Source organism: Streptococcus sp. HMSC064D12, assembly GCF_001837205.1.
Lineage (GTDB): Bacteria > Bacillota > Bacilli > Lactobacillales > Streptococcaceae > Streptococcus > Streptococcus salivarius_D.
The window spans coordinates 57,672-115,342 of the sequence record NZ_KV831713.1 but is presented as its reverse complement, the minus strand read 5'-3'; the positions used below and the strand labels follow the sequence as shown (position 1 = coordinate 115,342).

The 57,671-nt window shown below is 40.0% G+C and carries 45 protein-coding genes and 2 pseudogenes (2 of these 47 cut by a window edge); 2 read left to right on the top strand and 45 right to left on the bottom strand.

All coding sequences use genetic code 11. The annotated features are described in order from the left end of the window. The 8 genes from HMPREF2697_RS00660 to HMPREF2697_RS00625 form a co-directional block, all read right to left on the bottom strand. A protein-coding gene (locus HMPREF2697_RS00660) for a hypothetical protein (protein ID WP_070849195.1) crosses the window boundary here: on the bottom strand, window positions 1-187 show its 5' portion. The gene continues 185 nt to the left of window position 1, outside the view; the window shows 187 of its 372 coding nt (coding positions 1-187); the start codon lies at window positions 185-187; its stop codon lies beyond the left edge, outside the window. Window positions 188-198: 11 nt separating this feature from the next. Then, window positions 199-918 (bottom strand): matrixin family metalloprotease, encoded by a 720-nt coding sequence (locus HMPREF2697_RS00655; protein ID WP_004182633.1) that lies wholly within the window; start codon window positions 916-918, stop codon window positions 199-201. A 119-nt stretch (window positions 919-1,037) separates the two neighbouring features. Beyond that, the gene (locus tag HMPREF2697_RS00650) at window positions 1,038-1,820 is read right to left on the bottom strand and encodes an alpha/beta hydrolase (protein ID WP_070849191.1); all 783 of its coding nucleotides are present in this window, start codon (window positions 1,818-1,820) and stop codon (window positions 1,038-1,040) included. Window positions 1,821-1,953: 133 nt separating this feature from the next. Further along, a complete protein-coding gene (locus tag HMPREF2697_RS00645; protein WP_070849188.1) occupies window positions 1,954-3,615 on the bottom strand; it encodes a ribonuclease J in 1,662 nt (553 codons plus the stop codon). Between the two features lie 179 nt (window positions 3,616-3,794). Then, window positions 3,795-4,553: an ABC transporter ATP-binding protein gene (locus HMPREF2697_RS00640; RefSeq protein WP_002883503.1), complete on the bottom strand. Its 759-nt coding sequence runs from the start codon at window positions 4,551-4,553 to the stop codon at window positions 3,795-3,797. Next, entirely contained in the window at window positions 4,550-5,419 is an 870-nt protein-coding gene (locus tag HMPREF2697_RS00635; protein ID WP_002883493.1) for an ABC transporter permease, read from the bottom strand. Before HMPREF2697_RS00635 ends, HMPREF2697_RS00640 begins: the two co-directional genes overlap by 4 nt. Window positions 5,420-5,428: 9 nt before the next feature. Beyond that, window positions 5,429-6,430, bottom strand: a complete 1,002-nt coding sequence (trpX, locus tag HMPREF2697_RS00630) for a tryptophan ABC transporter substrate-binding protein (protein ID WP_013990710.1) — start codon at window positions 6,428-6,430, stop codon at window positions 5,429-5,431. A 136-nt stretch (window positions 6,431-6,566) separates the two neighbouring features. Beyond that, the gene (locus HMPREF2697_RS00625; protein ID WP_013990711.1) at window positions 6,567-6,788 is read right to left on the bottom strand and encodes a DUF4649 family protein; all 222 of its coding nucleotides are present in this window, start codon (window positions 6,786-6,788) and stop codon (window positions 6,567-6,569) included. A 96-nt stretch (window positions 6,789-6,884) separates the two neighbouring features. On the opposite strand from HMPREF2697_RS00625, the pseudogene tnpA reads away from it, so the two are divergent. Beyond that, window positions 6,885-7,198 (top strand): annotated as a pseudogene (gene tnpA / locus HMPREF2697_RS10010) (IS200/IS605 family transposase); the annotation flags it as partial. Window positions 7,199-7,555: 357 nt separating this feature from the next. On the opposite strand, the gene pyk reads toward tnpA, so the two are convergent. The 9 genes from pyk to HMPREF2697_RS00580 all read right to left on the bottom strand — a co-directional run bounded on the left by pyk (window position 7,556) and on the right by HMPREF2697_RS00580 (window position 19,528). Continuing rightward, the gene (gene pyk, locus HMPREF2697_RS00620) at window positions 7,556-9,058 is read right to left on the bottom strand and encodes a pyruvate kinase (RefSeq protein ID WP_070849186.1); all 1,503 of its coding nucleotides are present in this window, start codon (window positions 9,056-9,058) and stop codon (window positions 7,556-7,558) included. A 70-nt stretch (window positions 9,059-9,128) separates the two neighbouring features. Beyond that, window positions 9,129-10,148, bottom strand: coding sequence for a 6-phosphofructokinase (gene pfkA / locus HMPREF2697_RS00615; protein ID WP_022496497.1), 1,020 nt, complete (start codon window positions 10,146-10,148; stop codon window positions 9,129-9,131). A 93-nt stretch (window positions 10,149-10,241) separates the two neighbouring features. Continuing rightward, window positions 10,242-13,352, bottom strand: a complete 3,111-nt coding sequence (locus HMPREF2697_RS00610) for a DNA polymerase III subunit alpha (RefSeq protein ID WP_070849183.1) — start codon at window positions 13,350-13,352, stop codon at window positions 10,242-10,244. Between the two features lie 214 nt (window positions 13,353-13,566). Further along, window positions 13,567-14,157: a 3-isopropylmalate dehydratase small subunit gene (gene leuD, locus HMPREF2697_RS00605; RefSeq protein ID WP_002884116.1), complete on the bottom strand. Its 591-nt coding sequence runs from the start codon at window positions 14,155-14,157 to the stop codon at window positions 13,567-13,569. Window positions 14,158-14,168: 11 nt separating this feature from the next. Then, on the bottom strand, window positions 14,169-15,560 hold the full coding sequence (leuC, locus tag HMPREF2697_RS00600) for a 3-isopropylmalate dehydratase large subunit (protein WP_013990716.1): 1,392 nt from the start codon (window positions 15,558-15,560) through the stop codon (window positions 14,169-14,171). 30 nt (window positions 15,561-15,590) lie between these two features. Next, window positions 15,591-15,872, bottom strand: a complete 282-nt coding sequence (locus HMPREF2697_RS00595; protein WP_070849180.1) for a DUF1294 domain-containing protein — start codon at window positions 15,870-15,872, stop codon at window positions 15,591-15,593. Between the two features lie 4 nt (window positions 15,873-15,876). Further along, entirely contained in the window at window positions 15,877-16,914 is a 1,038-nt protein-coding gene (gene leuB, locus HMPREF2697_RS00590) for a 3-isopropylmalate dehydrogenase (protein WP_014634329.1), read from the bottom strand. A gap of 18 nt (window positions 16,915-16,932) precedes the next feature. Next, window positions 16,933-18,489, bottom strand: coding sequence for a 2-isopropylmalate synthase (locus tag HMPREF2697_RS00585; protein WP_014634328.1), 1,557 nt, complete (start codon window positions 18,487-18,489; stop codon window positions 16,933-16,935). A 346-nt stretch (window positions 18,490-18,835) separates the two neighbouring features. Beyond that, window positions 18,836-19,528, bottom strand: coding sequence for a phosphoglycerate mutase (locus HMPREF2697_RS00580; RefSeq protein ID WP_004182646.1), 693 nt, complete (start codon window positions 19,526-19,528; stop codon window positions 18,836-18,838). A 256-nt stretch (window positions 19,529-19,784) separates the two neighbouring features. Here HMPREF2697_RS00580 and HMPREF2697_RS00575 point away from each other — a divergent pair, with 256 nt between their 5' ends. Then, a complete protein-coding gene (locus HMPREF2697_RS00575) occupies window positions 19,785-20,720 on the top strand; it encodes a dihydroorotate oxidase (RefSeq protein WP_004182647.1) in 936 nt (311 codons plus the stop codon). 61 nt (window positions 20,721-20,781) lie between these two features. Here the strand turns inward: HMPREF2697_RS00575 and HMPREF2697_RS00570 are convergent, their stop codons facing one another. The 28 genes and pseudogenes from HMPREF2697_RS00570 to HMPREF2697_RS00435 all read right to left on the bottom strand — a co-directional run. Beyond that, window positions 20,782-20,982 carry a hypothetical protein gene (locus tag HMPREF2697_RS00570; RefSeq protein WP_002883994.1) on the bottom strand — a complete coding sequence of 67 codons (201 nt, stop codon included), beginning with the start codon at window positions 20,980-20,982 and terminating at the stop codon, window positions 20,782-20,784. Window positions 20,983-21,042: 60 nt separating this feature from the next. After that, a complete protein-coding gene (locus HMPREF2697_RS00565) occupies window positions 21,043-21,318 on the bottom strand; it encodes an HU family DNA-binding protein (RefSeq protein WP_002884048.1) in 276 nt (91 codons plus the stop codon). A gap of 136 nt (window positions 21,319-21,454) precedes the next feature. After that, window positions 21,455-22,027: a YpmS family protein gene (locus HMPREF2697_RS00560; protein WP_004182648.1), complete on the bottom strand. Its 573-nt coding sequence runs from the start codon at window positions 22,025-22,027 to the stop codon at window positions 21,455-21,457. Continuing rightward, window positions 22,020-22,895 (bottom strand): SGNH/GDSL hydrolase family protein, encoded by an 876-nt coding sequence (locus HMPREF2697_RS00555; RefSeq protein WP_004182649.1) that lies wholly within the window; start codon window positions 22,893-22,895, stop codon window positions 22,020-22,022. The genes HMPREF2697_RS00560 and HMPREF2697_RS00555 overlap by 8 nt, the downstream gene beginning before the upstream one ends. Next, window positions 22,888-23,730, bottom strand: coding sequence for a DegV family protein (locus HMPREF2697_RS00550; RefSeq protein WP_045768844.1), 843 nt, complete (start codon window positions 23,728-23,730; stop codon window positions 22,888-22,890). Before HMPREF2697_RS00550 ends, HMPREF2697_RS00555 begins: the two co-directional genes overlap by 8 nt. 69 nt (window positions 23,731-23,799) lie before the next feature. Continuing rightward, a complete protein-coding gene (gene recN / locus HMPREF2697_RS00545) occupies window positions 23,800-25,470 on the bottom strand; it encodes a DNA repair protein RecN (RefSeq protein WP_004182651.1) in 1,671 nt (556 codons plus the stop codon). An 8-nt stretch (window positions 25,471-25,478) separates the two neighbouring features. Beyond that, window positions 25,479-25,925, bottom strand: a complete 447-nt coding sequence (locus HMPREF2697_RS00540; RefSeq protein ID WP_004182652.1) for an arginine repressor — start codon at window positions 25,923-25,925, stop codon at window positions 25,479-25,481. After that, window positions 25,912-26,739, bottom strand: coding sequence for a TlyA family RNA methyltransferase (locus HMPREF2697_RS00535; RefSeq protein ID WP_004182653.1), 828 nt, complete (start codon window positions 26,737-26,739; stop codon window positions 25,912-25,914). Before HMPREF2697_RS00535 ends, HMPREF2697_RS00540 begins: the two co-directional genes overlap by 14 nt. Continuing rightward, a complete protein-coding gene (locus HMPREF2697_RS00530) occupies window positions 26,732-27,604 on the bottom strand; it encodes a polyprenyl synthetase family protein (protein ID WP_045768845.1) in 873 nt (290 codons plus the stop codon). The genes HMPREF2697_RS00535 and HMPREF2697_RS00530 overlap by 8 nt, the downstream gene beginning before the upstream one ends. After that, window positions 27,604-27,819: an exodeoxyribonuclease VII small subunit gene (locus HMPREF2697_RS00525; RefSeq protein ID WP_002888853.1), complete on the bottom strand. Its 216-nt coding sequence runs from the start codon at window positions 27,817-27,819 to the stop codon at window positions 27,604-27,606. Before HMPREF2697_RS00525 ends, HMPREF2697_RS00530 begins: the two co-directional genes overlap by 1 nt. Beyond that, complete coding sequence (gene xseA / locus HMPREF2697_RS00520; RefSeq protein ID WP_070849177.1) at window positions 27,809-29,137, bottom strand: exodeoxyribonuclease VII large subunit; 1,329 nt, start codon at window positions 29,135-29,137, stop codon at window positions 27,809-27,811. The genes HMPREF2697_RS00525 and xseA overlap by 11 nt, the downstream gene beginning before the upstream one ends. A 186-nt stretch (window positions 29,138-29,323) precedes the next feature. After that, window positions 29,324-30,085 carry a hypothetical protein gene (locus tag HMPREF2697_RS00515; protein WP_070847670.1) on the bottom strand — a complete coding sequence of 254 codons (762 nt, stop codon included), beginning with the start codon at window positions 30,083-30,085 and terminating at the stop codon, window positions 29,324-29,326. A 127-nt stretch (window positions 30,086-30,212) separates the two neighbouring features. Beyond that, the gene (gene nth / locus HMPREF2697_RS00510) at window positions 30,213-30,857 is read right to left on the bottom strand and encodes an endonuclease III (protein WP_002884001.1); all 645 of its coding nucleotides are present in this window, start codon (window positions 30,855-30,857) and stop codon (window positions 30,213-30,215) included. Beyond that, a complete protein-coding gene (locus tag HMPREF2697_RS00505) occupies window positions 30,857-31,555 on the bottom strand; it encodes a DnaD domain-containing protein (RefSeq protein ID WP_004182658.1) in 699 nt (232 codons plus the stop codon). The genes nth and HMPREF2697_RS00505 overlap by 1 nt, the downstream gene beginning before the upstream one ends. Before the next feature lie 72 nt (window positions 31,556-31,627). After that, a complete protein-coding gene (metA, locus tag HMPREF2697_RS00500) occupies window positions 31,628-32,572 on the bottom strand; it encodes a homoserine O-acetyltransferase MetA (RefSeq protein ID WP_070849174.1) in 945 nt (314 codons plus the stop codon). Between the two features lie 172 nt (window positions 32,573-32,744). Then, window positions 32,745-33,263 (bottom strand): adenine phosphoribosyltransferase, encoded by a 519-nt coding sequence (locus HMPREF2697_RS00495; protein WP_004182660.1) that lies wholly within the window; start codon window positions 33,261-33,263, stop codon window positions 32,745-32,747. A 118-nt stretch (window positions 33,264-33,381) separates the two neighbouring features. Then, entirely contained in the window at window positions 33,382-35,583 is a 2,202-nt protein-coding gene (gene recJ, locus HMPREF2697_RS00490; RefSeq protein ID WP_070849173.1) for a single-stranded-DNA-specific exonuclease RecJ, read from the bottom strand. Between the two features lie 310 nt (window positions 35,584-35,893). Further along, on the bottom strand, window positions 35,894-36,298 hold the full coding sequence (locus tag HMPREF2697_RS00485) for a GNAT family N-acetyltransferase (protein ID WP_070849170.1): 405 nt from the start codon (window positions 36,296-36,298) through the stop codon (window positions 35,894-35,896). 210 nt (window positions 36,299-36,508) lie between these two features. After that, window positions 36,509-37,276, bottom strand: a complete 768-nt coding sequence (locus tag HMPREF2697_RS00480; protein ID WP_045772091.1) for an SDR family NAD(P)-dependent oxidoreductase — start codon at window positions 37,274-37,276, stop codon at window positions 36,509-36,511. Continuing rightward, on the bottom strand, window positions 37,276-38,205 hold the full coding sequence (gene rnz / locus HMPREF2697_RS00475; protein WP_045772092.1) for a ribonuclease Z: 930 nt from the start codon (window positions 38,203-38,205) through the stop codon (window positions 37,276-37,278). Before rnz ends, HMPREF2697_RS00480 begins: the two co-directional genes overlap by 1 nt. Window positions 38,206-38,236: 31 nt before the next feature. After that, window positions 38,237-38,878 carry a cystathionine beta-lyase gene (locus HMPREF2697_RS00470; RefSeq protein ID WP_045001806.1) on the bottom strand — a complete coding sequence of 214 codons (642 nt, stop codon included), beginning with the start codon at window positions 38,876-38,878 and terminating at the stop codon, window positions 38,237-38,239. After that, entirely contained in the window at window positions 38,871-40,109 is a 1,239-nt protein-coding gene (gene hflX, locus HMPREF2697_RS00465; RefSeq protein ID WP_070849213.1) for a GTPase HflX, read from the bottom strand. Before hflX ends, HMPREF2697_RS00470 begins: the two co-directional genes overlap by 8 nt. 376 nt (window positions 40,110-40,485) lie before the next feature. After that, window positions 40,486-41,655 (bottom strand): annotated as a pseudogene (locus HMPREF2697_RS00460) (FtsW/RodA/SpoVE family cell cycle protein); the annotation flags it as partial. A 140-nt stretch (window positions 41,656-41,795) separates the two neighbouring features. Then, window positions 41,796-46,595: a glycoside hydrolase family 70 protein gene (locus HMPREF2697_RS00455; protein WP_070849167.1), complete on the bottom strand. Its 4,800-nt coding sequence runs from the start codon at window positions 46,593-46,595 to the stop codon at window positions 41,796-41,798. Window positions 46,596-46,804: 209 nt separating this feature from the next. Then, window positions 46,805-51,361 (bottom strand): glycoside hydrolase family 70 protein, encoded by a 4,557-nt coding sequence (locus HMPREF2697_RS00450; protein WP_045768855.1) that lies wholly within the window; start codon window positions 51,359-51,361, stop codon window positions 46,805-46,807. 429 nt (window positions 51,362-51,790) lie between these two features. Continuing rightward, window positions 51,791-56,266 (bottom strand): glycoside hydrolase family 70 protein, encoded by a 4,476-nt coding sequence (locus tag HMPREF2697_RS00445; RefSeq protein WP_070849165.1) that lies wholly within the window; start codon window positions 56,264-56,266, stop codon window positions 51,791-51,793. A gap of 264 nt (window positions 56,267-56,530) precedes the next feature. Beyond that, complete coding sequence (locus HMPREF2697_RS00440) at window positions 56,531-57,553, bottom strand: glycosyltransferase (protein ID WP_013990742.1); 1,023 nt, start codon at window positions 57,551-57,553, stop codon at window positions 56,531-56,533. A 33-nt stretch (window positions 57,554-57,586) separates the two neighbouring features. After that, a protein-coding gene (locus tag HMPREF2697_RS00435; protein WP_070849162.1) for a carbohydrate-binding domain-containing protein crosses the window boundary here: on the bottom strand, window positions 57,587-57,671 show its 3' portion. It continues 1,178 nt past the right edge of the window; only the last 85 of its 1,263 coding nucleotides appear in the window; its start codon lies off the right edge, out of view; the stop codon is at window positions 57,587-57,589.

Sequence of the window (57,671 nt, the reverse complement as noted above, 5' to 3'; positions counted from 1 at the left end):
GTATGGAATGACTGGTCAGCGTTTTTACCCAATTGGGAATATAAATCCAAATGCCATCACCTGATAGCCCCAAACGATTGGCAATCATGGTTCCTGTTGTTTGCAACCAAGTAAAGACCCCGGCATTGAAAAGAAAAAGGAAGGTTTGCATGGGGTAACGTCTAGCAAGGCGTTTCAAATAGCTCATTACACCCCTCCTTAATTTGCATAGAGAGCATGGACCGTATCAATATCCACCTGTTGAATCCCGTAATAAGATCCTGCTGATTGCATAACGGATGTCTTAGAGTCATCATGGTCTAAGCCAATGGCATGTCCCAATTCGTGTTCAGCCGTATTCACAATACGCTTGTGAGTATAACCAAAATCACTATTCAAGAGGAAATAACGGTTCAACTTCACATCTACATGAGTGATGCGATTGGTCAAAACATTGGTTTGAGTGTCTGCTAAACCTGCTGCCTGTGAATTCGCATCGGAATAGTCAGTCGCAACAATATCAGCTGTTGAGGCATCATCAGTTAAAGTAAAGATGAAAGCACCCGTGTTATTCCAGTTAGTAATAGCTTCCTTATAAGCTGCTACCAAGGTTTCATCTGTAGATTGTATATAGATGCTAGCTGTATTTTGCGCCCATCTAGCTCCATTAGACTCTGGAATGGTATCTGTCGTTGATAGGTTAGAGACAACTTTCTCAACGTCACTAGTACTGGTACCACTAAAACCTAGCTCTACTTGATGAAAGGCTTGGTTAATGTTTGTGGCTAAGGTACTTGAAGAATTATTGGCATAGTAGACGAGTCCATAACCAATAAGGGCTAGGACTAGGGCAAGTTTAAATATAGCCCAAATAAGATTCCAAATAAATTGTAAAAGAAGTTTGGGAATATAGAAGATTACTCTGAATAATTTTTTCATTATTGAGCCTCCTTTTCGAAACTTCCCCTAGTATATCAAGCTCTAATAGTTCTGACAAGCAAAAAATATCACTTTAAGCTTTTATCATCTCTTTGATAAGATGTTACAAACTTGACCTATTAAGACAAACGTTCTTCTTTAACGTAATCAATAGGTAACCATTCTAAGTAGGCTTCTAGTTGTTTTTCCCAGTAATACCACTCATGCCTTCCATGGTCTGTACGGTAGTCAATGTCTAAACCAAGGGCCTTCAAATCAGCAACTGCCTTATCTTGAGAATCAAAAAGGAAATCCTCAAGGCCACACCAGGCAAAGAATTTGGTTTTCTTGTCATGTTGTTTGGCTAGGTTAACTAGTTTGTGCTGCTTAATGTCTTTTCCTTCCAAATCGCCAAAGACACCTTGCCAGTATTCCTTAGACTCACTCGTTTCATCTGTAATCATCTCTGCTGATAATCCAAGGGCACCAGAGAAGGAACCTGCACAAGCAAAGTTATTTGTCGTTAAGGCTAGTTTGAAAGAACCATAGCCACCCATAGAAAGTCCAGCGATAAAAGTCTTTTCACGCTTCTTAGTCATACTAGGGAAGAAACGTTGCATGACTTGAGGAAGCTCCTTAGCAATGGCATCGTAATACTTAACACCATAATTGGTATTTGTATACCAGCCATTTTCAGAATTAGGCATAATAACGATGAGATTGGTCTTACGAAGGAGACGTTGAATATTGGTACGGAAGGCCCAAGAATTATGATTGCCCCCCATGCCATGAAGGAGATAGAGAACTGGGATGTCCGTATCACTTTCCCTTTCAGCAATCTGATCACGATCTGGATAGATGACATCCACTTGGCGGTATTGGCCTAGAACATCTGACGAGTATTCAATTTGAAAAAAAGCCATTTGTTTTTTTCCTTTCTTAATGTTAGAAAAGCTGGGACACCCCAGCTTTTGATTTTAGAACAAAGTCTTAGAGACTTTCCTCAATGTCTATGGTGCAAGCGATGCGCTCACACTCTTATGTTTTAGTCAGTTATTAGCGGACTTCCATGACTACTGGAAGGATAGCTGGGCGACGTTTGGTTTGGTCAAAGAGGAACTTAGCTACATCGTCTCGGACAGCACCTTTAAGTTCACCCCAGTCGAAGCTGTCTCCTGCCAAGTAATTTTCAACGGTAGCATTGACAATGTCAGCAGCCTCACGGAGAATGTCACGGCTCTTCTTCACATAAACGAACCCACGTGTATTCACACGCGCTTTAGAGACAATCTTACGTTCCTTCTTGTTAACGGTGATAGCTACGATAAAGATACCATCTTCAGACAAGACCTTGCGGTCACGAAGGACGATATTACCCACATCACCAATGGCATTACCATCAATCATAACATCACCAGCTGGAACAGCTCCTTCATGAAGGAAACCTTGGTCCTCTGACAAGTGCATGATGTCACCGCGTTTAATGATATAAATATTTTCTGGAAGAATACCAACTTCCAAGGCTAGCTCTGCATGCGCTTGAAGGTCACGGTACTCACCTTGAACAGGGAAGAGATACTGTGGACGAAGGAGGTTAACCATCAATTGAAGTTCGCGAGCATTGGCATGTCCAGATACACGAAGGCTCTGCGTAATCATCTTAACAGTTCCACCAGCTTTATAGATAGCGTTGTTAACACGTGCCACTACGGCTTCCTTAGCAATGCTTGGAGTTGTTACGATATAAACCAAATCTCCATCCTTGATTTGAACGTAACGGTGACGACCAACAGCCATCTTTTGAAGGCCATCGATCGGTTCACCCATACGACCATTTTCGAGGATAATTAACTCGTGGTCTTCGAACTTGTTCATGTCTTTTGGTTTGACAATAAGTTTCTCATGCTCCACAGTCAATTTTTTAAGACGGATAGCTGTGCGGACAATATTTTCTACGTCAAAACCAGTAAGAACAACACGACGTCCGTGATCAGCAGCTGAATCAAAGACTTGTTGGATACGTACCAAGTTTGAGGCAACTGCAGCAACAATAACACGACCTTCTGCATCAGCAATAACTTGGTCAATTTCTTGGCCAACTTCTGCTTCAGAAGCTGTTTGTTCCGTACTTGTCGCATTTGCTGAGTCTGACAAGAGGGCCAAAACACCTTCACGTCCGATTTCAGCCAAACGACCTAAATCAGTTTTGTAGTAAGGACGGGCAGCTTGGTCAAACTTGAAGTCCCCTGTATAGACAATATTGCCTTGGTCAGTACCAAGAACAATCCCCATTGATTCTGGAATAGAGTGAGTTGTCTTGAAGAATGAGACCTCAGCATCTTCAAATTCAATTTCAGTTTCTGCGTCAATAACATGGAAATTGTTGAATTTCTTAACACCAGCATTCTTGACAAAAAGTTTAGCTAACTCGATTGTGAGTGATGATCCAAAAACTGGTGCTTTGACTTCTTGCAAGATATAAGGTAGGGCACCAATGGCATCGGCGTGTCCGTGAGTTAAGAAAATCCCTTGGATACGATTTCTATTTTCAATCAAGTAATCTAAGTTAGGGATGACAAAGTCAACACCTAGTTGTTCATTTTCAGGATACTTTAGACCAGCATCCAAGATAAAGATAGAGTCGTTAATCTCAACAATATAGAGGTTCTTAGCATTTTCACGTACTCCACCTAGGGCAATAATTTTAATATCGCTCATGCTTGTTTTTCTCCTTTTTAGTTTGACTCTCTTCTAGAGCCTATTTTTACAGACGGTCCAAGAAGCTGAACGTTCGTGCGAACAGTCTCCTTGTCGATTTACAGGCCACAACAAAAAGTTGCATACCCTTTAAGTATACAACTTTTTGACTTGTTTTACAATTTAGAGTCAGACGAGACCTACTCAAACATAGCGTAGTAGTCTGTGATATCCAATTGACCTTTTTCTTCCTTGGTAAGATCCTTAATGATTTGACCATCCTTCATAACAATAAGACGATTTCCATATTTAAGGGCATCTTCCATGTGGTGGGTAATCATCAAAGCTGTTAAATGGTCACCTGTTACAAACTCATCAGTCAACTCCATAAGAGCCACACTAGTCTTAGGATCCAGTGCTGCGGTGTGCTCGTCTAAGAGCAAAAGCTCAGGACGTTTAAGTGTCGCCATCAAAAGACTAAGGGCCTGACGCTGACCACCTGAAAGGAGACCTGCTGGTGTATCTAAGTGCTTTTCTAATCCATTACTGATACGTTCAATCAGACCTTGGAACTCCTCTGTGTAGAGATGAATTTGGCGTGATTTAAGACCTCGTTTTTCGCCACGGTATTTGGCAATCAAGAGGTTTTCTGCAACGGTCATACGAGGAGCTGTCCCCATTTTAGGATCTTGGAAGACCCTTGAGAGGTACTTGGCACGCTTCTCAGCAGGGAGAGCCGTAACATCCTCACCCATGATAAAAATCTGACCACTGGTCAACATGAGGGTCCCTGCAATGACATTAAAGAGAGTTGATTTTCCGGCACCATTTCCACCAAGAATGGTAATAAAATCACCTTCTCTAATGGTAAGGTTGACATGGTCCAGGATGGTTTTTTCGGTGTCAAAACCATTATTGACCTTAACAGTCGCATCTTTGAGTTCTACAATAGCTGTCATCGTGATAAGGTCACCCCCTTAAAGAATTTTCGACGTAGGACAGGCGAAATCAAGCAAATAGCCAAAACAATCGCACTAAAGAGTTTGAGGTAGTTAGTGTTAAAGCCAAGAGCAATAACCGCTGTCAAAAGGAACTGATAGAGGATTGAACCAATACAGATGGCAATCAAACGTTCCAACAGAGTCAAGTTAGTCGCATAAAGGACCTCACCAATGATGATGCTGGCAAGACCAATGACGATAACCCCAATCCCTTTAGAAACGTCGGCATAACCGTCCTGTTGGCTAATCAAGGCTCCTGAAAGGGCAATGATACCGTTTGAGATAACAAGACCCATCACTTCCATATTGTCTGTGTTGATACCAAAAGATTTGGCCATGTCTCTATTATCACCTGTGGCAATATAAGCTTGACCTAGGCGCGTGTTAAGAAAGGCAATCAAGGCAGTGATAACAATGGTCACAGCAATGAGACCAACAATCAAGAGGTTGTAGTCCTTGCTGAAAGGAAGCAAATCTTGGATAGTTTTGATATCAAGAAGTCCCAGGTTGGCCCTCCCCATAATCATAAGCATGACTGAGTTAAGAGAGGTCATGACCAAAATCCCTGCCAAAATAGTAGGAATCTCTCCCTTAGTATAGAGGAGACCAGTCACAAGTCCAGCACCACAGCCGGCCAAAACGGCAACCAAGGTTGCTAAAATTGGGTTCCAACCAAAGTTCATAAGGGTTACTGCTACTGCCCCACCAAGAGGGAAGGAACCTTCTGTTGTCAAATCAGGAAAATCCAAGATACGGAAAGTCATGTAAATCCCAAGACCTAGGATTCCGTATAGAAGCCCCTGATAAATAGATGAAATAATCATAAGTCCTCCTTATTTATCAGCTTTAACAGCGATGTCTGACTGTTTAAGCACATCGTCAGGGATGGTGATGTTGAGGTCTTGAGCAACTTTAAGGTTAAGCGTTGGTGTGCCATCATCGATAACATCTACAGGAACATCCTTTACTTTCTTACCTTTAAGAACCTTAACGGCACTACGAGCTGTAGCCTTTCCGAGTTCATATTGGCTTTGAGCAACTGAAGCCAAACCGCCTTCTTTCACCATAGTATCAACCGTCGTATAAACTGGAATCTTAGCTTGGTTGGCTGATGAGATTACTGTTGAAAAGGCTGAAGCAATAGTATTATCTTGAGGCGTCCAGATGGCATCTACCTTACCAGTCATGACTGACATGGTTGTATTGATTTCATTGGTTGATGGTACAGCGTACTCGACCACATTCAGGCCATCTTTTTCAGCGTATTTCTTAAAGCTTTCAACCTGTGATTTGGAATTGTCCTCACTTGAAGCGTAGAGAATACCAATCGTTTTGGCATTTGGTGTCAGTGATTTGACCAATTCTACTGTCTGCTTGATTGGCACTTGGTTAGAGGTACCAGTGACATTGCCTTCCGGATGCTTGAGATCCTTAACCAATTTGGCTCCAACAGGGTCTGAGATAGCCCCCATGATGACTGGAATATCCTTGGTAGCTGCCGCTAGCCCCTGTGCTGCTGGTGTGGCAATACCGATAACGACATCGTTCTTGTCATTAACCAATTGTTTAGACATGGTTTGAATTTTAGACTGGTCTCCTTCGGCATTTAGGAGGGTGATTTTAACCTTGTCCCCCTTATAACCAGCTTCCTTAAGGCCATCCTCAATTCCCTTCTCGATTTGATCCAGGGCGTCGTGAGTCACGAACTGGAGGATCCCTACTTTGACGACCTTATTGGCATCTTGGTGTTCTTTTTTGAAAAGATCTGTACCAATAGAACCGAGCGTCAAGATAGCTAAGAAAACCAAAGTCCAAATTAAACGCTTGTTTTTCATATGTGTCTCCTTCTATAAATTCTTCCTTTCTATTGTAAGTCATTTTCAGTCAATTAGCAATATTCTTAATTTATAAAAATTACCCTGCTCAAAGAAAAAGAACCAGAATACGATGTCTGATTCTTTTCCCTTATTATTACTGATATTGTGCCAAGTCTAACTTCATAATATAAAAGTAAAGGTCACCATATTGTCCCTTGTAGCCAATATCATGTCCGTTTATTTTCACCTTAGTGACTGGCGTTGAATCTGGTAAGGCAATCCAACAAGCTTGCTGGGCTCTGACAAATTCATTGTAATCTTCAAAGGAAGTGTGTTTTTCTTGCTTGGCAGTATTTAAATAAGTGACTTCAATCATCGAGGGACCTCCTTATAATCCTTTAACTAATGTCTAGATTACGCTTCCTAGAGAGCAAAGTCAATCATGACGACTTAAAAAACAGCAGGCTGGGCTATACAAATAATAGAAGGTCACTTAATGCCAGATCATGTTCCTATGCTAGTAAGTATATAACCACGAATGAGTGTAGCTAGTTTTATGGGATATTAAAAAGGTAAAAGTGCATTAATGATGTTTGATAGAAATGCCAATTTAAAATATAAATTTGGAAACAAACATTTTGGGGCAGAAGGTTTTTATGTAAGTACGATAGGACTTAATGAAGCCACAATTAAGAAATATATCTAGGAACTAGTGAAGTATGATACCGCATTGAACAATTAAGTGTGAAAGAATATAAAAATCCCTTCAGTGATAACGGTAAGTAATGCGTCTGCCTCTTTGAGAAGCTTATGACGAATAAAAGAAATAAAGGCTTGAACAAAGTGAAAGACTTCGTCTTAAGACGCTGGTTAGTATTATGGACTTATAGCCCTTAATCAAACTACTCGTGAATTAAACTGCACCCCAAAAATTAGACAGAGAAAATCTAACTTTTGGGGTATTTTTATTACTTGAATATACAATATAAGATAACAAAAAACATCGATTGACGACTTTTTCAGTGGAATCCCTATCCGGTCCTCTCTAGATGTTAGCTTTTCATCACCCACTACAGTTGACTGAGAGCTGAGAGCAAAAAAAGAAGATCCAAAGACCTTCTTTCAATTTAAGTTCTACTTAAATTATTTTACTGTGCGGATACGCATAGTGTTTGTACCACCTGTACCTACTGGAACACCAGCAACGATAACAATGTTATCACCAGATTCTACAAGACCTGATTCCAATGCAACTTTTTCAGCAACATCAAACATATCATCAGTTGAGCTTGGTTTTTCAGTAACTACTGGAATAACACCCCAGTTAAGCATCAATGATTTTTGAGTAATTTCATCGAATGTTACAGCCAAGATATCAGCTTCTGGACGGTATTTAGAAATCAAACGAGCAGTGTTACCTGATTCAGTAAGAGCAACAACAAGTTTGATATCCATTGAGTTAGTAGCATCTTTAACTGCAGACGCAACTACTTCAGTCTTAGTTGAACGGTCAAATGTTGATGAATCAAGACGACCATACTCTTTAAGAAGAGTTTGAGCGTTTTTATCAATTGTAGCCATTGTGCGAACTGATTCAACTGGGTATTTACCATTTGCAGATTCACCAGAAAGCATTGTAGCATCTGTACCATCGATAACTGCGTTGAATACGTCAGATACTTCAGAACGAGTTGCACGTGGTTTATCTGTCATTGTTTCAAGCATGTTAGTAGCTGTAACAACAACTTTACCAGCAGCGTTTACTTTTGTGATGATCATTTTTTGGTAAACTGGAACCATTTCGAATGGTACTTCGATACCCATGTCACCACGAGCGATCATGATACCATCAGCAGCTTCGATGATTTCATCAATGTTATCGATACCTTGTTGGTTTTCAATTTTAGCCAACAATTGAACGTGACCATTACCAGTTTCTTCACAGATAGCACGAACTTCTTGTACATCTTTTGCAGTACGTACGAATGAGATAGCGATAAAGTTAAGACCTTGTTCAAGACCAAAACGGATATCAGCGTTATCACGTTCAGCAAGTGCTGGAAAAGGAATTTTAGTGTAAGGGATGTTTACACCTTTTTGTTTAGCGATGATACCATCATTTTCAACTTCAACGATGAATTCACGTTTTTCAGCATCTTTGTCTACAACACGAAGACCAAGTTTACCATCATCGACAAGAACTTGTTTACCAACTTCTACATCGTCAAAAACGTCAAGTGCACCTGCAACGTTCAAAGCGATAACGTCGCGAGTTGATTTGATACCTTGTTTAGTAGCAACACGAATTTGTTCACCAGTTTTGTATGCATACTCTTTAGCATCACCTTCGAACAATTCAGTACGGATTTCAGGTCCTTTTGTATCAAGAAGGAAACCTACTTTTTGACCAGCAAGGTCTTCCGCCATACGAACGACATCCATACGTTCACCTTGTTCAGCGTGGTCACCATGTGAGAAGTTGAAACGGAAAACGTTGGCACCTTCCTTGATCAATTGAGCAATGTTTTTAGCAGATGCTTCGCGGTCAAGTTTTTCACCCCAGTAACCATCTTCACCAAATTTTTTGCCGCCACGGATTTCAACCGCAGGACCAAGTGTTGCAACGATTTTTACACGTTTATTCATGATAAATAAAAACTCCCTTATATTTTTTGTCGCCTTAGCGACGGATTAACAATAATTTGAGTAACTGAGATTAGCTCAAGTTAGACAATGAACGGTTAAGGTCTGCAAAGTCAAGACGAGCTTTGTGTGGATTGTTAACGATAATTTTACCGTCTTCAGTAAGACTGAACAAAGCGCCTTCTTCTGCTGTACCAAGGATTGGGCTTTCAACAAGCTCTTCATTGTGGATACCAACAGCTACACCACCAATACCTTGTTTAAGGAGGTCAACCGCATGTGCACCCATCCATGAAGCAAGAACACGGTCACGCGCAGTTGGCGAACCACCACGAACCACGTGTCCAATGTTTGTTGCACGAAGATCTGAAGTATCTCCAGCTTCTTTCATTTTAGCTGCAAATTCTTCAGCACCCATAACACCTTCAGCAAGTACGATTACGTGGTGAGTTTTAACACCTGATTCGTAACCTTCTTTAACTTTACGGACAACTTCGTTGATGTCGTACTCTTCTTCAGGTACGATAATTTGGTCTGCACCAGAAGCGATACCAGCCCAAAGAGCGATATCACCAGCGTGACGTCCCATAACTTCAACGACAAAAGTACGTCCGTGACTGAAAGCAGTGTCTTGAATTTTATCGATAGCTTCTGTTGCAGTTGCAACAGCAGTATCAAAACCAATTGTATAGTCTGTACCAACGATATCGTTATCGATAGTTCCTGGAAGACCAACAGCTGGGAAACCATGTTCAGTCAAACGCATAGCACCATGGTAAGAACCATCTCCACCAATAACTACTACACCTTCGATTCCATGTTTTTTTAGTTGCTCAATACCTTTAAGTTGACCCTCAAGTTGGGCAAACTCAGGATAGCGAGCAGACTGAAGGAAAGTACCACCACGGCTGAGGATGTTGTCTACGCCTTTGGCATCAAGTTGGAAGATATCTCCTTCAACCATACCAGCGTATCCACGGTTAATGCCGAATACTTCAATTCCTTCAGAAATTGCTTTGAGAACAACTGCGCGAGCGGCAGCGTTCATACCAGGGGCATCTCCACCACTAGTCAAAACAGCAATACGTTTCATTATTCCTGATACTCCTTTTATATATTTAACATTTTCATTATAACATAAAGAATTCTAAATGGCTTTAAATTTGAAAAGATTTATTGTTTTTTTTTATCGTAAAACCGTTTTCAACACATAAGGTGCTAATTCCTGATTAAGTTCCTCGTTCTTGGATACTCTATATCTTTGACTAACGATGGTTTCCTTACTTCCTTGATAACGAATAATTACAGGGATGTTTCCAGGATACTTAGCTAAGATTTGAGAAACGTCTAAGTCCTGATCATGATTCTCAAGTAAAATCCAGAAACGCTCCGTACTAGCTTCCTCCATGTTGGACAAAATTAACTGAATGCGTCCATCACGCTCCTGGGTCCGCCCATCAAGATAAAAGAGACCACCTTCACTTAATTTATCCTTATGATAGAAATAAGTTTCTGGGAATAGAGTAACATCAAGTTTATTGATCCCATCAGTTACGTTCAGAAAGGCCATCTGATCACCTTTTTTAGTTCTGATAATTCGAACGGACTCTAGCTGAACCAAAACCGTCGCCTTAGTATTAACCGTCAAATCAGAAATTGGTTGATAGGGACGAGAGGCCATTTTTTGAGCTAGGTGTAAAGGATGAGGACTAAGCCCAACTCCTAGTAACTCCTGTTCTAAATTATAACGATCCGTCTGGCTATAGTCTTCATAATCAACCCAAGAATAAGAGGACTCTGCAAACAAACTTCCTAACTCATTGACAAAAGTAAAGAGGTTGTTTAAATTGCCAATGATTTTCTGACGGTTTGGTTCAAAAATATCAAACAAACCAATTTGAATAAGAGGTGTCAAAATATCGACTTTCTGATATTTACTAGGAATACGTGTCAAAAAGTCTTCTATAGAAATGTATTTGCCATTTTGTTTGCGATCCTCAATAATCCAAAGGGAAAAATCTCTTGGCAAGCCTTTGATAGTCTTAAGGCCTAATACGATCTTGCCATCTGAAATCTTGTCCAGATAGGGAATCCTATTAATATCGAGTCTAGCTAGGGAGAAGCCATTTTCAATTGCATCCTTAATGTAATCACTAGACGAATAATTCAACATAACGTCATAGAATATCTGTGGGTAGTGCGTTTTGAAATAGGCTAACTGAAAGGCCAAAGCTGAGTAGGCATAGGCATGACTTCTATTAAAGCCATAACCCGCAAACTTAGCCATCATACTAAAGAGTCTTTCAGCAATCTGTGGGTCACGTCCTAACTGACGACTTCCTTCCATGAATTGTTCGGACATCTTGGACATTTCATTGGCATCTTTTTTAGACATCGCTCGACGAAGCAAATCGGCTTTTCCAAGTGTAAAGCCCGCAAATACTTGGGCAATCTGCATAACCTGCTCCTGATAGAGCATGATGCCATAAGTAGGCTCAAGGATTGGTGCAACTACTGGATCAATCAGATCTACTTTTTCCTTACCATACTTACGAGCAATGAAATTATCTGTATAATCGCTGGCTCCAGGACGGTTAAGTGAGGTTGTCGCTACGACTTCTTCGAACTTAGCAGGTTTAATTCGTTTAAGGAGGTTTATGGCACCTGCCTGCTCAAACTGAAAAATTCCCTTTGTCTTACCACTGGCAAAAAGTGCTAGGGTCTGTGGATCTTCCAAGTCAATGGATTTGATATCAATAGTGATGCCCTGCTCTTCTTCTAGCTTCTCTTTCATTTTTTGAACAAAGGTCAAATTACGGAGACCCAAGAAATCCATCTTAAGCAAGCCATTGGCCTCAACTGCGGAGGCATCGTACTGAGTAACCATCATATCCTCACCAGCTTTTAGAGGAATATGATTAGTCAGGTCATCATCACTCATCACTATACCGGCAGCATGAATTGAGGTTTGTCTTGGCTGGCCTTCAATAGCCTTAGCAATCTCAAAAGCCCTCTGAAATTCCTGTCTCTGATTAATCAACTGTCTAAATGACATATTCTTCTCATAGACAGAGGTCAAGTTATCACGAAAAGAAATCTTTTTACTTAGTTGGGACAGTTCAAATTCCTTAGCACCAAAACGTTTAAAAACATCTCGAATAGCCTGCTTGGCTCCAAAGGTTGAAAAGGTAACAATCTGAGCAGAGTGCTTACTACCATAACGGTCCCTAACATAGTGAAGAAACTCGCTTCGATAGATATCAGGCAAGTCGATATCAATATCAGGCATGCTATAACGCTCTTCATTTAGGAAACGCTCGAAAAGCAAGTCATTTTTAACGGGATCAATTCCAGTAATGTCAAGAACATAGGCCACCAAGCTTCCTGCAGCAGATCCACGTCCCATTCCCATATAATAACCACGGCTACGCCCAAAGCGTAACAAGTCCCAGACAATCAAGAAATAATCATCAAAGCCCATCTGATGAATGATAGACAATTCTTTGTCTAAACGTTCCTGATAAACTGGTGATGTTAACTTTTTAGACTCCAATCCAGATTGAGCTAATTGACGTAATTGGTCAACAGCAGGCATATCTCGATTAAAACGTGGAAGCTTCAAATCCGTATCAAATTGATAGGTAATGTCTGAAACAAGTTGCTCCAAATTGTTCAAAGCCTCTGGAATATCACTATAGGCACTTTCCATTTCTTGAGGCGAGAAAAGAAGCTGATTCATAGGACAAATAGAGGCCTCTGACAAGGAAACGTTTTGCGAGATGGCATGCAACATCTGAATCGTCGAGCGGTCTGAATTCTCAAAGTAACGCACTGTATGTAAGGGAACTACAGGATAATCAAACTCTTTGCCAGCGTCTTCTGGCCTTACCCCAATGAAAACCTCTGAACCAAGAGTCATCCCTGGCTCCCAGTCTTCACTTGGAAGGATGAGGGCAATATCATTAAGATAGTCCGAGAAAGCTGTAAACTCACGCTGTCCTGAGGAGAGCTCTGTTGCCAACTTCATCAAATTTTTATAGCCTTGATTATTTTTAGCTAATAGACGAAAAGGAATTTTTCTTCCCTCGTAAAACAGATTAGCTTCCATACCAATCAAAGGATGTAAACCGTGTCTACTTGCAATCTGGGCAAAATGATAAGCAGCATAGAGATTGTCACGATCCATCAAACCAAGGGACTGATAGCCAAGCTCTTTGGCACGCTTAATGTAGGTGGTCAAATCTACAACACTATCCATGAAACTATAGACAGATTTTGTGTCCAATTGTGCAAACATGAAGGCCTCCTTTCTATCTTTCTATTATAGCATACGCTACTTGTAAAAACGCCTCTACCATATCAACTGTTTCAAACAAAAAGAATGAGATAGAACAACATTTTAGATATTGTCTTTATCTCATTCTTTTAAGTGATCATTATTTTTTTACTAACACATCATTGCTTTTGATAGCAAGATTGAATATCAAAGTTTAGAAAAACAACTTAGTCCCTTATTGCCAATATGATGGGCGTTGTTTTTCATAGGCAGCAATCAAATCTTCATATTGAAGCGTGATTCCAATATCATCAAGCCCTTCAACCAATTTACGTTTCCACTCATGATCGATATCAAATGGAAACTCTCCTGCTGAAGATTTAATGACTTGGTTTGGAAGGTCAATCGTGATTTCTTCACCCGCAGGAAGAGCAGCCAATTTTTGACGTACTTCCAAGGGTTGAACGATTGGCAACATACCATTCTTCAATTCGTTGTTATAGTGGATATCTGAAAATGATCCAGCGATAACACAGCGGAAACCATAGTCTTCCAATGCCCATGCAGCGTGTTCACGAGATGACCCTGAACCAAAGTTATCACCAGTAACCAAAATAGTCGCATCGCGATACTCAGGTTTGTTGAAGACAAAATCAGGATTTTCTTCGTAGTCATCATTAAGATAACGCCATTCAAACATCAAATTCTTACCAAAGCCTTTTTTATCAACAGCTTTCAAGAATTGTTTGGGAATGAGTTGGTCCGTATCGATGTTATCATTCATCAAAGGTACTGATTTCCCTGTATAGACGGTAAATTTTTCCATTATCTTCTCCCTTATGCTTGAACTTCTGGCATATCGCGTACATCTACAAATTTACCAGCGATTGCCGCAGCTGCAGCCATTGCTGGACTACAAAGGTGAGTACGAGCTCCATATCCTTGACGTCCCTCAAAGTTACGGTTACTTGTAGATGCACAGTGAACGCCTTCTGGAACATGGTCAGGGTTCATACCAAGACACATTGAGCAACCTGGATCACGCCATTCAAATCCTGCATCCAAGAAAATTTTATCCAAACCAAGACGTTCAGCTTCTTTCTTAACTGGACGTGAACCTGGAACAACAATAGCTGTCAATGTTGGTGCAATATGTTTTCCTTTGACGAATTTAGCAGCTAACTCAAGGTCGCTAAGACGTGCGTTAGTACAAGAACCAATAAAGACATAGCCAAGATCGATATCTTTAGCATACTCGCCAGGCTTAACGTCCATATACTCGTAGGCACGTTCATCATTAAAGTCTTTGATTTCTGGGAATGGTTGATCAAACTCAACACCCATTTCAGGGTTAGTTCCCCATGTAACCATAGGTGCCAATTCTGAAACATCAATAGTGATTACTTTATCATATTCAGCATCTGGATCTGAAACCAACGTTTTCCAGTCAGCTACTGCTTCTTCAAACTTCTCACCCTTAGGTGCGCATGGACGCCCTTCAACATAATCATAAGTTTTTTGGTCTGGATTCATAAGACCCATCTTAGCACCAAATTCAATAGACATGTTACAGATGGTCATGCGTTCATCCATTGAAAGGGCATCGATAGCTTCACCACAATATTCAACTGCGTATCCTACTCCAGCATCAACGCCATAGCGTGCAATAAGTGCGAGAATAAAGTCTTTTGAATAGACACCTGGCTGTGGTTTACCAACAAATTCAACCTTCATTTTCTTAGGTTTAACTTGCCACAAACATTGTGTCGCAAAAACATGTTCTACCTCAGATGTACCAATACCAAAGGCAATGGCACCAAAAGCACCGTGAGTAGCCGTATGACTATCCCCACAAACTACAAATTTACCGGGTTGACTGCGACCTGTTTCAGGACCAACCATGTGGACAATCCCCTGACGAGCAGTACCGTGGGTAGCCGCATCAATACCGAATTCTTCAACGTTTTTCGCCAAAGTATCAATTTGGTTTTTAGAAATAAGGTCACGAATGTTAAAAATATCAACCGTAGGAACGTTGTGGTCTGTCGTACCAAAAGTTAAATCTGGGCGACGAACTTTACGTCCAGCATCACGAAGTCCTTGAAAGGCCTGTGGACTTGTAACCTCGTGAATATAATGCTGATCCACATACATCAATTGTGGTTCGCCCTCGTTTCCAGTAACGACGTGGCGTTCCCAAAGTTTATCAAAAATTGATTTTCCGCTCATAAAATACTCCAAATATAATCTAAGGATTAGCTAATCCGAAAGTCTTGTTAGAATAAGGTATAAAAGAACGACATCAATAACAATGCCTATAAGCCAACATAGCTTAAAATACCATTTGTTAATTTTATGTCTAAAAAGTTTTCCACCTAGAAAGGCACCAATACCACCGAAAATCAGAGTCTGTAATAATAATGCCTTCTCAGAAATCCGTCTTTTATGTTGAATGGCCTTGCTTTTATCAAGTCCATAAGCACATAAAACAAGGATATTCCATACCAACAAAACACTGAGTAACACTAGTTTTAGTGTCATGAGTTTAGAGATTGCTAATAATAGCTGCTGTCATTTCAGCAGTCGAAGCCTGACCACCCAAATCACGTGTCAAGATGCCTTGGTTCAAGGTCTTATCAACAGCATTTTCAATCAATTCTGCCCCTTCAGTTTCATTGAAACTTTCACGCAACATCATAGCTACTGATAAAATCATTGAAATTGGGTTGGCAATACCTTGACCGGCAATGTCTGGTGCTGAACCATGGATTGGTTCATAAAGACTCGGACCATTTTCAGAATGACTAGCAGATGGCATAACACCTAAAGTTCCTGGAAGGACACTTGATTCATCAGACAAGATATCCCCAAAAAGGTTTTCTGTCACAACCACATCAAAACGAGCTGGATTGGTAATCATAATCATTGCAGCACTATCAACAAGTTGGTGTTCAAGAGTTACATCTGGAAACTCCAAAGAAACTTCATCAGCAATCTTACGCCACAATTTAGAAGTTGCCAATACATTTTGTTTATCAATACTAGTGACCTTTTTGCCACGACCTTGGGCAATCTTGAAAGCACGACGCATGATACGACGAATCTCATCTGCTGAATAATCATTGATATCACGAGCCTTATCTTCTTCGAGAATATGCTCACCAAAGTAAATCCCACCTGTAAGCTCACGAACAACGACAAAATCTACGCCCTCGATACGCTCTGGTTTAAGAGGTGACAAGTGTTTCAAAGCATCAAAGATGCGGACAGGACGGATATTAGCAAAGAGATTTAGCTCTTTACGAATGGCCAAAAGTCCTTGTTCAGGACGAACTGGCGCATTGTCATATTTTGGTCCACCAATTGCAGCCAAGAGGATAGCATCTGCTGATTTAGCAGCATCCAAAGTTGACTTAGGAAGTGGATGACCTTCAGCATCAATACCAGCACCACCAAATGGTTTAGCATCAATGTCATAATCAAATCTAATTTTTGAAGCTACTTTTTCAAGAACTTCAAGACCTGCTGCCATAATCTCAGGTCCAATTCCATCACCTGAAAGTGTTACAATTTTCTTTGTCATGTTTAACTCCTCTTTGGCTTATGGAAGGTCACGATAAGAAACCTTACGTGCCATCTCACCAGCATTTTCTTTTTGAACCAATGTATTAGCATTGATATAGGCAATTGCTGATGCTTTCAAAACATCAAAGTCCAAACCAGATGCATTGAAAATAGTATCTGTATCTACATTTTCAACAGTTACAAGTACACGCGCTTGCGCATCAATACCATCAGTTACAGCGTCAATATTATAAGAAGTCAAGCGAACTGTTTGGTTGAAGAATTTATCAATAGCATTAAAGATAGCTTCAACTGACCCTTGTCCATTGGCCAAAAATTCTACAGATTCACCGTCTTCATTAGCCAAGCTTACTGTAGCAGTGATTGTTTCATCAGCATTAGTAGTCAAGCGAAGATCTTCGAAGTGGAAACCTTCTGGATTATCTACACTAGTACCAGCAACAAGGGCACGAATGTCTGCATCTGTGATATCATGTTTTTTCCCAGCCAAGACTTTAAATTTAGCAAAAAGTGGTTTGATATCTTCTTCAACAAAGTCAAGCTTAAGTTCTTTTAATTTTTCAACAAAGGCATGACGTCCTGACAATTTACCAAGAGGAAGACTGTTACTCTTCACACCTACCAATTCTGGTGTGAAGATTTCATAAGTTTGTGGGTTCTTAAGAACACCATCTTGGTGGATACCTGATTCATGAGAGAAGGCATTTCCACCAACAACAGCTTTATTTTTAGGAACAGGAATACCTGAGAAGCGAGAAACAAGCTCTGAAGTATTCATTGTTTCATTAAGAACAATATCACTTGTTGCTTGGAAAAAGTCTTCACGAATTTTCAAAGCGACAGCTACTTCTTCAAGAGCAACATTACCCGCACGCTCACCAATACCGTTGACTGTTCCCTGAACACGTCCAGCACCATGTTTAATTGCTGTCAAAGTATTTGCAGTTGCCATACCGAGGTCATCGTGACAGTGAACACCAAAGACAACTTTATGGTCTGATTTAATATTTTCAGTCAAGTGATCAAAAATACGTGCAAACTCTTCTGGAGTCGTAAAGCCAACTGTATCAGGAATATTAATATATGAGGCACCAGCATCAACTGCTGTTTGAACAACTTCAGTCAAGAAATCAAGCTCAGTACGAGTAGCATCTTCAGGAGAAAACTCAACAACTTCAAATTTTGAACGTGCATATGACACATGTTCTTTTACAGCTTCAAGAATTTCTTCTTTTGATTTCTTCAATTTAAACTCACGGTGAATAGGACTTGTCGCGATAAAGACATGAATTTGTGGATACTTAGCATCTTTCAAAGCTTCATAACAAGCATCAATATCAGATTTTACTGAACGAGCCAAGCCAGTAACAGAAGTTGTTGTCATAGCTTCTGCAATTTGTTTTACTGCTTCAAATGAATCTGGGCTAGCTGCAGGGAAACCAGCTTCAATTACAGAAATTCCCCATTTTTCAAGTTGCTTAGCAATAGCAACTTTTTCTTTGATTGAGAAGTTAACACCAGGTGTTTGTTCCCCATCACGAAGACTTGTATCAAAAAATTCAACTTTACGCATAGACAATCCTCTTTCTAAAAGTAAAAACGATAGTAGTAAAAAAACATCTCACTCGGAAACCCAAGCGAGATGTTTTTATCTCCCGCTTGGTAAGCCAAACAGGACTAATGCTTTTGCACTAGCCCTCATTACGCAATAGCAAAACTGTTGTAGTTGCGAATGTCATTTGACTCATTTCCTTTCGATGTATCTTGGTTAATATGATACATCTTTCCAACTTGAAAGTCAAGGAAAAAATACTGAATTGACTGACTTTTCTGACCACTATTTACAATTTTTTTCAGGAAAAGAAAAAAGCTGGCTTAAACCAACTTTTTCTTTATTATTGATAACTACTTATCTCAGCTTATTTTCCGAGGTAGTATTCGTTAACAACGTTCAATTTATCGTCAAATTCGAATACCAATGGTGGGAAGTTTGGAATTTCAACATCCATGATTTCGTCATCTGACAATTGTTTGATGTGTTTAACAAGGGCACGGATTGAGTTACCGTGTGCACCTACGAATACGTTTTTACCATCTTTAAGAGCTGGAGCGATTTTATCTTCCCAGAATGGAAGGGCACGTTCCAAAGTAACTTTCAAGTTTTCAGCATCTGGAATTACTGAGTCGTCTAGTGAAGCATAACGACGATCAGTGTGTGCTGAGTGCTCATCATCACGATCCATTGCTGGAGGCAAAACATCGTATGAACGACGCCAGATGTGAACTTGCTCATCACCAAATTGTTCAGCAGCTTCTGCTTTGTTTTTACCAGTCAAACCACCGTAGTGACGTTCGTTCAAGCGCCATGATTTTTCAACTGGAACCCAAAGTTGGTCAGATGCTTCAAGAGCCAAGTTAGTTGTTTTGATCGCACGTTTCAATACTGAAGTGTATGCTTGATCAAATTCGATACCAGCTTCTTTGATCAATTTACCAGCGTCGATAGCTTGTTGAGTACCTTTTTCAGAAAGATCTACGTCAGCCCAACCTGTGAAAAGGTTAGCTTTGTTCCATTCAGACTCACCGTGGCGAGCGAAAACCAATTTTACCATTAGTTATGTCTCCTTTTTATTTTGGGTTAAACCCATTTACTCCTTCTATTCTACCCAAAAAACCTTGAAAAAGCTAGCAAAATCCAAAAAATTCTGTAAAATTCTACTGCATCCTGTCAGTCTCAAAAGCGAGGGTATTAGAAATTCACTTTAGATGCTTTTGCATATCCATTATTTCCTTGTTTTAGGCCTTCATTCATGCTAAAATGAGATGAATTAGTAACATTTTACATTGTGATCTTTAAAGGAGGATCTTATGGTTTCTACTGCTACAAAAGTTGGTCAGTTTACATTTTCTAACTGTCTTATGAATGCTGCGGGTGTTCATTGTATGACTAAGGAAGAATTGGCAGAGGTCGAGGCTTCAGCTGCAGGTTCATTCGTCACAAAAACAGGGACACTTGAAGCCCGCCCTGGTAATCCTGAACCACGTTATGTTAATGTACCTCTTGGGTCAATCAACTCAATGGGCTTGCCAAATAACGGTTTTGAATACTACCTTGACTATGTGATTGAATTGCAAAAGCAACCCAATACCAAAAATCATTTCCTTTCACTAGTTGGTCTCTCACCTGAAGAAACCCACACGATTCTCAAAAAAGTTCAAGAAAGCGACTATGAAGGACTTGTTGAACTCAACCTCTCATGCCCTAACGTTCCTGGTAAACCTCAAATTGCCTATGATTTTGAAACAACAACCGAGATCCTTACTGAAGTCTTCTCTTACTTTACAAAACCTCTTGGTGTGAAATTACCACCATACTTTGATATTGTGCACTTTGACCAAGCTGCTGCAGTGTTTAACCAATTTCCACTTGTCTTTGTTAACTGTGTGAACTCAATTGGTAATGGCCTTTACATTGAAGATGAGTCTGTTGTCATCAAACCTAAGAATGGTTTTGGTGGTATCGGTGGTGACTACATCAAACCTACTGCCTTGGCAAACGTTCACGCTTTCTACCAACGTCTGAAACCTGAAATCCAAATTATTGGTACTGGTGGTGTCAAATCTGGTCGTGATGCCTTTGAACACATCCTTTGTGGTGCAAGTATGGTACAAGTGGGTACTGCCCTTCAAAAAGAAGGTGTCGCTGTTTTTGACCGTATTACTAAAGAACTTAAAGAAATCATGGAAGAAAAAGGTTACGAAACTCTTGAAGACTTCCGAGGAAAACTTCACTACATTGACTAGTCTACAAAAAAAGTTTGGAAGACCTTCCAAACTTTTTTATTATTTGATGAGGATTCTCTTATTAGACAAGACCATCATCGTCACGTTCATCCCAGTCTTCAAAAGGATCCTTGCCCTCTTTCTCAGCTTGAAGACGTTTCTGACGAGCTTCTTCGATTTGTTTTTCACTTGGCTTCATCAGTTTGCTGATAGCAACAATACCTGATAGTTTAATAACAGTAAAAACCAAAAGAAAAATCAATACCACTGTTATGGTTTTCATAGATTTCCTTAACTTATTTTCATATAAATCAAAACCCCTAAAATTTTAGGGGTTTTTACATTATTTAACTGCGTCTTTAAGAGCTTTACCAGCTTTAAATGCAGGAACTTTAGAAGCTGCGATTGAGATAGCTTCACCAGTTTGTGGGTTACGACCTTGACGAGCAGCGCGTTCGCGTACTTCAAAGTTACCGAAACCGATCAATTGTACTTTTTCACCTGCAGCAAGGAATTCTTCGATAGAAGCGAAAACTGCATCTACAGCTGCTGCTGAATCTTTTTTAGTAAGCTCAGTTGCTTCTGCAACTTTAGCGATCAAATCTTGTTTGTTAGCCATTGTAACAATCCTCCAATTTATTTCTAAGCGAATAGTTTTTTTAGCGCTTGAACAAGTATTATCTTATCCTAAAAGGCCTATGAGGTCAAGTAATAAACGCTAATTTAATCGCTTTTTTGCAAAAAGTAAAGGCTTTTTAATTTATTGTCTTATAGATGTCAAATTCGATACGGTCATTAACCAAATCAAGGCTTTGAGCACGTGCTGTAATCCCCTTCTCATTCTTCATAGACTGAATATTTAAGGTAACCTTTCCCTTCTTACTATTGATGGCGATGTAATCAGGGAGGTTAGTTGAACGTTTAATCATCTTAAGGGCATCCGAAACAGGCAGTTTCAAGGTTCCAGCCGAAAGCTCAGAAACATGAAGTACAATTGCTCCTGATTCACTAACAACCGGCGTAAAGTAGACATAAAGAGGGACAGGGTGACCTAAAACCTTATAGCTACTTTCGAAAACAATTTTAGAATTGGTAACCTTGACCTTGAAACGCATCTTATCGGTCGAATAATCTTGGGCAAAGCCCGTAAGAGCAGCGTCAAGCTCCTCCCTTGTCATACTATACTTACCAATTTTAGTTGCTCCCTTAGGTAGGGATACAGAACTCGTCGTCTCCACTGGAGTCATGATTCTATAGGCCACAACACTTACTAAGGCTAGATTTAAGGCCAAGAGTCCTAAAAATAACCACTTCCATATCTTACTCACCTGACCACTCCTTCTTTGTTTGGTTAATACGTTTCAAAATGGCATCTGACATAATTTGATAACCTGTATTATTTGGATGAAAATGATCATCCTCAAAAAGAGCATCATTCAGGCTACCTTGAGAAGAGTTACTAGACTGAGACGTATCATCAGAGCTTGTAACACCGCCCTTACCGTCAATTCCCTTATAAAGCAAATCATTTACAGGAACAAAATAGACATTATCGTACTTCTTGCACACTTCTTCAGTAGATTGGTTCCAATTATCTACAATAGTTTGCATTTCTGTCATCTCTGGAAAATTAAGATAAAAAGGATTGTAAATACCAACAATATAAATTGGCAATGTTTTATTATCCTTACGAGCTAACTCAATAATCTGTCCTAATCTCTTTTGATAGGCCTGAGCTGGCTTAGTGAAGGTGTCTACATTAAGATTAGTGATATTGTCCTTAATGACATGGATTACATCATTACCACCAACTGTCAGAGTCATCACTTTAGCCTTCTTGAGATCTCTTTGAATATCCTTCTTTTCTTGCACTCTCTTGAGAATTTGATTGCTCGTATTCCCTGCGATACCATAGTTGCGAGAGGTCACTTGCCAGTCAAAATCTGACTCTAAGGCCTGAGACAAAACAGGAACGAAGCCCCCTTGATTACTACTATCACCTACACCTTGCGTAAGGGAATCACCGATAGCAACATAGGTGACCTTTTCATTTTTAATAGATTTAATTTTTTCTGCAATTTTTGATGACTGATGCGTACTAGGAACTACAAAAATAAAGAGGCCGATAAATAAGAGAAAAAGCAAGAAGAAGCCTACGAGGCTTCTAACTAATTCTGATTCTTTCCACTTATTCATAACGAACCATTACGGCAAAGGCGCCTTCACCAGTGTGCGTTTGAATGATGGAACCAGTCTCAAGGATTGAAATCGGAGCGCCCAAAACCTCAAGTTTTTCAGCCATTTCATGTGCAAAATCAGGTGTCCCTGCATAAGAAATACCAATCTCTGCCACTTTGCGGTCCTTATCCTTGATACCATTAATATAAGAATCCAACCATTTTGTGAATGTCTTAGCACCACGACCCTTCGCAATCGTATTCAACTGATAGTCTTTCAACTCCATAATGACACGGATATTGAGCAATGAAGATAGTAGACCTGTTACACGTCCAATACGACCACCTTTGACAAGATTCTCAAGGGTAGAAACACCGATATGTAGTTCAGATTTACTTTTCACTTCTTCCACACGTGCTACAATCTCATCTAGACTATCTCCTGCTTCAGCTAATTTGGCTGCTTCAACAACCTGAAACTTAAGGCACTGATCCGTAAAGCCTGAATCGATAACGGTTACATCTGCTCCTGACAGGCTAGCTCCTTGACGTGAAGCTTCACATGTCCCAGAGAGGGTGTGCATGAGGTGGATAGCCACAATCTGTTCTGCACCTTCTTTGACAAGTTTTTCATATGTCTCAGCAAACAAACCTACTGGTGGTTGGCTAGTCTTTGGTAACTCTTTACTATGCTTCATCATATCCAAGAAACGGCCTTCTTCTCGAAGATCACTATCTGAATAGATGACACCGTCCACCATAACCGACAATGGAACAACAGTGATATTATATTTTTCAACCAATTCTGGTTCAATCGTAATTGACGAATCGGTTACAATTCTGATTTTACTCATATTTTTCTCGCTTAACACAAATTTTTATTCTATTATAGCATGACTGGAAAACTTTTCCCAAGTCTTTTTCTAAAGAGAGTCATCTACCTTTAACAAGGCTCTTGCTTGGCTCAAGGCAGCCTCCGTCACATTATCACCTGCTAACATCTTAGCGATTTCTTGCACCCTTTCCTCAGGTGTCAAGAGACGCACACGAGAGACAGTTGTCTCATTATCACTTTCCTTAGAGATAAAGAACTGATAATCAGCAATTGCAATAACTTGCGGAAGGTGACTGATGGCCAAAACCTGACCATGACTCCCAATCTTATGAATTTTCTGAGCGATGGCTTGGGCAACACGACCTGAAACGCCAGTATCAACCTCATCGAAGACGATACTTGTTTTGTCTTCTTTGCGGGCAAAGGCTGACTTAATCGCTAACATGAGTCGAGATAATTCTCCTCCTGAAGCAACCTTAACAAGCGGTTTAAAGCCTTCACCTGGATTGGTTGAGATGTAAAACTCAACCTGCTCATTACCATCACGGTTAAATTTCCCTTTAGTAAAGGTAACTTTAAAATCAGCCTTATCCATGTAAAGGTCGCATAACTCGTTCTTAATCTCAGCTTCAAGGGCTGTAGCAATTTGATGGCGTGCCGTTTGTAAGGTCTCTGCAGACGCAAGCAGATCTTTTTCAAGTTGCTTAAGCTCTTGTTCCATCGCATCTGACGAACTGGAATTGCCAGTTAAAAGATTATATTCTTTACTTGAATTTTCCAGATAATCTAAGACGTCATCGACAGTCCCACCATATTTACGAGTAATTGCATTAATCGTATCTAAGCGGTGTTCAATCTCTTGCAAACGCCCAGCATCAAAGTCCAAATTATCCAAAAGGTCACCGAGTTGCTTAGTGACATCTTCCAAAACATAATAGGCTTCTGATAGATTTCCAGAGAGTTCTTTGTAATCTGAGTCATACTCTTCAAGAGACTGGAGGTCATTCATGGCAGAACGAACATTTGAAAGACTTGAAAAATCTTCATTATCCAGCATGACATAGGCATTTGTTAAGGTATCAGCAATCTGCTTATGGTTAAGAAGCTTGTCTCGCTCCTTCATCAATGCCAAATCTTCTCCTGATTTTAGAGAGACTGCTTCAATTTCTGCAATCTGAAAAGCTAGCATTTCAATTCGAGCCTTATGCTCCTGCTCATTTTTCTGCTTTTCAAGAACGGCTTTTCTTAACTCACGATAGCGGTCAAAATACTCTTGGTATTCTTTCTTAGTTTGGAAAAATTCCTTGTCACCAAAGGCATCAAGCATGGTAATATGCAGAGCAGGTTTCATAAGCTCTTCCTGGTCATGTTGTCCATGGATATCTACCAAGAAGTGCCCAACGGCTTTAAGTGTCGTTAAATTGACCATCTGTCCATTGATGCGACTAACACTTCTACCATTTTGGAAGATTTCACGACGGATAATCAATTCATCCTCGACAGGAATCCCATTATCTTCCAAGATACTAACCAAGGCAGGATTTTGTTCGATTGAAAAGAAGCCCTGAATCTCAGCCTTAGATGCTGAATGACGGACGACTTCGCTAGAAGCACGTGCGCCCAACATAAGATTCATGGCATCTATAATAATGGACTTACCAGCACCTGTTTCACCAGTAAGGACGGTCATACCATTCTCAAAGTTTAGAGAAATCTCTTCAATAATTGCGAAATTCTTTATCGTAATTTCGAGAAGCATAGGCCCTCCTATTCTTCAACCCACTTAATGATTTGCCCCTGTAGTTCGATGGCTGCTAACTCTGACTGAGCCACTAAAAAGAGGGTATCATCGTCAGCAATGACACTAAAAATCAAATGCTTGTACTCATCCAAAAGAATCTTCTTGATGAGACGGCTTGTCCCAGGTTGAACAACGATATTCATAAAGGCATGTTGACGATCAACACGCAACAAGCGACGAGTCACAACAGAAGTTCCACCTACTCGTCTAGGAGCAGTTGAGAGTCCATAGATGTATGAACCGTCTTCCGTTGGTACCTTGGTAATACCAATTTCATTGATATCACGCGATACTGTCGCCTGAGTAGCCTTCAATCCCTCATTTTGGAGTAATTTTACCAATTCTCCCTGAGTCGTAATTTTATTTTCTTGGACAATCTTTCGGATTAACTCCAAACGATCATTCTTCTTCATTCTTTTTAAACTCCTTATGTGCTTGTGCTACAACTTCCTTAATAGAGGTTTGAGCATCATTTTGAGGAGAATTTGTCTTCTCCAAATGTGCGAGAAACTCAATGTTACCATGACCACCTTGGATAGGTGAAAAGTCCAGTCTCTTAACTGAAAAGCCATAGTCAAGCGCAAAGGCTGTCACTGTTTCTAACACTTTTTCATGGACACTGCTCTCACGAACAATCCCGTTTTTCCCAATTTGTTCACGGCCCGCCTCAAATTGCGGTTTCACAAGAGCAACAACTTGCCCTCCATCAACCAATATCTTAGCCAAGGCCGGCAGAATCAAATTTAGCGAGATGAAACTGACATCGATTGATGCAAAAGACGGTAGTCCTTCTGTAAAATCAATAGGTTCAGCATAACGGAAATTATATTGCTCCATGGAACGAACACGCTCATCTTGACGCAATTTCCAAACCAACTGATTGGTACCGACATCCACAGCATAAACCAGTTTGGCCCCATTTTGAAGCATAACATCGGTAAATCCACCTGTTGAAGCTCCAATATCGATGGTCGTCATGCCTTCAACCGACAGATTGAATACTTCCAAAGCTTTTTCAAGTTTGAGTCCTCCACGGCTCACATACTTGAGTTTTTCTCCTTTAAGCTTCAACTCTGTACCGTCGTCGATTTTTTCACCGGGTTTATCGTAACGTTCACCATTGATAACATTAACAACTAAACCAGCCATAACGCCACGTTTAGCTTGTTCTCGTGTTTCAAAAAGGCCTTGTTTATAAGCCAAGACGTCTACTCTTTCCTTAGGCATGGAGTCGTAACCTTTCTATGATTTCTATAATACTGTCTTTCTTGAAACCTTGAGTCTCAGATAGATTTCGGAAAATAGCCTCAGCTTTATCAAGTGATTCCTCTAGGATAGCATGTGATTTTTCAAGACCAAGCAGAGCCGGATATGTTGATTTTCCAGCTACTACATCTTTCCCAGGCGTCTTCCCAAGCTCTTCGAAATCAGCAGTCACATCCAAAATATCATCACGTACTTGAAAGGCAAGACCAATCAAGCGACCAGCTTCTTGAAGATTTTCCAAGACCTGTTGATCTTTTTGAGCAACAATACCAGCCGCTACAAAAGGAAAGGTTAAAAGCTTACCTGTCTTATGCTCATGAATCTTAGCCAGTTGCGATAAATCAAGTTCCTGACCTTCACCCTTCATATCCAACATTTGTCCACCTACCATACCGAAGGTTCCTGAAGAATGAGACAATGCTTGAATCAATTGAACTCGAATTTCTGCGGATAACTCTGTTTGTGCTAGGAGGTCAAATGGATCCAAAAAGAGAGAATCTCCAGCCAAGATTGCCGTTGCTTCATCGAATTTCTTATGGTTGGTTAAACGTCCTCGACGGTAATCATCATCATCCATGGCCGGCAGATCGTCGTGAATCAGACTTCCAGTATGAATCATTTCAAGACTTGCTGCGACATCGAAATGACTAGGAGTAAGCTCTAAACCAAATCCTTCAAGTAAATCTAAGAAAATCAGTGGACGAATACGCTTGCCTCCACTATCAACTGAATAAAGGATGGCAGTGATTAAATCACTTGATACAGGAAGATTCTTTTTTTGGTAGTAATCACGGATAGCCGCATCAATTTTATTTAGCTTGCTCATTAGGCATCCATTTCCGTTTCTGTACCATCTGCTTGCATGACCTTAACTAGTGTTTTTTCAGCATCTTCCAAGGTCTTCTGCAAATTTTTAGACAAGGCCATACCTTTTTGGAACTCAGCAATAGCATCCTCAAGAGCAACATCACCTGTTTCGAGCTTAGTGACGATGGCTTCTAAGTCCTGTAAATTTTCCTCAAATGTTTTTTTAGTTGACATTTTTCACCTCTACTTCTAGTTCTCCATCTTTCATTTGGACGGTTAATTGATCACCTTCGGTAATATTCTTGGTACTTGTTAAAGGTTTATCATCTTTCTTGACAATGGCATAGCCCCTTGCAACAATACGACTAGTATCTAGAGACAATAAGGCATCCTGTGCCTTTTCTAATCTCACACGCTTACCATTAATAGTATTCTTGGTTGTAGTCACCAATAAACGTTGCAAAGACTCTCGACGGTCTTGGTAGTTCTGAACACTAGTCAGAAGATTTAAGCCTTGTAATCGTTGTCTCAAAAGCTCTGCTTCTTTTTGTTTGCGTGCGAAATCTTGACTCATGAAGGTTTCAAGCCTTGTTGTTAGTCGATCCAACTTTTGTAGATAACCATCGTAAAGGCGCTCAGGTTGCCTAAAGACAACAGATTGTGACAATTTGGCCAAGCGTTCCTGGTTATATTGTATACGTCTCAAACAGGCTTGATAGGCTCTATTTTGTCTTTCACGAATCCAAACCAAGGTATCAGCCTTTGATACCGGAGTAGCAAGTTCTGCCGCTGCTGTAGGCGTAGCAGCCCTACGATCTGCAACAAAGTCAGCCAAAGTTGTATCTGTTTCGTGACCAACGCTTGAAATCACAGGGAGACTACTCTCAAAAATCGACTGAACTACAATTTCCTCGTTAAAAGCCCAGAGATCTTCAATAGAACCTCCACCACGGCCAACGATAAGTAAATCTAGATCATCCCTTTGATTGGCTTTTTGAATATTTTCAGCAATTTCCTGTGCAGCTCCTTCACCTTGAACCTTGGTAGGGAAAAGTAAGATTTCTACCCCAGGAAAACGACGACTAACGGTCGTAATAATATCTCGAATAACCGCACCGCTAGGACTAGTGACAACCCCTATTTTTTTGACAAAATTAGGCAGAGCTTGCTTATGACGATCATCAAAGTAGCCTTCTGCAGTCAATTTTTTACGAAGCTGTTCAAACTGGATGGCCAAAGCACCAATACCATCTGGCTCTGCCTTCTCGATAATAATGGAATAAGAACCACTAGGTTCATAAATCTGAACCCGACCGACGACATTGATTTTCATCCCTTCTTCGAGTTCAAAACCAAGTTTTTTGAAAACTCCAGCCCAAATCGTCGCCTGAATAACAGCTCCTTCATCCTTAAGCGAAAAATATTGGTGACTCGGACGTCGACGAAAATTGGAAACCTGCCCCGTCAAATATACCCTCTCAAGATAAGGATCACGGTCAAATTTCATTTTTAAATATTTGGTTAAGGATGTGACCGATAAATAGTCAGACACGACAACTCTCCTTTATTTAAGCTAGCCTTGAAAACCTGAAGACACTAAAAAAGTTCTGTAGAACCATCATCCCCAAATCTTCTCAATCAGCTTTTTAATTGTATACACGATTACCTTAAATTATACCAAAAAAGACTGTCAAAAGACAGTCTCAACCACCATTGTCAGGTGTTTTATATGGTTTCATTAATCGGTTGTATATGTTTTTGAAACGACGTCCCAAGAATCGCTTGAACCGTCAATACCACCATAGGCTTCGAGTTGTCCCTTCTTATCTACACGGAAAAGAAGAACATCATTACCATAGGCATCATAAAGTTGAGCATAAACTAGGTTATCATCATCATCCGTCCATGAATAAACATTCCAACCTAGATTCTTATAATTTTCTCCTGTTGACCCTTGTTCTTTAGCATAGGTAGAAACCACCCAGTCTTCCAACTGCTGGTCAGACAAGGATGAGGTATCAACTTGAGAAGATTGATTATCTGATGATGCTGCTGCTTGTTCCTTACTTTTAGCTAACTGACCATTTTTCCATGGATTTGTTACACTCTCTTTTTGGTTATTACTATACCACATCAAGGTAACCACAGGAATAACCACTGCAAGTACTGCAACAACTCCAATTACCCATCTAATGATTTTAGGATCTTTGAGTTTATCAAAACTCGAAACTTTCCTTCCCTTTGTAGTTTCATTTTTACGACGTCTAAATTCGCTCACAGCTTTTTCCTCTTTTTCTTGAAAGTAGTCCCTTTTTTTCTTTTCCTCTTGTTCCAAGAGTTTTTGCACTTCCCTACGACCCTGCGGATCACTCGTTTGAGCCAATGAAATCTGCAACTGAAAAATACGATTATCCAAAGCTTGCTCATATTCTTTGGCTGCTTCTCTATCACCATTATCAGCTAAGGCTCTCAGATACTCTTCATTACTGAATTCAGCCATTCACTATATCGCTCCTGCTTCTAAATCGTTTCTTCTATTTTCTTAAAGCCTGAGACTTTTGTCAAGTTACTAGTTTGTAACAAATTCTTACAGCTGTAAAAAGCCGAAGAAAGTCACATTCTCCAGCTTATTTCTTGGTTGTTTCTTTATAATACTTACAATAACTTTGAAGAGGACATGTCTGGCATTTAGGATTCTTAGCCAAACAATGATAACGCCCAAAGAAAATCATACGGTGATGACTGATAATCCAATCCCTCTTTGGGATTTTCTTCATCAGTTCCGCTTCGATTTCCTCTACACTAGCATCCTCTGGCACGATATTTAGCCTTTTTGATACACGTGAGACATGCGTATCTACAGCAATAGAAGGGATGCCATAGACCTCAGCCAATACTACATTAGCCGTTTTTCGTCCCACACCAGGTAGACTTTCCAATTCCTTATGCGTTTTCGGAACCTGTCCATCAAAATTCATTAAAACAGCTCTAGCAGTCTTGATGATATTCTTTGCCTTATTCTTATAAAGACCGATTGTTCGCAAACACATTTCAACATCATCAAGATTAGCCGAAGCCAAATCCTCAATTTCTGGATAACGCGCCCACAAGCCCGGTGTAATCTTGTTAACAGCCTTATCAGTTGTCTGTGCCGATAAAATAACAGCAACTAATAGTTGGAAAGGAGTTTCCCACTCCAACTCTCCATGAGCATTGGGAAACATCTCCCCCATGAGAGCTAGAGCCTCATTAACACGTTTTCTTCCTAACATTATTGGCCACCCCATAATTGACGGGCTGCATCCATACCTGTTTTGAAGTCATCCGAAACTTGGTGATGGTGCTTCTTACCTTGATGCTCCAAACGACGCTCTTCAACTTGAATTTTCGTCGTAATACCACTCAATTTCCAGTTACGCAGAACCCCTTTGATGTAATTCCAATTTGTCTTGCGGTTAAATACTGCTTCTTTCAAAGCCTCACGGATAAGTTCGGGATCAGTATGTTCTTCTTGGATTTCCTTGTTTAAATCTTCGATAACCATAGGATTCAAGATTCCCAAAGCTTGTTCTAACTCATCTGTTAACTGCTTGATGAGTTGTGTATTTGTAGGCTGACCTACTACAGGCCCCGTCGTTGTCTTTTCATTGCTCACTAACTTATCCAAAACTGCCAAGGCAGGTGAAGCATCTACAACCATCTCAATTTCATTATTAACCTTAATAGTCGTGAAATCAAGGAGTCCAGCCTCAGTCAATGTCGTAATACTTTTATTAACCTCAGTTGGTGTTTTTCCAGTTGCTTGCGCTATCTGGCTCGAAGCCACTTCTCCAATCTGAGTTGTCGTTTGTAGATAGAGAAACTGCCAAACTAGAAAGTCATCCGCAGATGGAAAAATATCCTTAAAGTGGAAAAATAAAGCATTAGGAAGGACCAGATTGCCTGATCGATACTGTTCAAAAAAACTCATATTTACCTTTCAGAATAGCTAGACACCCCAAAAAGTCTTTATGCGCTCACATAAGTCTTTTGAGATTGTCTACTACAAATAACCGTAGAATGAAAAATCGTCTTCCAACTCTTCTAAACGATAAGGTGTTTCTTGATATACCGCATAGTTAATCCAATTGCTAAAGAAGGCAGATGCCGCAAGATTCCAACGAAGTTTAGGCTCCTGACTTGGATCATCCTCTGGGAAATAGTTTGCCGGTACGTCTGGATTAATCCCTGCATCCAAATCTCTTCGGTATTCTCTGGCCAGAGTATCACGGTCGTATTCAAAATGACCGAAACTATATACTTCACGAAGGTTCTTACTTGCTAAGATGGATAAACCGACCTCTGGTCCTGACACAACAATATCTAAATCCGTCTTGTCTTTAATATCCTCGAGCGTAACCTCAGTATAGCGTGAGTGTGGTGACACAAAGCTATCATCAAAGCCATTCATAAGGAAGTTTTCAGGCATGTCAACCGTTTGTTTATAGATACCAGATAGTTTCTCTGACAATGGGACCTTGTCGACTCCATGCTTATAATAGAGACCTGCTTGAGCTCCCCAACACAGATGAAGGGTTGAATAGACATGCTTCTTAGACCAGTCAAAAACTTGTATCAATTCTTGCCAATAATCAACCTCTTCAAAAGGCATTTGCTCAACAGGAGCTCCAGTTACGATGAGACCATCATAATACTTATGCTTAATTTCATCAAAAGTCTTATAAAAGGTTTCCATATGTTCGGCATGGGTATTTTTTGACTTATGACTAGTCATATAAAGAAACTCGACGTTAATTTGAAGTGGCGTATTGGCCAAAAGACGTAGTAATTGAGTTTCCGTAACTTCTTTAGTAGGCATAAGGTTAAGGATTAAGACCTCCATTGGTCGAATATCCTGGCTACTAGCTCTGTTCTCATCCATGATGAAGACATTTTCCGAACGCAATACATCAAGAGCTGGTAACTTATTATCAAGTTTTATAGGCATAACAATATCTCCATCCTTATTTATTCTATCTTCATATTATAAACCGGGGAGGTATTGTTATCAAATATATATTTTCTCTAGTTAGCTATAGCTTTAAACTATATTTAGAGGCCACCTTTGTTTTAAAAGAGTTAAAAAGGCCCTAAGGCCTTTTGTTAATTCATAGATAGATTTATCCTGGGAAGTTCATCAATACTTTAGTATCGTAACCTTCGATAGCTTCACGTCCATTAAGACCATCAAGCTCAATCAAGAAGGCACAACCAGCAACGACACCACCTAGGCGCTCAATCATCTCAATTGTAGCTTTAACGGTACCACCAGTTGCCAAGAGGTCATCAACGATAAGTACACGTTGGCCTGGCTTGATTGCATCGGCATGCATACAAAGCGTATCCACACCATACTCTTTTTCGTAATCGGCTGAAATCACTTCACGTGGCAATTTACCAGGTTTACGAACAGGAGCAAAACCAATACCAAGTTCAAAAGCAACTGGACAACCAACGATGAAACCACGCGCTTCAGGACCAACAATCATGTCAATCTTCTTATCAGTCGCATACTGAACGATTTCACGGATAGCATAGCTATAAGCATTTCCATCAGCCATCAAAGGACTAATATCACGGAAAGTAACCCCTTCTTTAGGGTAGTTTTCAATAGATGCAATATAATCTTCTAATTTCATTTGTTCTTCCTATAGGCTTTTCGCCAAAAAAATATTTACATACCATTATAGCATGAAATAGTAAATTTAGAAAATGCTAACCCTCATTTCGAGACGAATCCTTTGGATTAAGACTCCCCTACTTATACAGCCAATCATAAATTTCCTGTGGAGTTCCCAGAGCCATAAGTTCTTGGAACTTAACGAGTCGTTTCAGATTTTGGAAAATCTGACTGTCCTCAATCTCACGTTTTTCAGCTTCTTTATTGACTGTCATAACACCATTATCAATAGTCACAAAATCCAATTCATCAAAGATTTGAATCATCTTAATCAGAAGAATCTTGTCGATTTTAAGGTAATGACTGAGTTCATCCAATTTATAGCGAACATCGAATTCTGGGAATTGGTAAATGGTTTTATAGAGCCTTGCAAATTGCTCTCTTGTTCCATAACCTGTCAGATAATAGGCTTCCTTAATACTATTTTTAAAATAGATAGCTTGGAAATCTTTACCTTCAAACCACTCTTTTAATTCTGTAGCTGATTCAGGTAGGGTACTGAGGACAACCGCAGGCTCTGTGTCTGCTGCTTCTTCTACCGTTGGTAGACCTTCAGGCAGTGCCATATTTTTTGAGCGGAAATCAAATAATTGAACACCATCCACACGCGCATCTTCTAGCATGAGCTGTAGCGTTGTCTGACCATTCCAAACATTAACAGACAAGGTCACTGCCAATTCCAAACCTTGAGCTTGTTGAAATTCTTGGAGCAGATTACCTTTATTAAAAGCGACAACGTCAAAGCTATCCTTGCCTTGCTTCACCTTAAACTTAAGATGGGCTCCATTTTGTCCCATTGTCCTAGCTTGAGTAACGGTAATATCATGTAGCCAAAAGACTGGCTTTTTATTATCCATACCAAAAGGTGCTAGTTTTTCTAGACTCTTAATAGTATCCAAGCCAAGCTCGCTGAGTTGGAGCTCCTCGTCTAAATTAAGCGTATTTTTGGCACTTGTATCAATCTCATTATCGTAGACATAATGACACAAAATATCTGAGAGTTGACCAAGATTTTCCTCCGGAAGGGTCATCCCAGCGGCTCCAGCGTGTCCTCCAAAAGCAGTAAAGATGTCTCGGTGGTCATCAAGGGCATGGAAGATATTGATTGATTCCAAACTACGGGCTGAACCCTTAGCCAGACCATCTTCAATATTCAAAACCACTACTGTCTGGCTGATTTGTTCCATGATGCGCCCCGCTACAATACCTAGAACACCAGGATGCCAACCTTCCTTGGCTAAAACCTGAACTGGTTTGTCCAAGTCTACCATGGTCATAGCTTCATCAAAGATTTTTTGAACAACTTCCTTACGTTCTTCATTTTTAGCATTGATTTCCAGAGCAATGGCTTGAGCTTCCTCATCGTCAAACCCGGTCAGTAGTTCAATGGCTGGATTTGGATCATCTAAGCGTCCCAAGGCATTGAGTTGAGGAGCCAGTTTGAAGCCTACCGTTTCTTCGGAAATCGTTGTAGGGTCCACATCTGAAATGCGGAGCAATTCTTGAAGCCCGATACGCTCAGTAGTCTTGAGAATTTCCAGGCCGACCTTGACCATAATACGATTTTCATCCGTAAGGCTAACCATATCAGCAATGGTACCAATGGCTACCAAGTCCAACATCTCTGTAGGAATAGTTTCAAGGAGGGCCGTTGCCAATTTGAAAGCTACACCACATCCTGCCAAATACTTAAAAGGATAATCGGCATCTGGATGCTCTGGATGGACAATGGCAAAGGCATCTGGAAGCTGTGCCGGCATACTATGGTGGTCTGTAACGATAACGTCCACACCTTGCTCTTGCGCATAAGCAATAGCCTCATTACCCGCTACTCCATTATCCACTGTAACAATAAGTGAAATGCCTTCCTGCTCAATGAAATACTTATAGACACTTTCGTTTGGCCCATAACCATCTGTAAAACGGTTGGGCAAATAGACTCGAGCCTCGGCACCCATCATTTCAAGGGCTTCCTTGACAATCGATGCTGATGTCATCCCATCTGCATCATAGTCCCCATAGACTAAGATTTGTTCATAATTTTCAATGGCCCGACGAATTCTAGCAACCGCCTTGTCCATATCATGAAGAAGATAAGGGTCATGAAGGTATGATAGATCAGCCTTTAGAAAGTCTTCAAGGGCCTCTTCTGTCGTCACGCCACGTTCATAAGCAATCTTGGCTGCTGTTTCTGCCAGCCCATGTTCTTTGGCAAGTTTAAAAAAGCCAGCATCTGGCTCTTTTGTGTTTATTTTCCAATCATACGTTGATGTAATCATGTTTTTATATTTTCTCCCTGTCATCTAGTCTATCTATTATAACATGAATAATTTTATCATAGTGGATAGAAGCCTAAGTTTCCTAAAAAGAGAATGGAAAACATCGAAAGGTGCTTCGACTTGTGCTATATTTCCAATCAAGACCTGCTTTTCTGGATAAAATAAAAAACTAGGTATTGCTCCTTATTTGACTTGTATTTTCTCAGATATTCCTTTCTCCTCTTCCTTTTATCTAACTCAATTCTACTATCACTTTCAAGCAACATTCGGGAAAACAAGAAAAGGATTTCCTGTCTGAAAATCCTCTACATCAATATTTATAAATCATCCCTGTACAAGCTTGTTCTGAAAGTTCGACAAAACCCAGAGATTGGTAAAAGGCTAGATTTTTCTCGCTACAATCAGTTGCAAGGAGCCTTTGATAGACATTGGGGAAAGTCCCTAAAGCCTCTTCTAAGAGTTTCGTTCCGATGCCTTGGCGTTGGTGATCTGGTCGCACCAAGAGGTCCTGTACAAAAATGACAGAGTGGCCATCTCCTACTAAGCGAATATAGGCTACTAACTCTTCCTCATCATAAACTGCCAACTGCCAGAGACTAGCTTTGACAGCTTCTTCTAGCATAGATGGGTTGTTGGTATAATTGGTCCAGCCGACTGAACTGTACAGTGCGAGTAGGTCTGTTATCGCTGGAATCTCTTGTTTGTACTCTAACATCTTAACTCCTTTTTAATCTATAGTGCTGGAAGAAGGCGATATACCGATAAGGGGACTCTTGTCAGACTGCCAACTCCATTTGAAGCATAGACTCTCGCCAGCCTTATTGGCCTTTGAAGCGATTGTCCTGCAAGGCGTATTATACCTGTCCTCAGGGTTTTCGGATGGTTTCTAAATAGACTTGAATATTGACTGCCATTTACCATTCCCCTATTTGTAGTTAAACACATTGGTAGCCAGTTTGTCCGAGATGCGTGGAAATAGCGTATATCCTTTGTGCGCAACCGCTAAGAGTCGTGGCAAGTTAACTTCACGTTTGTTTTTGCCAAGAATACGGACAATCTTTTTAGCCACGTATTTAGGACTGAGGACAAACTTCTTAACACTCTCAAGATAGTCTCCAGATGGATCAGCTTGATCAAAGAAGCCTGTCTCAATTGGACCAGGATTGACTGTTGTCACATAGACTCCCTTATCAGCCAGCTCTAGACGAAGGGCATCTGAGAAGCCAATTACCGCAAACTTTGTCGCTGCATAGACACTTGAGTTGGCTGTCGCAATTTTTCCCGCCATACTGGCGATATTGATGATATGGCCATGGCCTTGCTCGACCATTTTCTCAGCCATTAGACGTGAAAAGGTCATCGTCGCAAAGGTATTGATATCAAACATATCACGGACCTCTTGGCTAGTGTAATGATCATAAGACTTGAATTCACCGAAACCAGCATTATTGATAAAGACATCAATACGTCCAAATCGTTGATAGAGATAATCGACCATTTCTTTAATGGCATTGTCGTCTCTAAGGTCAATGGCAAGACAGGTTTTATTTTCCACATGACGATAACATTTCTCAAGTTTATCCTTATCTCGTCCTAAGAGGATAATGCCATCACTGAGTGAGAGCTGCTTGACAATTTCTTGTGCAAGCCCTCCTGAGGCACCAGTAATAGCGATAATACGTTGTTTAGCCATTAAATCTCTACCTCTTCTAGGTCACGAACGATGTGGGTGTTTTCGAAAATTGTTTTAGCATCTGCTGCCATCTTACCGATATCACGCCCCAAGAAACGAGCTGATACATGATTTAGAAGAAGGCGTTTAGCTGACGCATCCTTAGCAACCTGTGCTGCTTGCATGTTGGTTGAGTGACCATGGCTCTTGGCAATTTTTTCGTCGCCCTTACCATAAGTAGACTCGTGCACCAAGACATCTGCTCCCAAGCCAAGACGAACACTGGCATTCGTCTTACGAGTGTCACCTAAGATAGTGATAACCTTACCTTTCTTAGGTGCGGAAATAAAGTCCTTGGCAATGATTTTTGTTCCATCTTCAAGAACCACGTCTTGCCCATTCTTAATTTGACCAAAAAGCGGACCAAATGGTACACCTGCTGCTTTAAGGGCCTCAGCATCCAAGGTTCCTTCAAGATCCTTTTGAACCACACGGTAACCAATACAAAAAATGGTATGATCCAACTTATCTGCATAAACAGCGAACTTGTCATTTTCCATAATCAAGCCAAGCTTATGCTCATCAATTTCCTTAAAATGCACATGGTAAGGGAGGCGTGTTCCAGAGGTACGAAGACTAGTCATAACATATTGTTTAATGCCGACTGGACCATAAACCTCTAAATCTGTTTGTTCTTCACTCGATTGGAAAGAACGGCTAGCCAAGAAACCAGGTAGGCCAAAGATATGGTCTCCATGCATATGTGTGATAAAGATTTTTTTAACTTTACGAGGTTTGATTGTTGTTTCTAAAATCTGACGTTGGGTACCTTCTCCACAGTCAAACATCCATACCTCATTGATTTCATCGAGTAACTTCAGAACCAGACTCGACACGTTACGGGCCTTGGAGGGCTGCCCGGCACCCGTCCCTAAAAATTGTAATTCCATGACTTCCTATACTTTCTATCTATCGTTCTTCTTATTTCTGGACAATATAAGCCAGGCATTCACGCTGAGCAAAGCCGTAATAAACAGTTTGCCCTTTATATTGAGACAAAAGTTCCACTAATTCATCTTGATTGAAGCTAGCCAACTTAATGACATTCCCCTTTAACTTAGTTACACGACTAAGTAACTGTGTCTCAGGGGTTAACTCTTCCAATACTTCTTCGTCAAAATCAACCTTGGTCATCTTAATTTGAGTGCCTTCAAGATAAACCTTATACTGCGGAAAAACTTGAGCAAGCTCAAACAAAATACTGGCCGTTGGAACCTCTAAATGCTCGGCAAAGACTAAGGCCACCTCATCAGCATTTTCAAAGCAAAAACCATAAGATTTTCCTGACAGATTGAGACGAATGAAAGGCTTGTACTCATCAAAAGATGGTGCAGAATTAAAGAGGTTCAACTCTTTTGAAAGGTCCAAGTAGTAATCCGTCGCTGCTTCAGGAGATTGTTTTTGGTAAATCTCTGCAAAATAAGCATTAATCACGCTTGGTGGCGGCGTAATGAAGGCCAATTTTTGACTGTCCGAAAGGTCTGACAAGGTATTTTTCAAATAGACCTTATCTAAACTTGTAAAACCACCATATTTTAAAGCTAAATCCATATAATCAGTCATAAAATTCTTCCAATTTCCATTTATTTTTCGGTGAAATATAACCTGTAATTTTTTCCACTTCTGTCTCAAATGTGTAGCTATCTAACAAAGCTAATTGACTCAATTGATAAAGTTTATAAGCTTGATCCTGATGGACCTTAATACTAAAAGGTTCAAAAATCTGTTGAATTTCATCAATCAAGAGTCTTCTGAGTGCCTCACGACTTCCCTTGTCACGTGCAGAGAGGCGAACATTAGGAAAGACTGTGGCTACTAGATTATCAGCTACATCCATCTTATTGTAAATTGCTAGGCGAGGGATATCAGTCATGTCTAAGTCTTTTAGAATGTCTAAGACCACCTTCTCATGTTCTTCGTGATTAGGATCACTCGCATCAATGACATGCAAAAGAAGGTCCACATTACGACTTTCTTCAAGAGTTGACTTAAAGGCCGCAACCAATTCTGTTGGCAAGTCCTGGATAAAACCAACCGTATCTGTCAAGGTCACTTGAAACTGATCCTTTAAGTAAATTTTCTTAGTCGTTGCATCCAAGGTCGCGAAAAGTTCATTAGCCTCATATTGCTTATCATCCGTCATAAGGTTCATGATCGTTGATTTCCCAGCATTGGTATAACCAATCAAACCAATTTTAAAGGTACTTGAATCAACACGCTTTTCGCGAATGGTTTCTCGGTTCTTCTCAACAATTTTTAACTGGCGTTCAATATCAGCAATCTGGTTACGAATCGAACGACGATTGAGTTCCAACTGACTTTCACCAGGTCCACGGCTACCAATGCCCCCTGCTTGACGGCTGAGCATAATCCCTTGACCAGCTAAACGGGGCAACATGTATTTGAGTTGAGCTAGGTGAACCTGAAGTTTCCCTTCATGGCTTCTAGCCCTCATGGCAAAGATATCCAAAATTAATTGCATACGATCAATAACTTTTACGCCAAATGCTGCTTCAAGATTGGTATTTTGACGAGGCGTTAAACGGTTATTGACGATGACAGTGCTAATCTCATCCGCATCCACCATAGCCTTGATTTCTTCTAATTTTCCTGAACCTACGAAAGACTTACTATCATAGCGTTCACGTTTTTGGGTATAGCTAGCTACAACCTCTGCTCCTGCAGTTTTGGCAAGACTGGCAAGTTCCTCCATTGACATGTCAAAATGCTCTGTTTCTTGCAATTCAACACCTACTAAAATAGCACGTTCTTGCTGTTTGGCTGTCTCTATCATAGCAAACCCCTTTTCAAAATAGTCAACTTCTATTATACCACAGGCAGGGGCAAAGAAAAGGTCACAGGCCTTAATTTTTTTCAAAGAAAAACAAGTTGGATTAACCAACTTGCTCTTCTTAATGTTTACGTGTCGGTTTCTTTTTCGAACCCTTACGACGCTTGCCTTGATGAATGCTCGGCGTATTTTGAGAAATGGTTTGACGCATTTTCTCAGTGGCCTTATCAACCTTATCTTTAGCCTTGACCAATTCTTGAGAGGCCTTGGTAACACTCTTCGAAGGCTTGTTTTTCTTAGACTTGCTCTTAGAAACAGGTTTCACTTGACTAGTTCCAGACGTACGCATACGACGAGACATAGCCAGGAGAATTTTATTTTCCTCGTTGAGGTTAGTCTGATAAGCCATTGAAAGCACCAAACCAACACCAATCAAGTTAGAGATGAGTGATGACCCCCCTTGAGAAATAAAGGGCAAAGGAATACCTGTCAAAGGAAGAATTCCCACTGCTGCCCCAATATTTTCAAAAATATGGAAGACAATCATCATGATAAAGCCTGTCGAAATAAAGGTATAAAAACGGTTGTTAGATTTGAACGTCACTCGCAACATGCGGTAAATGAGGAAGAGATAGGTTAAAAGAACCAATCCACCACCTACCAAACCAAAATCTTCCGCAATGACTGTGAAAATCATGTCACTCTCACGAACTGGTACGTTCAACTCCAGATGATTAAAGCCTTTACCATAGATTCCTCCAGTACCAATCGAAATCATCCCTTGTGTCTGTTGAAAGGCGATACCGTCTGCATAAGTGAAGGGATCCAACCAAGCTGAGATACGGTTAATCTGGTAGGTTTGTACCCCCATCTTGAGCATAGCTTCCTTACCCCAATCTGTGGTAAATATCATTACAAACAAGGCTAACCCTGTTGCAAAAGCTAGAACTACCGGCAAGATAATACGCCAGGATATCCCCGAAACCACTACAATACCGGCTAAAATAGCCAGAAAGACTAAGGCAGTCCCCATATCTCCTTGAAGAACCAGTAAACCTAAAACAGGGAGTGTGACTGCAACATATTGGAAGAGCAGTAACCAGTCATCCTGTAGGTTGGTCACTTCCTTACCTTGCTTAGCCCAAACACCTATTCTCGATAGAAAAAGGATGTAGGATATCTTCATAAATTCAGATGGTTGAAAAAGGGTGACTGATCCAATGCTTACCCAGTTTTTGGCTCCCGTCGAGGCTACCAAAGCAGGAGAATAGAAAACGAGAGGTAGAACCATAAGCACCAGACCGAAAATATAGAGCCAGGGGGTTACCTTCCAAAGAAACTCTGTATTAAATAACATGACAACAAAAGCAAGTACTGAACCTAGAAAAATCCATAGTACTTGCTGAGACATGACTTGCACAAGATTCTTTGGGTAATCAAAATTTGTCGCTATAAATATCGAAACCAAACCAACCAGTAGCAATATGAGAACTGGCAGGAGAATCGAGTAATCTATCCGACTTTCAATAGTATTTTTTGACTTAGCCATGTGTACTCCAAAATAAAGATTTAGCAAGAGTTATTATACCACTTTTTTACCCAGACAAATGACCTGAATGTATAAAAGTTAGACAATTTTTTACGAAAAAAGCAACCACAAAAGTGATTGACTTCTTTCATTCATTACTCTTAATTTGACACGTAGCCTTTTCCTTGAGCGTTGAAGTATACCCATTGCCCTGAAGGAATTTTAACCCAACGATTAATAGCCTTTTCCCCTGTATGAACATCATAGTAAGAGATTGAGCCATCAGGATTCGTAGCAGTTGCCCCCTTCACTTGCTTACCAGTTTGGTCAAAGTAAAGGTGTTGACCGTTGATCGTCTGTTCGCCAACAACAACTTCACCCTTGGCATCTGCATAATACCAGTTGTTATCTCCACTAGTGAAGAAGGTTGATACTAACTTATTACCAGTATTCCAATGGTAGTATGAGCGACTACCATTCGCATTTGTTGCGAAAGCGCCTTTAACCTGCTTACCATCAGTATCAAAGAAGAGTTTTTGACCGTTGATAACTTGAGCTCCTGTAACGACATTACCCCTATCATCAGCATAATACCATCTATCATGACCGGTAGCGAAGAAGGTTGATACCAATTTATCACCGGTATTCCAGTGGTAGAATGAACGACTACCGTCAGTGTTCGTTACGAAGCCACCCTTAACTTGGCGACCATTAGCATCAAAGTAGAGGTGTTGACCATTGATGACCTGAGCACCTGTGACATTACGTCCATATGAGTCTGCATAGAACCAGTTGTTGTCCCCAGTAGTATAGAAGCCTGGTGTATGTGCCTTAGTCACAACACCCTTAGCATCGACATTAAAGGTTTGACCATCAACTACTAGTGATGTATCAACAAGTTTCACACCTGTGATTGCATCGTAGTATGAAGTCGTACCATCAGGATTGTTCACGAACTCACCTTTAACTTGTTTACCTGATTCATCAAAGTAGAGTTCGTCTCCATTGATGGTTTGCGCACCACGAAGAACGTCACCTTCGTTATTTGCATAGTATGTAGCATCACCAACTTGGAAGAAGCGATTCTTAACTTGAACACCTTTTTCATTGAAGTAAAGGTTTTGTTTACCTACCTTAGTAAACCCAGTAGCAACATAGCCTTTATCATTGGCGTAGTACCAATTACCATCTTGTTCAAAGAAGCCTGAGTACTTACGTTCGCCTGAATCACCACAGAAGAACATTAAATGGCCGTCTTTTGTAGGAACGAAGACACCTTTAGCTTGGTAACCATTATCATAGAAGTATTTTTCCTTACCTTCTACTTCAGTCAAACCAATAGCCATGATGCCACCCTTGAAGAAGTATTGATAGAATTTCTCTTCCTTACCACTATCATCTTTAACAGTAACTTCTTTCCAACCAGTTTGAGTCGTCAATTTACCTGACTTACCATAAACCAATGATTGACCTTTAGCATTTTTAATAACACCATCAGTAAACATGACACCATTTGGCAAGAAGAAATAGTTAGAACCATCGATAGTTTGTTCACCAGTTACAAGGTAACCCTTATCGTTAAAGTAGTATTGCTTACCGTTATAAGTTACAAACTGACTCTTAGCTTGAGTACCTGATGTTGTGTAATAAGTTACACCTGTACCATCATAGGCAAAACCAGTCTTAGCTTTTGTATCACCAGTCAAGGCTGCTGGGAGGAAGGTACCTTTATCGTTAACGGTGAAGTACAATTTACCATCGCTGAGAACATAGTCAGAACCACGTTTTTGGATGTTTGTACCGTTAAAGTATTTAGCTTCCCACTGTTTAATCTTCACAGATGGATCAATTGTCTTACCAGACGCTTCCATAACTTCTTTGAAGATTTCTGGATAAAGTTTTTGAAGTTTGTCGAGGAAGGCACCACCGTACTGGGCTTGGAAATCATTACCTGATGACTTGGTATTTGTCACATAAAGTTTATTAACCAAGCTAGTATCATCAAGGACCTTACCATGTGTATCAGTACGCGTAGCAGTCACTACTTCTTTACCTGGAAGGGTGTACAATTGGTCTGGAACCCAGTCAGCAATGACCTGAATACCTTGTTTGTGAAGAGCCTTGAGGGCATCACGAAGGTCTTCTTTTGAACCGTATTTATTGTTTTTGCTCATGGCAAAGTCGTAACGGTCTGTGAAGGCATAACCATTTTCAATAATAGAATCAAGGAAAGTGCCATCCTTAGATGAGACATATTGAGGTGCAATCTCAAATGACGTAATACCCCATGACTTGAAGAGGTCTGCGTTAGCTGCAATCAATTTGTTAGTGTATTGACTATCCTCTTTGACAAAGTCTTGGAAGTTTGAGAAGCCTTCGTAAATCACTTGTGCTTCAAGTGCTGCAGAAGAGCTATAAACCTTATCCCCTTCTTTATAGGCTTTTGTTGATGGTTTAGCAAGAACGTTTTGATCGTCAGTCGCACCTACTGGTACCCAAACTGAAAGGTAACCACTCATATCAACAGTCTTAAAGCCTTTGATTTCATCAGCTGTGAAGACAAGATTTCCTTGTGCATCTGTGTATTTAACAATCTTAGTATCTGAATCATTCAATGATGACACAATACCTTTTTCCGTACCAAGCAAGAGTGGACGATAAGCTTGATTCTTGTGGGCTGCACCCATATTTACAGTAATAGTTTCACCATCTGCTAATTTCAAATCCGGGTTATTAGCAATAAGGGTCAACATACCTGAATTGCGACCGTATTTTCCACCTTCTGTATCTGTCTTAGACATCAAATCTTGACCATAACGGACAGAGACAAGAACTTCTTTATTGTCTTTAGCAGATGATACCCCATCACCAGCAAGGTTGTGGATATAAGATGTTTGACCACCAGCTACATACTTAGGACGCGCTTTAAGAAGAGTTGTGATTTGATCAAAGTATGGTGATTTCTTAGCCATGTATTGACCATTATCAGTATACAAATCTCCATAATAAACACGTGTTGCCGCACCCATTGTTTGAAGCATCAAAGCATAGGCAGCAGGAATATTTGAATGCGTATATTCCTTATCAACTTTCAACATATCAGCATTATAAATATCGAAAGCTTGTTTCAATTGATCTAATGTGAAAGTGAAACCATCTGTTGTAGGATCAATTTTTTTACTGATAATGTCTGCGATAACCGTTTGAACTTCTGAGTCATGTGCACGAACAAAGAGGTAGGTTGCAAAACCAAGTTGATCATATGAAGTGACTTCTGCACGGTTTGAGAGACCGAAATAACCTCCGTTAATAAGGTCCTTCATTGATGCATTACGTGCACCTGTACCTTTATTAGTTACTGGACGAGTTAATCCGTGAACAATTGACAAACGGAGACCATTATCCATAGAAAGAGCTGCTGTGTTGTGCTCATTCACATAATATGGGTCATTGTGTGACCATGCTTCAAGAATAGAGATATTCGCAAGGGCACGAGCTTCCGACTCATTAACCTTGTATGCAGCCTTCATGTATGAAGACACTAATTGAAGCATGTCAACGCTAACATTATCCACAGCATCAACACGTATACCATCAAAGTGAGCATCCTTGTCCTTATCACCAAAGACGATTTGTCCCCAGTTCATAAAGTAATACAATTGGTTAAGCATTTCTGCTTGAACGACTGGATTAGAGTTGTCAATGTCATTTGAGAGCAAGAATTCATAACCACCATCGCTACCATTAACAATCTTATGATTTTTAATATAACTTGTCGCCGTTTGATTAAGCTTACGATAATCAGAGTTAGCCCATTTAGTTGAATCGCTGTTCACAAAAAGAAGCGCACCTTTTTGGAAGTGTTCCTTACCTGGCGATTCAGAATTAATGTTCCATTTATCTTGGTCTTTAACAAAAGCCTCGATTGACTGACGCAACCAGTCTGTTGACTTATTAGCAGCAATCTTAACTTCAATCTTACGTTGGAGGATTTGAGCTGCGGCATTCAAGCTAGCTTGAGAATTTTCAATCGTAAAGACATCTTTTGTTTCTTCACCGTTGCTAAGAGCCTTAGTCATGTAATTCAAGTAAGCTACTTGAGTATCCTTATCAGGCCACCAAGACATCAAAAGTGGACGAAAATCTTTTTCAGTTGACGCTTTCCAAGTTGTACCAGCTTCAAGGATTTCTTTTGGACGGTACCAACTGTCTGCTGTCAAATAACCATCAACAAGTTCAAAGCTTGCTTTAGTTGAATCGTAGGCAGCATTATTTTTTGTAAAATCAGTGACTAGATTTGTTGTTTCTTGTGTAAATGAATACGTTGATGTGCTTGAAAGGGCACCATTTTCATCAAAATAAAGGACCTGACCATTTACAGTAATGGCAAAGTTTTTCTTGTGTGATCCATCTTCTAAAAGATAGTAATATTTACCATCTTTTTCTTTTTTAATATTATCGAGTGAGACTGCAGCCTTAATTTCGGCTTCAGAAAGCTCTTTAGACTTCTCAGTCGTTGGAGCAGCTACTCCAGCATTTGCAGCGACTTCTGATGTTGTAGCTGTTTCTGGTTTAGTAGCAACTTCTGGCTTAGCAGTCGTTTCAGGTTTGGCTTCAACCTCTACTGCTGCAGCTCTATCACTAGTTGTTCCTGAATTTGGTTGAACTGTCGTTCCAGCTGGTTTGTCAGCAGTAACTTCTGCTCGCTCTGTTGTTGTGGCATTTGAAGTATTTGCAACCTCAGTTGTTGTGCCTACCTCTTTTTCAACCACAGGATTTGTATTTTCCCCGACCGTAGTTGTTGAAGGTGATCCATTAGAGTTATTTGTTTCTTCTGCCGAAGCGAGTGAAGATGTGGCAACACTACCACCAACAATGGTAGCCAAAGCTACTGAAGCGACAGCCAAAGTAACCCACTGCTTCTTCACTTTGTGCAGTTTATAGCGTACTTTATTTTCCATATTCAATTTTTCCCCAATATATTTTTTGTCTTAAAATCTACATCTTAAAGACTTACTTATTATATCATTTTTTATTATCAAAAAAAGTTAATAAAACTTATTTTAATGATATTTTTATCACATTAATAATAGATTATAATTTTGTCATAAAAAAGACTCGTTCCCATAAAATATAAAAAGGAGAACCAAAGTCCTCCTTTTTAAATCAATTAGTTTAGCACTCTAGGTGGATAAGCAAGACCATTCTTATCAAAGTAAACGTAAACTCCTGGTTGAATTTCTATCCATGTGCTAACAGCTCTCTTACCACTATCACCATAGTAATAGCTAATTCGACCATTGCCAGCACTTACTGTTTGACCTTTTACTTGTTTACCATCCTTAGCGAAGAAATAAGTATCGTCACCAATTTTAACTTCACCAGTCACTGACTTACCATTAGCACCAATGTAGTACCAGTTGTTGTCGCCTGTTGTGAAAAACTCATTAGTCAAGCGTTCACCTGTTGAAGCATTATACTTACTATAAGTACCATCTGCATTCTTAACAACACCACCCTTAACTTGGCTTCCGTCTGCATTAAAGTATAGGTGTTGGCCATTGATGACTTGTGCACCTGTAACAGTCTTACCATTAGCGCCTGCATAGTACCAAACATTGCCATCAGTTGTGAAGAATTCGTTAGTCACTAGCTCTCCAGAACCTTCTTTGTACTTGCTGTAAGTACCATCTGCATTCTTAACAACGCCACCTTTAACTTGGCTTCCATCTTCATTGAAGTAAAGTTTTTGACCATTGATGACTTGTGCACCTGTAGCAGCAACACCGTTTGCATCAAAGTAGTACCACTTACCATTGATATTTCTCCAAGTATCCTTGATACCATTACCAGTGTGTGCGTCAAAGTAATAAGTTTTACCTTTAAAGGTTACTAACTTATCTTTAGCTTGGAAACCGTCTTCTCCAAAATATTGTGTGAAACCATCAATAACCGTAACACCTTTGGCCATGACACCTTCATTAGTGAAGTAACGGAATTTCACAACCTTAGATTCTTTACCGTCTTTATCAGTTTCAGAAACATCAAATTTAGTGTAACCACCCTTGTACATTTGACCTTTAGAGTTATAAAGGTAGGTATTACCATTAGCATCAATGTAGAAGGCATTACTCAACATGATACCATTTGGTAAGAAACGATAAACGTCTTTACCATTTGGTGAGTATTCACTGTTAGTAACCATGTGACCACGAGCATCAAAGTAGTAAGTGTTACCATTGAAGGTTACAAAGGCAGATTTAGCTTGTGTACCACTTGTACCGAAGTAAGTGATTCCTTTACCATCACTTGAGAATCCAGTAATAACCTTTTCTTTACCTGTCAATTGAAGAGGAATGAAGTTACCTTCTTTAGTGACAGTGAAATACTTACCAGTTGCTTCATCGCTAAGTACATAGCCAACACCACGTTCAAGAACGTTTGTTCCGTTGAAGTATTCAGCCTTCCATTGTTTCAATTTAACAGAATCATCAATTGGTTTACCAGTTGAAATCATGTTTACCTTGAACATTTCAGGGTACTTAGCTTTAAGTTCAGCCAAGAATTCACCACCGTATTTAGCTTGGTAATCTTTGCCTGATGACTTAGAGTTAGCCACATAAAGTGAGTGGTCAATGATAGCGTCCGCAATCTTACGACCAGCACCATCAGTACGAGTCGCTGTTACAACTTCTTTACCTGGCAATTGGTAAATTTGGTCTGGAACCCAGTCAGCGATTGCTTGAATACCAGCCTTATGAAGTGCTTTAAGAGCATCACGTAGATCTTCTTTAGAACCGTATTTATTGTTCTTACTCATGGCAAGATCGTAACGGTCTGCAAAGGCATAACCATTTTGGATAACTGAGTCAAGGAAGGTACCATCGTCAGCAGATACAAATTGAGGTGCCATTTCAAATGATGTTACACCCCATGATTTGAACAAATCAACATTTTCAGCAATCTTACGGTTAGTATAGACTGAAGGATCTGAACCATCTGGAATAGTTTGAAAGTTAGAGAAGCCTTCGTAGATTAATTGTGAATCATAAGCTTCAGTCGCTTTAAGAGTCAATTCACCCTCTTTTTTAGCTTCTGTTGAAGGCGCTACTCGGATATCTTGATTATCTGAAGCTCCAACTGGAACCCAAACTGCTACGAAACCAGACATATCAAATGTTTCATAACCCTTGATGTCATTAGCACCGAAAGTCAAGACACCGTTGCTGTCTGTTTCTTTAACGTAACCTGCTGCGATTGCATCTGCATCAGATGTAAAGTTCTTGATACCATCAGCTGTACCAACAATCAAAGCACGGTATTTTTGGTTGGCATGGATTTTACCCATTTCAACATTAAGTTTAGCTGATTGATCCAAATTCAATTTTGGATTGTTAGCTACAAGTGTTACCTGACCAGAAGTACGGCTGTATTTAGAACCTTCTGTATCATTAGCTGTCATAATGTCTTTACCATAACGTACTGAAGTGTAGACTTCATTTGTGCGGTAAAGTTCAACATCTGAATTGTCCATCTTACCATCAGTTGGCAACCAGTATGAACGTTGTGCTTGCCCACCAGATACATACTTGATACGACTCTTCATCAAGTTAACAATGGTATCGTAATATGGAGACTTAGTTTCCATGTAGTGACCATCATCTGTATAAAGGTCTCCATAGTAGACACGAGTGATAGTTTCCATGTTTTGCAACATAACCGCGTAAGCCGCTGGGATGTTGTTAAGCGTATATTTTTTGTCGCTGCTGAGCATGTCTTTGTTGTAAATCTCAAAGGCTTGCTTCATTTCAGCATCAGTAATCGTGAAACCATCTGATTTTGGATTGATTTCTTTCTTGATGATTTCAGCAATAATATCTTGAACGTTGTTATCATGGGCACGGATAAAGACGTAATTTCCTGACGCATCTCCGTATTTCTCGTTATATTTACCGATTGTAGACTGTTTAACTGTTCCGTCTTCGTTATAGGCCTTGCTTCCATCTTTGTTAATCCAATCAGTCTTTTCATCACGTTGTGTCGTGTTGAAAGTATTGTTATACAAAGGACTTACAGCTGGTGTACGTTCTTTGATTGGTTTAGCCAATGAGAAGAGGAGAGCCAAACGTTGTTTGTTTTCCATAGCAAGCGCAGCGCCATCTGTCTTGTCATTGTAGTGGTTGTCATTAAGGCTCCATGCTTCAAGGACTGAGATGTGAGCAAGAGCGTTTGCTTCAGATTTGTTAACACCATAGTACTCACGGAAGTAGTTTGTGTAGAGTTGAAGCATGTCTGCATCGACATTATCTACCGCGTCGACACGGATACCATCGAAGTTAGCATCCTTGTCACCCATAACGATTGAACCCCAGTTCATAAGGTAGTGGATTTGGTTCAATTGTTCCGCTTGAACAACTGGGTTTGACAAATCTACGTCATTAGCTAGCAAGAAGTCGAAACCACCCATGTGGTTTGGATCTGATTGCTCATCAAGAATTGATTTATCAATTGTACCAGTCTGGTTAGTTGCTGTACGGTTCAAACGACGATAGTCAGAATTCGCCCATGGTGTACGTGAATCATTCACATAAAGAAGGGCACCACCTTGAAGGTGATCTTCGCCGCCACCTTTAGAGTAGTTTTCAGTTTCTTTGTTCCATTGTGGTTGTGTCTTAACAAAGGCAGAGATAGTTTCACGCAACCATTGTGTTGATTTTTCAGCCTGAATCTTTTGCTCAATCTTGATTTGAATGTCCTTAGCAGCAACTTTCAAAGTTTCTTGCTTATCTGTACTTGAATATTTAGCATCCAAGTTAAATACTTTAGACATGTAGTTCAAGTAGTTAACTTGTGTATCTACATTTGGCCACCAAGCCATCAAAAGTGGACGGAAATCTTCTGCAGTTGATGCTTGCCAAGTTACACCATCTTTGATGATAGAAGCTGGACGGTACCAGCTATCTGCAGTCAAATAACCATCAATCAATTCAAAGCTAGCTTCAGATGAATCGTAGGCACGGTTATTTATTGAGAAACCATCAACAATATTTGTTGTTCCTGGTGTGAAAGAGTATGTTGATGAACTTGTAAGAGCACCATCTTTACCGAAGTAAAGCAATTGACCATTTACAGTAATGGCAAAGTTTTCTTTGTGTGAACCATCTTCATTAACATAGTAATATTTACCATCAATGTTTTTGATGTTTTTCAAGGAAAGCGCAGCTTCTACTTCTGAATCTTTCAAAGCAGCTTCTGGCGCCTTAACTTCTGTATTAACAACTTCAGCCTTCACTGTTGCTGGTTGTTCTTCTGCTTTTTCAGTTGTAACAGCTGGTGCATCTGTTGTCACAACTGCTTCTTTATTTGGAACAGCTGCCACTGCTACATCAGCTGTTGTTGCTGTTGTAGCTGCTTCAGCTGTTGCTTGTGTGTTCGTTGTAGTCGCTGTTTCTACAGCATTTGTTTCTTTAGCAGGTGTTAAAACATCTGCTTCTTTTGTATTTGTACGTTTATCGGCTTCTTTGGTTGCTTCAGGAGAAGTAACTAAAGAAGCTGTTGTACCTGAATTTGATTGAGTTACTGTCTTATCTTGAGTTTCATCCGCTGAAACTGAAGATGTTGTTACAGACAATCCTCCCAAGACAGTAGCAAGTGCTACAGAAGCAACTGCAATTGTAACCCATTGCTTCTTAACTTTATGAAGCTTATAGTGTATCTTATTTTCCATTATAATTTTCCCCGTGATTTTATTTGTCAAAATCAGACTGAAATCTATCCGATTTCAAACAGTTATATTATATCATTATTTTCTAACTATTTCTCGAATTAATTGTTTTTTTATAAAATATATATTACATAACATTAATATTAGAAAAACTTTGTAACACACCTATTTCATAGGTTTTCAATTCTCATTTTCATATCATTTGATAACTAAAACTATTTTTCATAAAAGCCGCCAAAGTCCTTGATACAATAGCTTTTACAATGATTCTGACTCAAAATTGATATTTGTCAGATTTTTTCTTTAAGGAGCATAAAAAGGCAAAATTTCTTTAAACGATTCTCGTTTTCAAGAAATTTCACCTATAAATTCATGTCAAATCATATCGTTTTTCACTTAATCTCTCAGATTAAGATTAGATTGATTGATTATTTATTTATCAAAATCAGCATAACCATTTTCATCGAAGAAGACAGTCGTACCGTCTTGGAAAGTAATCCATGTGTTTGTCACACGTTCTCCAAGAACTGATTCGTAGTATTCTACTCCTTTTGGTGTGCTGATTGGGCTACCTTTAACTTGACGTCCCAAATTATCAAAGTAATATTCTTTACCATCGATATTTTGGCGTCCTGTTACAGCCTTACCATCTTTGAAGTAGTACCAAACATTGTTACCAGTTGTCAAGAAACGGTTATTGAGACGCTCACCTGAATCTTTGTCATAGTAAGAAAGTGATCCGTCAGCATTCTTAACAAAGTCGCCTTTGACTTGACTACCATCTTCTTTGAAGTAATAGTTTTTACCACCAACACTATAGGCACCTGTCACGATTTCACCATTATCTTTGGCGTAGTACCATGTCTTACCACCATCAAGAGTGAAGAAATCAGATTTGACTTGGCTTCCATCAGCATTGAAGTAATAGTTAAGGTGGTCAATCGTTTGACGACCTGTAGCGAGGTTACCATCCTTATCAGCATGGTACCACTTGCCGTTCACTTCGAAGAACTTGTCTTTAACCTTGTAACCATTATCTACAGTGTAGTAGCTAATCTTGCCATTTTCAGTAACAAATTCACCTTTAACTTGGGCACCATTTGCACGGAAGTAATAGTCGTGACCGTCCAAAGTAAGGGCACCTGTCACATTTTTACCAGCTGCATCACGGTAGAACCATGTTGAGCCATCTGTTGTGTAGAATTCACCCTTCTTAGCTTGTGCATAGCCTTGATCGTTGAATTCATACCAGATACCATCGATTTCTGCCCAACGATTTGTGTAGGCATTACCTGAATTTTTATCAAAGAAGTAGAGTTTTCCGTCTGGAGTCACATACTTAGTACCTTTAGCTTGGAAGCCATTTTCATCAAAGTATTGCAATCCTCCACCAGCATAAGTCAAGCCAACAGCCATTTCTCCAGTTGGTGAGAAATAACGGAATTTAGCTTCTGTTTCTGAAGTACCTTCTTTCGGTACATCGAATACAAAGTAACCATCTTTGTATTGCTCACCAAAGCTACCAAAGTAATAATATTTACCATCCTGTTGATAAATAGAATCACGAAGCTGTACACCATTTGGCAAGAAGAAATAAGTCTTACCATCGATATCTTGACGACCAGTCAACATATAACCTTCTTTATCGAAGTAATAGTAATTTCCAGCATATTTAATGAAAGCATTCTTAGCTTGGAAACCACTATTATCAAAGTAGGCCATACCCTTACCATCATAGTAGAAACCTGTCTTACCACCTTGGTCTGTCAAAGGTTTTGGCAAGAAGATGCCATTATCAGTAACTTGATAATAGCGACCAGTAGCATCGTTACTGAGAACATAACGATTACCACGACCAAGGATATTAGTACCATTCATGTACTTAGCAGACCATTGCTTGATTTTAACAGATGGATCAATCTTCTTACCAGTTGATATCATCACATCTTCAAACAACTGTGGATATTTCTTTTGGAGCTCATCAAGGAACTCACCACCATATTGAGCTTGGAAGTCCTTACCTGATGATTTAGAATTTGCAACATATAAAGTGTTATTGATATAAGCATTGGCCTTTGGAGTACCATAACTATTTGCACGTGTTGCTGTTACAACTTCTTGTCCTGGCAATTGGTAAAGTTGATCTGGAACCCAGTCAGCAATTGCTTGAATACCTTGCTTGTGAAGCGCCTTAAGGGCATCACGAAGATCTTCTTTAGAACCGTATTTGTTATTCTTACTCATAGCAAGGTCATAACGGTCAGTAAAGGCATAGCCATTTTGGATAACAGAATCAAGGAAGGTACGGTCATCAGCCGATACAAATTGAGGAGCCATCTCGAATGATGTGATTCCCCATGACTTGAAGAGTTCTGCGTTTTCTGCAATCAATTTATTGGTATACTGGCTGTCTTTTTCAACAAAATCTTGGAAGTTTGAGAAACCTTCATAGATAACTTGTGAGTCCAATGCTTCAGTAGCTGAGAATGTCTTATCCAGTTTCTTATCTGAACCTTTAACACGGATATCTTGGTTATCAGGTGCGCCTACTGGTACCCATACACCAAGATAACCTCTCATATCAACAGTTCGATATCCCTTGATTTCATCCCCACTGAAAGACAAGTTCCCTTCAGCATCGGTGTATTTAATTTTTCCAGCTGCAGCTGCATCATTCTCGTAAGTGACAATTCCCTTATCAGTACCAAGAAGTAATGGACGGTAGGCTTGGTTAGCATGAAGTTTACCCATGTTAACTTTCAAAGTACCATCACCCAATGAGAAATCCTGATTATTGGCAATAAGGGTCAACATACCAGAATGTTTACTTGTTTCTGCTACACCCGTAGTTTGGTCAGCAGTCATAATATCTTTACCGTAACGAACAGATGACAAGATTTCTTTTCCATTGAACGTGTCGACTTTCATCGATTGTCCACCTGAAACATATTTCATACGGTTCTTCAAGAGCGTTGTGATAGCATCGTAGTAAGGAGACTTGGTAGCCATATATTGGCCGTTATCGGTATAAAGATCTCCATAATAAACACGAGTTACCTGCTCCATATTTTGAAGAATCAAAGCATAGGCGGCTGGAATATTGTTAATAGTATAACGTTTTTCTGCCTTCTTCATATCTTCATTATAGATTTCAAAGGCACGTTTCAATTCAGCATCAGTCATGGTATAACCATCTGATTTTGGATTGATTTCTTTTTGAACAATATCACGAATGATATCTTGAACAAGGTTATCATGAGCACGCGCAAAGATATAGTTAGCTTGTGTATCTCCATACTTACTATTATTTGTACGGTCTGTCAAACTGCTAGTAATCAAATCTTTCAATGAAGAGCCCGAACCATAAAGTGCACCCATAATTGCATATCGAAGGTTATTATCCATGGCAAGGGCTGCACCATCATGTTTTTGATTATAAGCATTATCATTTAAATCCCAAGCTTCAAGGATAGAAATGTGAGCGAGTGCATTAGCTTCAGATTTATCCACACCAAAGGCTGCACGGAAGTAGTTTGTATAAACTTGGAGAAGGTCTGCATCAACATTATCAACTGCATCAACACGGATACCATCAAAGTTAGCATCCTTATCACCCATAACAATTGATCCCCAGTTCACAAGATAGTGAATTTGGTTCAACTGCTCAGCTTGCACAACTGGGTTTGAGTTATCAACGTCATTGGCAAGTAGGAATTCATAACCACCCAAGTATCTTCCTGTACCATTTAGAGAACCATCTTGGTTACTTGGTGTACGGTTAAGCAAACGGTAATCAGAATTTGCCCAAGGTGTCTTATCATTATTGACATAAAGAAGAGCTCCCCCTTGAAGGTGGTCAGCAAGGGTATAGTTTTCAGTTGTAGTATTCCACTGGTCTTGTTCTTTTACAAAAGACTCAATTGCTTGACGAAGCCATTCAGTTGATTTTTTAGCTGAAATTTCTTGTTCAATCTTAATTTGAATTGTCTTAGCAGCTGCATTCAATTCAGATTGACTTTGGCTAGTTGAATACGTTGCGTTAAGGTTAAAGTGTTTAGAGAAAGTATTGAGGTAGGCAACTTGTGTATCTACATCAGGCCACCATGCCATCAAAAGTGGACGGAAGTCTTTCTCAGTTGACACACGCCATTTTTCCCCATTTTCCAAAATAGTGACTGGACGGTACCAGCTGTTTGGTGTCAAGTACCCATCTACCAACTCGAAGCTTTCCTTCTTAGAATCGTAAGCACGGTTATGTGAAGAAAAAGCATCAACTAGATTAGTTGTACCTGGTGTGAATGAGTGTGTTGATGTGCTTGTCAAAGCACCGTCTTTACCGAAGTAAAGCAACTGGCCATTAACTGAAACAGCAAAATTTGTTTTGTATGAACCATCTTCTTTGACATAATAGTATTTACCATCAACTTGTTTGATGTTGTTCAAAGAGAGCGCTGCTGTTTCTTCTTTTTCAGTAACACCAGATTTTGGTTTTTCAGCTACTGTAAGCGTTGTATCTGTCGCTGTTGCAGCTGGTGTTTCTGTTGTCGCACCATTTGCTACTGCTGCACGATCAGTTGTTGCTGGTGTTGCAGTATTAGTAGTTGTATCTGCTGCAGTGGTTGCTGCCGCAGGAGTTTCGACTGTTGCAGCATCAGCAGCCTTATCATTTGTTGTTGCTGTCGCATCTGTCGTAGCAGTTGCTGCAGGAGCGGCTACTTCATGCGTTTCAACGACAACATCGCTTTCAGCTGTCGTAGAGGCAACTGGTTGAGTTGTTTCATCAGCTGAAACCTTTTGATTGGCAACTGTAGCACCACCTACGATAGAGGCAAGTGCTACCGAAGTGACGGCAATCGTCACCCACTGCTTCTTAACTTTGTGAAGCTTATAATGTACCTTTTTTCCCATTTTAGGTCCTCATTTCATTTTCCTAGTTTGAATAAAATCTACATAATTCAAACAATTTCATTATAGCATATTTTTTTCAGTCAACTAGAGTCTTTATCAAATCATTTCAATTTTTAATCATATTGTAAATTGATTAACATTTTAACAAATATTAAAGACTACCGAATGTAGAAAACGGTAGTCTTTTTCTATTTTTAGGAAAGTTTTTAGAGGTAATTTAATAAGCTATCTCTATTCAATCAGTAGCAATTTAAAAGTCAGCTATTAAGCAAAAACGACGTTATGTTGGACCCTGTAGCTAACTAAAAAGAGCAAGGTTTCTGTGACTAATTTTGCCAGAACCAGTCCTAAACCAATAGCAACTAGACTACTAAGTAAGAAATAGTTACAGGCCAGGAGGACCAAGACCAACATAAAGTAGCGAACACTCGATCTAAAGAGAGAGCTTGTCGGATTAAAGACCACATTAGCGTTCAGCAGACACTGGCTGGAAGCCGAAATCACACGAGCTAGCACGACCGAAAGGAGCAGATTCTTCGTCAAGGCAAAGAGCACAAATAAGGCTGTTGCATCAATGACTGAGGCCAAGACGGCCGTGCCAGAGAACTTTAAAAAAGGGCTGTAAATACGGATGGAATCACGAATGGGCCGAAAGTGCGAACTTTTATTTTCCCCCAGATAAACGGTCTCGATAGGGACTTCAGAGATTTGGTGGCCTGACTTTTTGGCTTCAAGCAACATATTAAACTCGTACTCAAAACGATTGCCATCCAGATTAAGAAGCCATGGAACCAGGTCAGTTGACATACCTCGAAGCCCTGTCTGAGTATCTGTGACTTTCTGGCCAGTTACTAGACGGAAAAGTCCAGCAGTCACCTTATTCCCAAAGCGGCTACGTGCTGGCACCTTACCAACAAAGGCACGCGCACCCAAGACAAGATGACTTGGATTTTCCTCGGTTGCCTTGGCCACACGGACAATATCCTTAATCAGATGCTGACCGTCACTGTCAACTGTGACAATAGGTTGAGCCGAAAGGTGCTGACTGACTACTTCTTCTTGAATGTGAGCAAAGGCTGTCTTGAGAGCAGCTCCCTTTCCTTTATTGACAGGATGGGTAAGGACAGTCGCTCCAATAAAAGCCGTTTCGTCGTAATAGTCATTATAGCCTGGGCCACTCCCATCATTAACAACAATAATACGGGATTTAGGGAGTTTTATGGTAATATCTTGAACCACCTGAATCAGGCGTTTGTCTGGTTCATAAGCTGGAATAATAATATACATAGGCACTTCCTTTCTGTTTCATCCTATGACTCTTTAGTGACCTCCTCCAAAGCCACCTGGTTGCCCACCACCTTGGGGACCACCGCCGCCAGGCATTGAGTTTTCAATCTTTGTTTGT

Bases quoted from the DNA above. Each gene is read 5' to 3' on its own strand.
- HMPREF2697_RS00655 (WP_004182633.1), bottom strand. From the start codon at position 918: ATGAAAAAATTATTCAGAGTAATCTTCTATATTCCCAAACTTCTTTTA.
- HMPREF2697_RS00650 (WP_070849191.1), bottom strand. From the start codon at position 1,820: ATGGCTTTTTTTCAAATTGAATACTCGTCAGATGTTCTAGGCCAATAC.
- HMPREF2697_RS00645 (WP_070849188.1), bottom strand. From the start codon at position 3,615: ATGAGCGATATTAAAATTATTGCCCTAGGTGGAGTACGTGAAAATGCT.
- HMPREF2697_RS00640 (WP_002883503.1), bottom strand. From the start codon at position 4,553: ATGACAGCTATTGTAGAACTCAAAGATGCGACTGTTAAGGTCAATAAT.
- HMPREF2697_RS00635 (WP_002883493.1), bottom strand. From the start codon at position 5,419: ATGATTATTTCATCTATTTATCAGGGGCTTCTATACGGAATCCTAGGT.
- trpX (WP_013990710.1), bottom strand. From the start codon at position 6,430: ATGAAAAACAAGCGTTTAATTTGGACTTTGGTTTTCTTAGCTATCTTG.
- HMPREF2697_RS00625 (WP_013990711.1), bottom strand. From the start codon at position 6,788: ATGATTGAAGTCACTTATTTAAATACTGCCAAGCAAGAAAAACACACT.
- pyk (WP_070849186.1), bottom strand. From the start codon at position 9,058: ATGAATAAACGTGTAAAAATCGTTGCAACACTTGGTCCTGCGGTTGAA.
- pfkA (WP_022496497.1), bottom strand. From the start codon at position 10,148: ATGAAACGTATTGCTGTTTTGACTAGTGGTGGAGATGCCCCTGGTATG.
- HMPREF2697_RS00610 (WP_070849183.1), bottom strand. From the start codon at position 13,352: ATGTTTGCACAATTGGACACAAAATCTGTCTATAGTTTCATGGATAGT.
- leuD (WP_002884116.1), bottom strand. From the start codon at position 14,157: ATGGAAAAATTTACCGTCTATACAGGGAAATCAGTACCTTTGATGAAT.
- leuC (WP_013990716.1), bottom strand. From the start codon at position 15,560: ATGAGCGGAAAATCAATTTTTGATAAACTTTGGGAACGCCACGTCGTT.
- HMPREF2697_RS00595 (WP_070849180.1), bottom strand. From the start codon at position 15,872: ATGACACTAAAACTAGTGTTACTCAGTGTTTTGTTGGTATGGAATATC.
- leuB (WP_014634329.1), bottom strand. From the start codon at position 16,914: ATGACAAAGAAAATTGTAACACTTTCAGGTGATGGAATTGGACCTGAG.
- HMPREF2697_RS00585 (WP_014634328.1), bottom strand. From the start codon at position 18,489: ATGCGTAAAGTTGAATTTTTTGATACAAGTCTTCGTGATGGGGAACAA.
- HMPREF2697_RS00580 (WP_004182646.1), bottom strand. From the start codon at position 19,528: ATGGTAAAATTGGTTTTCGCTCGCCACGGTGAGTCTGAATGGAACAAA.
- HMPREF2697_RS00575 (WP_004182647.1), top strand. From the start codon at position 19,785: ATGGTTTCTACTGCTACAAAAGTTGGTCAGTTTACATTTTCTAACTGT.
- HMPREF2697_RS00570 (WP_002883994.1), bottom strand. From the start codon at position 20,982: ATGAAAACCATAACAGTGGTATTGATTTTTCTTTTGGTTTTTACTGTT.
- HMPREF2697_RS00565 (WP_002884048.1), bottom strand. From the start codon at position 21,318: ATGGCTAACAAACAAGATTTGATCGCTAAAGTTGCAGAAGCAACTGAG.
- HMPREF2697_RS00555 (WP_004182649.1), bottom strand. From the start codon at position 22,895: ATGAATAAGTGGAAAGAATCAGAATTAGTTAGAAGCCTCGTAGGCTTC.
- HMPREF2697_RS00550 (WP_045768844.1), bottom strand. From the start codon at position 23,730: ATGAGTAAAATCAGAATTGTAACCGATTCGTCAATTACGATTGAACCA.
- recN (WP_004182651.1), bottom strand. From the start codon at position 25,470: ATGCTTCTCGAAATTACGATAAAGAATTTCGCAATTATTGAAGAGATT.
- HMPREF2697_RS00540 (WP_004182652.1), bottom strand. From the start codon at position 25,925: ATGAAGAAGAATGATCGTTTGGAGTTAATCCGAAAGATTGTCCAAGAA.
- HMPREF2697_RS00535 (WP_004182653.1), bottom strand. From the start codon at position 26,739: ATGCCTAAGGAAAGAGTAGACGTCTTGGCTTATAAACAAGGCCTTTTT.
- HMPREF2697_RS00530 (WP_045768845.1), bottom strand. From the start codon at position 27,604: ATGAGCAAGCTAAATAAAATTGATGCGGCTATCCGTGATTACTACCAA.
- HMPREF2697_RS00525 (WP_002888853.1), bottom strand. From the start codon at position 27,819: ATGTCAACTAAAAAAACATTTGAGGAAAATTTACAGGACTTAGAAGCC.
- HMPREF2697_RS00515 (WP_070847670.1), bottom strand. From the start codon at position 30,085: ATGGCTGAATTCAGTAATGAAGAGTATCTGAGAGCCTTAGCTGATAAT.
- nth (WP_002884001.1), bottom strand. From the start codon at position 30,857: ATGTTAGGAAGAAAACGTGTTAATGAGGCTCTAGCTCTCATGGGGGAG.
- HMPREF2697_RS00505 (WP_004182658.1), bottom strand. From the start codon at position 31,555: ATGAGTTTTTTTGAACAGTATCGATCAGGCAATCTGGTCCTTCCTAAT.
- metA (WP_070849174.1), bottom strand. From the start codon at position 32,572: ATGCCTATAAAACTTGATAATAAGTTACCAGCTCTTGATGTATTGCGT.
- HMPREF2697_RS00495 (WP_004182660.1), bottom strand. From the start codon at position 33,263: ATGAAATTAGAAGATTATATTGCATCTATTGAAAACTACCCTAAAGAA.
- recJ (WP_070849173.1), bottom strand. From the start codon at position 35,583: ATGATTACATCAACGTATGATTGGAAAATAAACACAAAAGAGCCAGAT.
- HMPREF2697_RS00485 (WP_070849170.1), bottom strand. From the start codon at position 36,298: ATGTTAGAGTACAAACAAGAGATTCCAGCGATAACAGACCTACTCGCA.
- HMPREF2697_RS00480 (WP_045772091.1), bottom strand. From the start codon at position 37,276: ATGGCTAAACAACGTATTATCGCTATTACTGGTGCCTCAGGAGGGCTT.
- rnz (WP_045772092.1), bottom strand. From the start codon at position 38,205: ATGGAATTACAATTTTTAGGGACGGGTGCCGGGCAGCCCTCCAAGGCC.
- HMPREF2697_RS00470 (WP_045001806.1), bottom strand. From the start codon at position 38,878: ATGACTGATTATATGGATTTAGCTTTAAAATATGGTGGTTTTACAAGT.
- hflX (WP_070849213.1), bottom strand. From the start codon at position 40,109: ATGATAGAGACAGCCAAACAGCAAGAACGTGCTATTTTAGTAGGTGTT.
- HMPREF2697_RS00455 (WP_070849167.1), bottom strand. From the start codon at position 46,595: ATGGAAAATAAAGTACGCTATAAACTGCACAAAGTGAAGAAGCAGTGG.
- HMPREF2697_RS00450 (WP_045768855.1), bottom strand. From the start codon at position 51,361: ATGGAAAATAAGATACACTATAAGCTTCATAAAGTTAAGAAGCAATGG.
- HMPREF2697_RS00445 (WP_070849165.1), bottom strand. From the start codon at position 56,266: ATGGGAAAAAAGGTACATTATAAGCTTCACAAAGTTAAGAAGCAGTGG.
- HMPREF2697_RS00440 (WP_013990742.1), bottom strand. From the start codon at position 57,553: ATGTATATTATTATTCCAGCTTATGAACCAGACAAACGCCTGATTCAG.